45 protein-coding genes (2 of these 45 only partly in view) are annotated in these 57671 nt (G+C 46.6%); 25 read left to right on the top strand and 20 right to left on the bottom strand.

The genetic code is table 11. The annotated features are described in order from the left end of the window. Nucleotides 1–58, bottom strand: the 5' portion of a protein-coding gene (locus FDP09_RS07775; RefSeq protein ID WP_137402128.1) for a hypothetical protein. 677 nt of this gene lie to the left of the window's left edge; 58 of the gene's 735 nt are visible here — the first part of the coding sequence; its start codon is at nucleotides 56–58; its stop codon lies off the left edge, out of view. 460 nt (nucleotides 59–518) lie between these two features. Between FDP09_RS07775 and FDP09_RS07780 the strand changes: the two genes are divergently transcribed. Further along, nucleotides 519–1010, top strand: coding sequence for a hypothetical protein (locus tag FDP09_RS07780; protein WP_137402129.1), 492 nt, complete (start codon nucleotides 519–521; stop codon nucleotides 1008–1010). A gap of 30 nt (nucleotides 1011–1040) precedes the next feature. On the opposite strand, the gene FDP09_RS07785 is transcribed toward FDP09_RS07780, so the two are convergent. Together FDP09_RS07785 and FDP09_RS07790 are read right to left on the bottom strand one after the other, a co-directional pair. Next, complete coding sequence (locus FDP09_RS07785; RefSeq protein ID WP_137402130.1) at nucleotides 1041–4067, bottom strand: SbcC/MukB-like Walker B domain-containing protein; 3027 nt, start codon at nucleotides 4065–4067, stop codon at nucleotides 1041–1043. A 2-nt stretch (nucleotides 4068–4069) separates the two neighbouring features. Further along, nucleotides 4070–5293, bottom strand: coding sequence for a metallophosphoesterase family protein (locus FDP09_RS07790; RefSeq protein ID WP_137402131.1), 1224 nt, complete (start codon nucleotides 5291–5293; stop codon nucleotides 4070–4072). 486 nt (nucleotides 5294–5779) lie between these two features. Between FDP09_RS07790 and FDP09_RS07795 the strand changes: the two genes are divergently transcribed. Then, nucleotides 5780–6307, top strand: a complete 528-nt coding sequence (locus FDP09_RS07795; protein WP_308420989.1) for a septal ring lytic transglycosylase RlpA family protein — start codon at nucleotides 5780–5782, stop codon at nucleotides 6305–6307. Nucleotides 6308–6977: 670 nt separating this feature from the next. Here FDP09_RS07795 and FDP09_RS07800 read toward each other — a convergent pair. Next, nucleotides 6978–7892, bottom strand: a complete 915-nt coding sequence (locus FDP09_RS07800; protein ID WP_137402133.1) for a bestrophin family protein — start codon at nucleotides 7890–7892, stop codon at nucleotides 6978–6980. A gap of 333 nt (nucleotides 7893–8225) precedes the next feature. Here FDP09_RS07800 and FDP09_RS07805 point away from each other — a divergent pair, with 333 nt between their 5' ends. From FDP09_RS07805 to FDP09_RS07835, 7 genes are all read left to right on the top strand, one after another. Beyond that, nucleotides 8226–8573, top strand: a complete 348-nt coding sequence (locus FDP09_RS07805) for a LytTR family DNA-binding domain-containing protein (protein WP_137402134.1) — start codon at nucleotides 8226–8228, stop codon at nucleotides 8571–8573. After that, nucleotides 8542–9462, top strand: a complete 921-nt coding sequence (locus FDP09_RS07810; RefSeq protein ID WP_137402135.1) for a sulfotransferase — start codon at nucleotides 8542–8544, stop codon at nucleotides 9460–9462. Before FDP09_RS07805 ends, FDP09_RS07810 begins: the two co-directional genes overlap by 32 nt. 240 nt (nucleotides 9463–9702) lie before the next feature. Next, entirely contained in the window at nucleotides 9703–9909 is a 207-nt protein-coding gene (locus tag FDP09_RS07815; RefSeq protein WP_137402136.1) for a hypothetical protein, read from the top strand. Between the two features lie 63 nt (nucleotides 9910–9972). Beyond that, nucleotides 9973–11034: a BF3164 family lipoprotein gene (locus FDP09_RS07820; RefSeq protein WP_137402137.1), complete on the top strand. Its 1062-nt coding sequence runs from the start codon at nucleotides 9973–9975 to the stop codon at nucleotides 11032–11034. Nucleotides 11035–11338: 304 nt separating this feature from the next. Beyond that, the gene (locus FDP09_RS07825) at nucleotides 11339–12412 is read left to right on the top strand and encodes an efflux RND transporter periplasmic adaptor subunit (protein ID WP_137402138.1); all 1074 of its coding nucleotides are present in this window, start codon (nucleotides 11339–11341) and stop codon (nucleotides 12410–12412) included. A 3-nt stretch (nucleotides 12413–12415) separates the two neighbouring features. Beyond that, nucleotides 12416–15460 carry an efflux RND transporter permease subunit gene (locus FDP09_RS07830; protein ID WP_137402139.1) on the top strand — a complete coding sequence of 1015 codons (3045 nt, stop codon included), beginning with the start codon at nucleotides 12416–12418 and terminating at the stop codon, nucleotides 15458–15460. 709 nt (nucleotides 15461–16169) lie between these two features. After that, nucleotides 16170–19271, top strand: a complete 3102-nt coding sequence (locus FDP09_RS07835) for an efflux RND transporter permease subunit (protein WP_137402140.1) — start codon at nucleotides 16170–16172, stop codon at nucleotides 19269–19271. A 118-nt stretch (nucleotides 19272–19389) separates the two neighbouring features. Here the strand turns inward: FDP09_RS07835 and FDP09_RS07840 are convergent, their stop codons facing one another. From FDP09_RS07840 to truA, 4 genes are all read right to left on the bottom strand, one after another. Beyond that, nucleotides 19390–21429 (bottom strand): aceric acid hydrolase, encoded by a 2040-nt coding sequence (locus FDP09_RS07840; RefSeq protein WP_137402141.1) that lies wholly within the window; start codon nucleotides 21427–21429, stop codon nucleotides 19390–19392. Between the two features lie 339 nt (nucleotides 21430–21768). Further along, complete coding sequence (locus tag FDP09_RS07845; protein ID WP_137402142.1) at nucleotides 21769–24105, bottom strand: DUF5703 domain-containing protein; 2337 nt, start codon at nucleotides 24103–24105, stop codon at nucleotides 21769–21771. A gap of 134 nt (nucleotides 24106–24239) precedes the next feature. Beyond that, on the bottom strand, nucleotides 24240–26015 hold the full coding sequence (locus tag FDP09_RS07850; protein ID WP_137402143.1) for an ABC transporter ATP-binding protein: 1776 nt from the start codon (nucleotides 26013–26015) through the stop codon (nucleotides 24240–24242). A 13-nt stretch (nucleotides 26016–26028) separates the two neighbouring features. Then, the gene (gene truA, locus FDP09_RS07855) at nucleotides 26029–26784 is read right to left on the bottom strand and encodes a tRNA pseudouridine(38-40) synthase TruA (protein ID WP_137402144.1); all 756 of its coding nucleotides are present in this window, start codon (nucleotides 26782–26784) and stop codon (nucleotides 26029–26031) included. 441 nt (nucleotides 26785–27225) lie between these two features. Here truA and FDP09_RS07860 point away from each other — a divergent pair, with 441 nt between their 5' ends. After that, nucleotides 27226–27705, top strand: coding sequence for a DUF4293 domain-containing protein (locus FDP09_RS07860; protein ID WP_137402145.1), 480 nt, complete (start codon nucleotides 27226–27228; stop codon nucleotides 27703–27705). Nucleotides 27706–27795: 90 nt separating this feature from the next. Here FDP09_RS07860 and FDP09_RS07865 read toward each other — a convergent pair whose 3' ends face one another. From FDP09_RS07865 to FDP09_RS07880, 4 genes are all read right to left on the bottom strand, one after another. Beyond that, nucleotides 27796–28554, bottom strand: a complete 759-nt coding sequence (locus FDP09_RS07865; RefSeq protein ID WP_137402146.1) for a hypothetical protein — start codon at nucleotides 28552–28554, stop codon at nucleotides 27796–27798. A gap of 90 nt (nucleotides 28555–28644) precedes the next feature. After that, complete coding sequence (locus tag FDP09_RS07870) at nucleotides 28645–29403, bottom strand: hypothetical protein (RefSeq protein ID WP_137402147.1); 759 nt, start codon at nucleotides 29401–29403, stop codon at nucleotides 28645–28647. A 57-nt stretch (nucleotides 29404–29460) separates the two neighbouring features. Continuing rightward, nucleotides 29461–30165, bottom strand: a complete 705-nt coding sequence (locus FDP09_RS07875; RefSeq protein WP_137402148.1) for a hypothetical protein — start codon at nucleotides 30163–30165, stop codon at nucleotides 29461–29463. Continuing rightward, the gene (locus FDP09_RS07880) at nucleotides 30162–30692 is read right to left on the bottom strand and encodes an RNA polymerase sigma factor (protein ID WP_137402149.1); all 531 of its coding nucleotides are present in this window, start codon (nucleotides 30690–30692) and stop codon (nucleotides 30162–30164) included. The genes FDP09_RS07875 and FDP09_RS07880 overlap by 4 nt, the downstream gene beginning before the upstream one ends. Nucleotides 30693–31118: 426 nt before the next feature. Between FDP09_RS07880 and FDP09_RS07885 the strand changes: the two genes are divergently transcribed. Then, nucleotides 31119–32228 carry a trans-sulfuration enzyme family protein gene (locus FDP09_RS07885; RefSeq protein WP_137402150.1) on the top strand — a complete coding sequence of 370 codons (1110 nt, stop codon included), beginning with the start codon at nucleotides 31119–31121 and terminating at the stop codon, nucleotides 32226–32228. A gap of 303 nt (nucleotides 32229–32531) precedes the next feature. On the opposite strand, the gene FDP09_RS07890 is transcribed toward FDP09_RS07885, so the two are convergent. From FDP09_RS07890 to FDP09_RS07905, 4 genes are all read right to left on the bottom strand, one after another. Beyond that, complete coding sequence (locus FDP09_RS07890; protein ID WP_137402151.1) at nucleotides 32532–34070, bottom strand: YifB family Mg chelatase-like AAA ATPase; 1539 nt, start codon at nucleotides 34068–34070, stop codon at nucleotides 32532–32534. Between the two features lie 89 nt (nucleotides 34071–34159). Continuing rightward, entirely contained in the window at nucleotides 34160–34540 is a 381-nt protein-coding gene (locus FDP09_RS07895) for a hypothetical protein (RefSeq protein ID WP_137402152.1), read from the bottom strand. A gap of 32 nt (nucleotides 34541–34572) precedes the next feature. Beyond that, nucleotides 34573–36408, bottom strand: coding sequence for an ABC transporter ATP-binding protein (locus tag FDP09_RS07900; protein WP_137402153.1), 1836 nt, complete (start codon nucleotides 36406–36408; stop codon nucleotides 34573–34575). Nucleotides 36409–36458: 50 nt separating this feature from the next. Further along, nucleotides 36459–38138, bottom strand: a complete 1680-nt coding sequence (locus FDP09_RS07905) for a hypothetical protein (RefSeq protein WP_137402154.1) — start codon at nucleotides 38136–38138, stop codon at nucleotides 36459–36461. Between the two features lie 291 nt (nucleotides 38139–38429). Between FDP09_RS07905 and FDP09_RS07910 the strand changes: the two genes are divergently transcribed. The 10 genes from FDP09_RS07910 to FDP09_RS07955 all read left to right on the top strand — a co-directional run bounded on the left by FDP09_RS07910 (nucleotide 38430) and on the right by FDP09_RS07955 (nucleotide 47714). Beyond that, nucleotides 38430–38675 carry a type B 50S ribosomal protein L31 gene (locus FDP09_RS07910; RefSeq protein ID WP_015265566.1) on the top strand — a complete coding sequence of 82 codons (246 nt, stop codon included), beginning with the start codon at nucleotides 38430–38432 and terminating at the stop codon, nucleotides 38673–38675. 78 nt (nucleotides 38676–38753) lie between these two features. Next, entirely contained in the window at nucleotides 38754–39953 is a 1200-nt protein-coding gene (locus FDP09_RS07915; RefSeq protein ID WP_137402155.1) for a GlmU family protein, read from the top strand. Between the two features lie 15 nt (nucleotides 39954–39968). Then, entirely contained in the window at nucleotides 39969–41111 is a 1143-nt protein-coding gene (locus FDP09_RS07920) for a DNA polymerase III subunit (RefSeq protein ID WP_137402156.1), read from the top strand. Then, a complete protein-coding gene (locus tag FDP09_RS07925) occupies nucleotides 41108–41551 on the top strand; it encodes an ATP-dependent zinc protease family protein (RefSeq protein WP_137402157.1) in 444 nt (147 codons plus the stop codon). The genes FDP09_RS07920 and FDP09_RS07925 overlap by 4 nt, the downstream gene beginning before the upstream one ends. Further along, complete coding sequence (gene rimK, locus FDP09_RS07930; protein ID WP_137402158.1) at nucleotides 41548–42456, top strand: 30S ribosomal protein S6--L-glutamate ligase; 909 nt, start codon at nucleotides 41548–41550, stop codon at nucleotides 42454–42456. Before FDP09_RS07925 ends, rimK begins: the two co-directional genes overlap by 4 nt. Beyond that, entirely contained in the window at nucleotides 42456–43391 is a 936-nt protein-coding gene (gene hemC, locus FDP09_RS07935; RefSeq protein WP_187328821.1) for a hydroxymethylbilane synthase, read from the top strand. Before rimK ends, hemC begins: the two co-directional genes overlap by 1 nt. A gap of 1 nt (nucleotide 43392) precedes the next feature. Further along, entirely contained in the window at nucleotides 43393–44238 is an 846-nt protein-coding gene (locus FDP09_RS07940) for a peptidylprolyl isomerase (protein ID WP_137402160.1), read from the top strand. Continuing rightward, nucleotides 44216–45148 carry an SDR family oxidoreductase gene (locus tag FDP09_RS07945; RefSeq protein ID WP_137402161.1) on the top strand — a complete coding sequence of 311 codons (933 nt, stop codon included), beginning with the start codon at nucleotides 44216–44218 and terminating at the stop codon, nucleotides 45146–45148. The genes FDP09_RS07940 and FDP09_RS07945 overlap by 23 nt, the downstream gene beginning before the upstream one ends. Before the next feature lie 253 nt (nucleotides 45149–45401). Then, a complete protein-coding gene (locus FDP09_RS07950) occupies nucleotides 45402–47024 on the top strand; it encodes an alanine/glycine:cation symporter family protein (protein ID WP_137402162.1) in 1623 nt (540 codons plus the stop codon). A gap of 99 nt (nucleotides 47025–47123) precedes the next feature. Then, nucleotides 47124–47714, top strand: a complete 591-nt coding sequence (locus FDP09_RS07955; protein ID WP_137402163.1) for a porin family protein — start codon at nucleotides 47124–47126, stop codon at nucleotides 47712–47714. Nucleotides 47715–47836: 122 nt separating this feature from the next. Here FDP09_RS07955 and FDP09_RS07960 read toward each other — a convergent pair whose 3' ends face one another. Next, the gene (locus FDP09_RS07960) at nucleotides 47837–48403 is read right to left on the bottom strand and encodes a helix-turn-helix domain-containing protein (protein WP_137402164.1); all 567 of its coding nucleotides are present in this window, start codon (nucleotides 48401–48403) and stop codon (nucleotides 47837–47839) included. A 172-nt stretch (nucleotides 48404–48575) separates the two neighbouring features. Between FDP09_RS07960 and FDP09_RS07965 the strand changes: the two genes are divergently transcribed. Further along, the gene (locus tag FDP09_RS07965) at nucleotides 48576–50549 is read left to right on the top strand and encodes an alpha-ketoacid dehydrogenase subunit alpha/beta (RefSeq protein ID WP_187328822.1); all 1974 of its coding nucleotides are present in this window, start codon (nucleotides 48576–48578) and stop codon (nucleotides 50547–50549) included. A 7-nt stretch (nucleotides 50550–50556) separates the two neighbouring features. Here FDP09_RS07965 and FDP09_RS07970 read toward each other — a convergent pair whose 3' ends face one another. Further along, complete coding sequence (locus FDP09_RS07970; protein ID WP_137402166.1) at nucleotides 50557–51354, bottom strand: MOSC domain-containing protein; 798 nt, start codon at nucleotides 51352–51354, stop codon at nucleotides 50557–50559. 104 nt (nucleotides 51355–51458) lie between these two features. Beyond that, nucleotides 51459–51689, bottom strand: a complete 231-nt coding sequence (locus tag FDP09_RS07975; protein WP_137402167.1) for a hypothetical protein — start codon at nucleotides 51687–51689, stop codon at nucleotides 51459–51461. A 489-nt stretch (nucleotides 51690–52178) separates the two neighbouring features. Between FDP09_RS07975 and dnaK the strand changes: the two genes are divergently transcribed. Together dnaK and FDP09_RS07985 are read left to right on the top strand one after the other, a co-directional pair. After that, a complete protein-coding gene (gene dnaK, locus FDP09_RS07980; protein WP_137402168.1) occupies nucleotides 52179–54113 on the top strand; it encodes a molecular chaperone DnaK in 1935 nt (644 codons plus the stop codon). Between the two features lie 150 nt (nucleotides 54114–54263). After that, nucleotides 54264–54638, top strand: a complete 375-nt coding sequence (locus FDP09_RS07985; protein ID WP_137402169.1) for a co-chaperone GroES — start codon at nucleotides 54264–54266, stop codon at nucleotides 54636–54638. Nucleotides 54639–54776: 138 nt separating this feature from the next. Here FDP09_RS07985 and FDP09_RS07990 read toward each other — a convergent pair whose 3' ends face one another. Continuing rightward, nucleotides 54777–56567 carry an ABC transporter ATP-binding protein gene (locus FDP09_RS07990; RefSeq protein ID WP_137402170.1) on the bottom strand — a complete coding sequence of 597 codons (1791 nt, stop codon included), beginning with the start codon at nucleotides 56565–56567 and terminating at the stop codon, nucleotides 54777–54779. A 147-nt stretch (nucleotides 56568–56714) separates the two neighbouring features. On the opposite strand from FDP09_RS07990, the gene FDP09_RS07995 reads away from it, so the two are divergent. Continuing rightward, nucleotides 56715–57671: the 5' portion of a Glu/Leu/Phe/Val family dehydrogenase gene (locus FDP09_RS07995; protein ID WP_137402171.1), read on the top strand. 144 nt of this gene lie beyond the right edge of the window; only the first 957 of its 1101 coding nucleotides appear in the window; the start codon lies at nucleotides 56715–56717; its stop codon lies off the right edge, out of view.

A 57671-nucleotide genomic window follows, 5' to 3' on the forward strand; every position in this document is an offset into this window, starting at 1 on the left:
GCAAGGCAGAAGTGGAAATTGCCAGTAAAAGATTTCTAAAAGTTGTTTTTTGATACATAATTGTAAAGTTTTGGTTAGTAATGAAATAGTGCTTGTTTATACTGTCGATATTACTTTAATAATCGCTGAAGAGAATATTGTTTGTAGCCAATTGTAAATTATCTGTATTTTCTATGGTAAATACCTGGTCATTAAAAATATGAGGTATAAATAAAAGGCAAATTTCAACGAAATGATGAACTGCTGCCTTGGGACAGTTTTCAATGTTGGTATATAGCTTATCCGCTTTCTTGCCAGTAACAACGGTTCTCGCAGATATATTGACGATTTACTTATCAACCCAAATCCCTCAAAATCAGGTGTGTTACAAGGATAGGTCATGTTGGGTGAAAGGCTTGGTGTACAAATAATCCTTTTAAGCGTACAAAAACGGGTTGTTTGTTTTTATAGTGTTGAATGTCATTGCTTTAGGGGGTATATTCGATTGTTTTAATATTCACTAGCCTTATTTTAAAGTCATGAAACCGTTTTCTTATTTTTACCTGTTTGGAATAGCCACCATTTTGTTTTTATCCTGTAATAATGGCGACGAAGAGCCAGACCCAGTGAGTGGAGGCGGCGGTACCTTGACGTTGAGCGGAGATGAAGCCCATTATACGTCTGGAAAACTCGAAGTCAGCGAGACGGCCTATGGTCGGGCGGATTTGACTGGTCTGGAAGAGTCCTTGGTGGCGGTGTCCAGTGGAATTTCCATTCCCAATACTCCAGATGAAGAGCTGGTTCCCGAAGGAGGTGATCTGGAACAGCAGTTCGTCATAGTGGCGTCTGAATTGGCGATTTCCATGAGCATTTTTGCCGATGGTACCAAGCGGGATTACGTTTCCAATGTTACCAATCCCATCAATGTGACCATCAACCAAGAAGCCAAGGAAGTGGTTTTTAATGATGCTGCGGTGGTCAATGCTGATAATGGTTCTGTGCTGACCCTAAACGGCACCTTGACATGGTGATTTTCCCTAAAAGGATAAGCTAGCTGCCCGTCAAAACGAATAGCTTACCTGGCTTCCTTTTTCTGAATCGAGTGCTACTTCTGCATAAACTCCGATTTCCTGCTGTAGTTCTTCGACATGGGAAATTATTCCGACGACCCTTTTTTCATGCCTGAGGGATTTTAGGGTTTCGAATACTGTTCTAAGTGCATTTTTGTCCAGTGCTCCAAATCCTTCGTCCAGAAAGAAAAAGCTCTGGTCTGCGCGGTTCAGTGATTTTACTTTTTCTGCCAAGGCCAATGCCAGACAGAGGGATGCCTGAAAAGTCTGGCCACCTGAAAGGGTCTTGAGCAGCCTTTTTTTGCCCCCATTGAGGTGGTCTTTGACCCAGAAGGTGTTGCTGTCATCTACTGATAAAGTAAGGCTGTTTTTGGCCAATTGCATAAACCTGATATTGGCTGTTTGTACGAGCTCCTTTAGGTAGATATTGGATACATACTTGACAAACCCGCTGCCCTGAAATAGTCCATAAAGTTCTTTTAGGTTACTTTCTCTGTTTTCTACCAATTGGAAATCCTTCTTCAGTCGGGCTTTTTCCTCCAGTTTGGTATGAATGTCGTCGATTTCCTTCTGAAGCAGCGCCACATGTTTTTGAGTGGCCTCCAAGGTGGTTTTGGCCGTTTGGAAGGCGGTTTGGACGGTTTTAAACTGTTCTTGGTCAAATCCGGCGACCGCTTCTTCAGCTTGCAGGGCTTGTATTTTGTCCTGCATGATGTCTCGTTGCCTGTCAAAAACCTTGATTTGTTCTTGCAGCCTTTCGGGATCAAGTTGTTTTTCCAAGAGCTCTTTGACGGTTTGGATATTGGTGAAATCATGCTCCGCCATAGCTAGGGAAAGCGACTCATCGGTTTTTTCCAGCTTGGCTTTCACCTCGGTCAGCCGCTCATGGTATGTTTTCAGGTTTGCCAAGTTGGTGGTTTGTTGTTGGCGTATTTCATTCAAGGCATCCTGCGCCCTTGGCAAGTTTACTTCCAAGTCATCCAAATAGCGCTTTACCTTGGCAATATCCTCATCAATTTTCTGGGCACGTGCTGTCCTGTATTTTTCCAGAAGATCGGGAAAATTTACTTCAGCGAGTTTGGTTTCGATTTTGGTCTGTAGGGTTTTGACGTGTTGGTTGGTTTCTTGGTATTTGACCAGATCTTGCTCTGATCTAGCCAAAAATTCCTTTTGATCAGCTAGGAGGGATTTAAGCTGCTGTTGAAGTGTTTTTTCTTGTTTGAGGACTGCTTTGGCAGTTTGTAATTTCTGCTCAAGGTCCGACGAATCTTTTGCATCACCATTTCCTGTAAGCAGCACTTGGATACGTTGCTTTAGGCGATCCGCCTCCTGTTGTTTTTCGACTTGGCCTTTTTGGGTGTTTTCCAAGGTCAGATGTAGCTTTTCATAGCTGGATTGTGCCGCCCGCAACGTTTCCAATCGTTGACTGTGTCGCTGGATGGAATCATCGGTTTTTTCCAGTTTTTGGTCATCGAACTGATGTTCTAGCGGCTCGGGATGATCCAGGGCACCACATAGCGGACAGGGATCTCCTGCTTTCAACTGGCGGGCATAGGTGAACAAGCCCTGTTGCTGCAGGAGGTGCTCGCGGTCTTTTTGTCCTTGATGGAGTTGGTCGGTCGCTTGTTGGATTGCTGGAGCAAAATCAGCTTCCTGTAACCCGACTTCTTTTAGCAATTGTTCTATAGCGGATTGGGTAGCCGTTATCTCTTCCGAAAATGTGTTTGATTGTTGGGCAAGCAGGGCAGCCCTTTCATCCAGTTGCTTGATCTCCAGATAGGAAGATTCCAGTAGGCTTACCTTGTCCATTTCGGGAACATCCAAGTGCTCAATCGCTTTTCCTACCTTTTCTATTTGGTGTGCCAGCTTGTCTTTTTGTTCCTGCTGTGTACTGTTTTGGTGTTCAAGCTGATTGAGTTCTTGCTGTAAAGCAGATTTTTCAGCGGAAAGTTTGTTGAGTTCTTTGATTTGGAGCAGGTCTCTGATCCGTGCCTCTTTTTCTCCTTTCGTGCTATAGTCCTTATAAAGCTTTTGATAGCGGGTGTTTTTTTCTTCGATTTCTTGTTCGAACCGCGTTTTGAAGCGCTCACAGTCGGTTACGCTCACCCGGTATTTTTCCAGGTCAATTTCCAGTTCTTGAAATTGGTCAAGGAGGGGTTTTACATGGATGAGCGCCTTTTGGTATTGCTGGAGCAAAGTGCTTTTTTGTTGGAATTCAGGCAATTGTCGGTCCGATTCGGCCATCTGTTTTTTGAGCTGGATGAGCTGTTCTGCCTTTTCCTTTACCGCGAGGATACTGTTGAGCTGCTGTTCTTTTTCAGCGAGCTGTTTGGCCTCTTTTTCCCTTTGGGTCGTAAGCTGCTTCAATTGCCCTTCGGTGGTTTGGAGAGCCTCTTTAGAAAATGCCGCCAATCCCTCCAATTGGGTTTCGAGCTTGATCTTCTTTTCTTTTTCGATCGAAAGCAGCTGCTTGGTTTTTCCCGCCAGGTCAAAGCGCTCCAAGCCAAAAAGTTCTTTCATCATCTCGGCACGGTCTTTTGGTTTTTGCTCGATAAACTCCCTGAATTTTCCTTGGGGAATGATGACCGTCTGGCGGAAGTGGTCCATTTTCATGCCGATCAGCGCTTCGCCTTTGGCTTCCAGCGGAATCCAGCCATCGCTAGACTTTTCATAAAAAGTATGTGTAGCCGGCTTTACATCATCAAAATTCTTGGTATTTCGCTTGGCGATATAGGAAGCCTTATATTGCCGGGCATTGTTTTTTCCTGCTAGGAATTCAAAGTGGATGGCGATGCCGGGGCTTTGGAGGTTGACCATGCTGTTTTTTTCGCCTTTGCTGGCGAGCCTTTCGGTGGTGCCATAAAGTGCCAGCAAGATGGCTTCCAGTATGGAGGATTTGCCGCTCCCTACCGCTCCGAAAATACCAAAAAGCCCTGCGCCGGTCAGTTGGGTAAAGTCTATGGTCTGCTTTTCCTTGTAGGAATATAATCCTTCAATTTCCAGTTTTACAGGAATCATATCTATTCGTTTTGACTGATGATTTCGTTAAAAAGTGCACTGATCTCTTTGTTTGGGGCTACACCTTTGGCGCTTTGGTAAAAGCGGGCGAAGAGCGTCCCCATGTCTTTGCCCAAGTCCGCTGCCTGCAGACCTGTCCCATCCCTGTCCTGTTGGCCGGTAAGTCGGGGGATCAGATTGACAATGCCATCGTGGGCTTTCATGATGGTCTTTCGGGTTTCCGCATCGATCGAGGTGGCGGTTTCATAGATGATTTCTACGAAGCAGTAAGGGTTTTCTTCCAGCCAAGTGAGTGTATCGGCCAAATCGGAAAACGTCTTCTGATAAAGTGGTCGTCCTTTCTTGAGGGCAATAGGATGGTATTGGGCGGGGTTATTGGGTTTGACTTCTACCAAAACCACCTGTTTTTCCTGATTGGCTTCGCTAAAGCTATAGGCTAAGGGAGAACTACTGTACACCACAGGACAGGGCTGCTTGTCCACGGCATGATAGCGGTGAAGGTGGCCTAGCGCCGCATACTGGATACTGTCGGGGATCATGTGGGTGTAAAGGGCTTGGGTCCCTCCCACGTGTAAGATAGGTCGTTCACTTTCGGGTTCGGCTTCGGGTTTTTCACCTTCCCTCATAAAGAAGAAGTGGCCCATAAAAAGATTGACCCCGGCATCATCACAGTACTGGTTTGCGAGAGCATTCCACTTTTTGTCCAGCACTTCCCGTAAAGCAGCCTCTTTGTCTTCTTCTCCCAAGTATGTTTTCAAGAGCACTTCGTTGGCATAGGGCGCCAGGATAATGCGCACTGGAAAAGGGTGGTGTGGCAATTTAAGCTCCACAAATCCTGGGGAAGACTGCTTGATTTCCAGGCCGCTGTCCAACTTCCCAGGCGTGACCACTTGCTCATAGCTGCTGTAAAAAAGAATGCCCAATTCCCTGGCCAGCGGATCAGGGGCACTGATGAACTGGGTGCTGTCGTGGTTGCCAGAGATAGCGATCACCGGCCTTTTACCGTCCTTGGAGAGTCTGCGAAGGGTTTTGTAAAGCAGCTCTACCGCCTCATGGCTGGGATTGAAACTGTCAAAGATGTCTCCGGCCAGCAAGACCAAGTCCACCGCTTCACGATCTGCAATGGCGATCATCTCCTCCAGTACCAGCTGTTGCTCCGGCAGTCTGGAATATTCTTGAAGGCGTTTTCCTAAATGCCAATCAGCTGAATGTAAGAGCTTTAACATATTTTAAAAAGGTCGGTTTTTCGTTTTAATAGAAAATCAGATTAAATTTAGGGGCTTAAATATTGGTAAGCAAACCAAATAGTGGATCAAAAGTGCGAAAAGCCCAATATATTCACTGTCCAGAATATACTGCATTACATGGCCGTTTTGTCCAGGGCAAACGTATTTATGACGTCATGGAGTTGTTTAATTCAGGCAAAAAGCGTCAGACCGAACGGAGTCGAGGTCCAACGTCTAGTCTTCGACTTTAGTTTATCCTGAGCTTGTCGAGGGGCTCAGGCTGACATGTCCTTACTAATAGTTTAAAAGCGATTTCCCTGCTGTTTTGTCCGCTCCAAGCAGTAATGGCGAGGCATTTCTGTAGCAGGGAAAGTTTGCTTGTCTTTGGGACAGTAGGCAAGTATTGGTCATTTGCGTACGGTTTGTGCATGTGGGTTTATGATACCCGTTTGAAAATCTGGCATTTAAATTGTGAAGCCGATGTTTATGAGGAAAATATTGTTTTTGTCCCTGTTATTGAGTGTGTTAGGGATAGGGAGATTGTTGGCGCAGCCGACCGATTTGGGAGTGGATTCTACATTGGTGATAGAAGAGGGGATAGCAAGTTACTATGGTCGCTTTTTCCATAACAGGAAGACAGCCAATGGTGAGATCTTTGACATGGAAGGAATGACTGCGGCGCATAAAAACCTGCCCTTTGGCACGATGGTACGGGTGACAAATCTCCGAAACGGTAAGGAAATCATCGTGAAGGTAAATGACCGCCTGCCCCAAAACTCCAAGCGCACCATCGACTTGGCAAAGGGTGCCGCAAGAAAGCTCGGCATGATCCAGATGGGGCTGGCACCCGTGGCCATCAGTGTATTAAAACCGCAGGGGATAGCCCGGCTGATGGATTATTATGAAGATGATGTCCCCACCGGCCTAAGGCTGAGAATGTACCTCAAGCCCATCGCGGTCGAAAAAGATACTACCGTGATTTTTGCTTGGCCTTTTGACCCCCTGGCCTTTTGATCCCCTGGCTTTTTACCCCCTGGCCCCCTAAAAGGGGGGAGTTGCTTGGCTAAGGGAGTTTCTTGTCGATATGGCGGCTTCACCTTCAAACTTTTCTACATTGAACCTTTCGACTTGTTCTTACCCCCTGGCCTCCTAAAAGGGGGAATAGTTGCTTGACTAAGGGAGTTTCTTGTCGATATGGCGGCTTCACCTTCAAACTTTTCTACATTGAAACCTTTCGACTTGTTCTTCCCCCTGGCCTCCTAAAAGGGGGGGTAGTTGCTTGACTAAGGGAGTTTCTAACGATATATTGGCTCCACCTTCCAACCTATCTACATTGAAACCTTTCGACTTGTTCTTACCCCCTGGCCCCCTAAAAGGGGGGGAGTTGCTTGACTAAGGGAGTTTCTTGTCGATATGGCGGCTTCACCTTCAAACTTTTCTACATTGAACCTTTCGACTTGTTCTTACCCCTGGCCCCCTAAAAGGGGGGATAGTTGCCTAGCTAAGGGAGTTTCTAACGATATATTGGCTTCACCTTCAAACTTTTCTACATTGAAACCTTTCGACTTGTTCTTCCCCCTGGCCTCCTAAAAGGGGGGGTAGTTGCTTGACTAAGGGAGTTTCTAACGATATATTGGCTCCACCTTCCAACCTATCTACATTGAAACCTTCCAACCTTTCCCCCTTACATCACATATTCGTCATTGATGGGGCTGACGGGATCGGGGATGTGTTCTTCATGGATCATTTCCAGTAGATTGATTTCGATGGTACGGGTGATCTGGTCCAGGGGGATTCCGGTGGGGATGGGCTCAAATGGATTTAAAATGGCTTGGCCGATAAAGTGAATGGTATGGAAGACATAGCCAATGATGGTGCCAAAAAGAATGGCGCGCCAGCCTACCGTGGGCGCTACTGCCAGTGTAAAGGCAATGTTAAAAAGCCAAATAAAGGCCTTGGTATAGTAATTATAGGAAGTGGGGAAGACGGTGTTTTTGATCCGTTCTGATTTGCCCATCTCGTCGCAGAACCGGGTGATTTCCCTGTTGAGCTCCAAAAATTCGAAACCATCTATAAGTTTTTCTTTTCGCCAGGTTTTGAGTTCCATAGTCTGAAGACTTAGGATGGCATTGTGTATATTACTTTCGTTTTTGATGATATCGAGATCGCTTTGTATGAGGTATTTTTTGTACTCATGGTCGTTTGTTCCACGCAGCTTTTCCTTTAGAGCATACAGGAAGGCAATATGACGTTTGATGGCATATTCTTTCATCAGCTGTAAGTGCTGCCCTTTGATTTGGTCTGTGGGGATGGGGAACAGGAGGGCATGTCTTGCCCACGTGCGAGAGCTATTGACCATGGCACCCCATATTTTTCGTGCTTCCCACCAGCGGTCATAGGACTGGTTATTGTTAAAACCTATAAAAAAGGCCAGGGCCGTGCCCAGGATAGAGGGGATGATGGAGGGCATTTCGAAGTGGTACTGGATAAAATACCGGTAGAAGAAATAAGCCATCGAGCAGGTCAAGGCGACCAAAATCGTGTTTTTCCAGGTCCCCCTGACTATGCGGCTCAACCTGATGTCATGTGTAATGATCATGGTGGGAGTCTTTTTTGGTAATGTAAACAATTTACGAAAAAGTTGATGGAAAGAAAGGGAGGCAAATGGGGGAAGTGCGGATTCAGCTTGCTGCAAACGAAGAGGATTTTTTGGGTGTGCCAAGTCCAGTCCTCTTCGTTATGCTTGGTAAAAAATTTCATACTACAAGCTTTTAATGTTTTGAAAAATTGTTTTTTGATGATTGTAAAAGTATATAATATTACATATGCTTATGATTTATTTGTTTTTTCTTAAAATACCCCACATGGGGTATTTGCTACTATCGTTTTTTTTTTTCTTGTATGAGAATTTATCTAATCCAAAACAAAATATTTGGAACAACTTTTTTTGAGAAACGAAACAAGTGCTGCCAACATCCCATTGGAACGGATACTTTCTCTGGAGGTGAAAGATTACTATTTGGTCTGTCATACCGTCTGTGGCAAGGACTTTTGCTGTAGTAAGCCGTTAAATGAAATAGAGGGAGAATTGCCGCCGTACTTTATACGGATCAATAGAAACACCATCGTGAATTTACAAAAGGTAAGGTTGGTGGATTTTAAGGAGAGAACCATTTTTATGAATGAAAAATTGGCCTATCAGTTAGCTGTTAGGAGAATGAAAGCAATACGTAAAGCAATCAATGAATATGAAGCATTTAGAAGGGATATTGGCGAGTAAGCATTTTCTACCAGAGGATAGCCTGGTAATTTTCGGCGAAGCCAGAAGTGGGAGTACCTGGCTAATGGAACTCCTCGGTCATATCCCCGGTTCCATTATCAATTGGGAACCGCTACATGAGGAAAGGGGAGTAGTTCCTGTCGCTTTGAATTGGGGAGACCGGCCTTATATTCCAATTGAAGATAAGCATGCAGAATATGTGGACTGTATCAGGGATATATTGTCCCTCAGAAAGTATTCCGATTGGACGATTGGCAAGAATTCCATAGAAGACTTAGTAAGTGGAAAATTGGTTCTGACCAAATTTGTCAGGGCCAACTTGCTGCTCCCTTGGATGTGCCAACACGTCAAGTTCAAGCATAAACCTGTGCTACTGGTGAGGCATCCTTTAGATACCAGTCTTTCGCAGCTTATGGCGTTTGGAAGCGGAGTCAATGATTATGGTGAAATTCCGCCGTGTATTAACAATGCCCGTTTCACACAACATAGGGAGATGATGCAACAAGCTCAAAATGATTTGGAGTATAAGATCGTCCTTTGGTGCATCAATAATATGCCGGTTTTGGAAAATCCAGGATTACGGGATATGGTAGATGTGGTCTATTATGAAGATTTGATCATCGATCCCCGGAAACAACTCCGTTCGCTTTTAGGACGGATCATTCCCTATAAACATATTTCGAAAGTAATGTCACGCATTCCATTAAGGGCTCCCAGCGAGACGAATTTGCGGGGACGACTGGAAAACAGTCCTATAAAACAACTTTACAAAAATATTGATGGCATTGATTATAGCCAAAAGGAGCGGATTCAAAATATTTTTGACCACTTTGGATTGAAGCTGTACAATGCCTTTGATCCTTTTAGGTTCTGTAACAAACCTTGGTGATTAACCCCCGTCCCCTTAGCGGAGCCGAAAGGGACTGGGTAGTAGCGGGACGGAAAGAAACCTACCAATGTTTGTATTTAGTAAATGCAAAGAGCTGATTTAACATCATCTAAGATTTCTACGTTCACGAGTTGAAACCCTACGCTCACGGGTTATACCGGTACACTGTCCCTTTTGTATTGATATTTTGTTTAGGTTGTCGGTGTAAATCAATTCTTTAACCAAAAAACAATTTAAAAGATGAAAAAGAAAAGAATGTTACCAAAAGTAGTGATGGCTGCGAGTGTAGCTGCCATGGGCGTAGGTGTTTTTCAGACTTTTGATGCGGAGGCTCAGACCACTGGAGGAGGAGTATGTTGTCAAATGAAGGATAAGACATGCTATCATCCTGACAATATATCCTTCGCCGATTCCATTTGGAAAAGTGGAGCGAGTACCTGTAGTTAATTTGAATGCTTGCCCGACTAGAAAGTACTTTTGTTCTGGTCGGGCTTTTTTAAACAAAAAATAATGAGAAAATTAAGTTTATTGATGTGTCTTTTGCTTCTTTTTTCTTGCACGCAAGAGAAAGAAGAAGTATTCCCTAACTATGAAGTCAAGGTTTTTATGAGGGATGATATTCTAAATACAAAGTTCCTGAAAGGAGAAAAACTTGATTTTGGGGAATTCTTGGAGCCTCGGTACATTATGGTAAATGAGGACTATATCTTAGTTTGCGAAAACGGCTTGAACGATATTTTCTATGTATATGACAAAGAAGCACTAACCTATGTGAAGAGCATGGGGAAAGATGGCTTTGGTCCTGGAGAGATATCCAGAAGTAATTTTTTGCACAAGGGGCTGAGCAAGGGGGATTTTTGGGTGTATGATAATGAAGGAAGAACCTTCAATAAATTTAATCTCTACAATGATACCAGTAAACTCGCCGTAAACCAGATAAAACAAACGGACGCCTTGGCATCAGCAACGAATTTCGTCCCCATCACAGACTCGACCTTTATGGCGATGGCAATGGATAGCGAATACAAATTTTTGGAATATAACTGGAATGGGGATTTAATAAACACTTATGGTAAGTGGGAGCATATGTCAGAGGAAAGTTTCTCTTCATTTATCCTGTTTGTTGTAAACCAAGGAAAGCTAATTGGATCTGCGGATAGAATTTTTTTTGGAATCTGTGGAGTTCAGAGAGACTATATAGATATCCTAAATCGTGAAACGGGTAAGGTTTTGTCCATAAGAGGGCCAGAAAATATAGACCCTGAATTCGAAATTGATAATAGTCGAGGATTTGATTATCCATTAATGAAATCAGACGAGACCCATTATAGAGGCTTGTTTTTTGGAAAGTCTTCGATTTTTGCGCTGTATTGCGGATTTACCGATAAGGAGAGCATAGAAAAGCAGGAATCTAGAATATTTGAATTTGATTATAATGGAAATGTTCGAAATGAATATATCCTGGATTATTCGATACTGTCGTTTACAGTGGATGAGGAGGAGAAGATGTTTTATTGCGTGAGCTTCCACGAAGAAGACCCTAATGTAGTACTATTTTCATATGACGAATAAAGTAGAATTGATTTCTGGAAAAATATTGTTTAGGAAATATCTCCACCAGAACACTTCCTTTTCAGATAAATTAGGTCTAATAAATGGCAAAAGCGTATCCATCCTATATTTTTCCAGTTTGGAAGATCCGATATATTGCGAAAATAGAAGCTAAATATAAAACATGAAATGAACCTTATGTTTGGCATAGGAGGAGTCGGGACATTAAAATCATCCTTTCTTCTTTAGAAAAGCCACAAATCTCCCTTTGCTTTTAATTAAAATTTTAGTTAATTGAAGAAGTCAACATTTTATTATCTTTTCCATGAATGCAAACAGTTTATTTTTACTGCTGGTTTTACCGTTTCTTTTTTCCTGTGAAAACAGTACGGAGAAACAAGAGGAAATCCCCCTCGAATCCATGCGCAATGAAGTGTCCGCCACCAAGGTGACGGTGGCCAAGGCCGAGAAGCGCTCTTTTGACTACCTGATCAATGCCTCGGGGAAGGTGGAGGCAGGCCAGCAGGTAATGGTGGTCATCGAGCGGCAGGGTTACCTCAAGGAGCTGAACGTCCAGGAGGGCCAGTATGTGGAGGCCGGGACGGTCATCGCCCGTCTGGACAATACTGACAATGTTTTCAGAAAGGAAAAGGCCCTGGTGCAGCTCAAAAATGCGCAGGCATCCTACAACAGCGAAAAGCTGGGTTTCGGCTCCATCCTGGAGGGAGAGGACCAAGATCATATTGGCCAGCTTGACGAGCAGTTGAAGGCCAGTAGCGGCCTGCTGTCCGCAGAGATCGAACTGAAGGAAGCGGAGCTGGAGCTGGCCAAGGCCACCATCAAGGCTCCCATCTCCGGCAAGGTGGCCGACCTGCAGTTGAAGCCCGGCAGCCTCGTCAATGCGGGAGAGGAACTTTGCGAAGTGCTCAATACCCATAACCTGCTGCTCAGTGTAAAGGTGCTCGAATCCGACATTCCCTTTATTTCCCTCGGCCAGACGGCGGAGGTCTATCCCGTTTCTGCCGGCACGGGCACACTGTCCGGCAAGGTGGGCAGCATCAACCCCAAGGTGGACGAAAATGGCTTGGTGGAAGTGGGCATCAAGCTGGCAGGTACCCAGAAACTGCTTCCCGGCATGAACGCTCGCGCAGTGATCCGTGCCCCGCAGTCGGACAATGTGGTGGTGCCCAAGCAGGCACTGGTCTATCGCTCCGGTCGCCCGGTGGTCTTTACCGTCAACGGCCAGGAGGCCAAGTGGAACTACGTGGAGGTAGGCAAGGACAATGGCCGCGAGATAGAAGTTCTTGACGGCGTCAAGGACGGGGAAACCGTCATCACCAGCAACAACCTGCAGCTGGGGCACCAGGCACAGATCCAGATCACAAAAGAAAACGAATAGCCCATGGTCAGATTTTTATTGGCGCGGCCGATTGCGGTGACCATGGTCTTTGTGGCCCTGATGGTGTTCAGCCTGATCGCCTTCACGAAGCTTCCTGTCTCGCTGCTGCCGCCCATCGATGTGCCGCAGATTGTGGTCAAGGTGAACTACCCCAATGCCTCGCCCGAGGCCATCGAACAGAACGTGCTGCGCCCGGTGCGGGAAAGCCTTATTACCCTGAACGGTCTGGAGGACATGCAGAGCAAGGCCGGCAGCGAAACGGGCACTGTACGGCTGCAGTTTGCCTACGGCACTTCCATGGAGCTGGCCTATATCGAAGTGAACGAAAAGATCGACCGATTGACCAACAGCCTTCCCGAAGAACTTTCCCGCCCCCAGGTCATCCGCATCAACACCAATGACATTCCCATGGTCCGCATCCAAGTGGTGCCCAAGGAAGGAACAGACTACGCCGAGGTGACCAAGCTGGCCGAAAATGTCCTTAAAAAGCGCATCGAACAGCTGGAAGGGATTTCCCTGGTGGACATCAACGGCAAGCAGGAACGGGTGATCACCGTCCGCCCGGACAAGGCCGTGCTGGCAGGGCTGGGCCTGGGCGAGCAGGATGTGGTCAATGCCATCACCTCCGGCAACCGCGAGCTCCCCGGCATCAGTGTCAGGGACGGCCAGTACCGCTACTTCCTGCGGCTGGCCACACGCGTAGATACGCCGGAGGACATCGAAAACCTTCCTGTCAGTGGGCCGGAAGGCCGCTCTGTACAGTTGGGCAAGGTGGCCGAGGTAGGATACCGTATGGGAGAGACGTTGGGGTACCACCTTTATGGACCCAAGGAAGGATTGGTGATCACGGTCCACAAGCAGGCGGCGGCCAAGATGAACGAACTCATGGAAAAGGTCCGGGGATCTGTGGACCATTTCAAGCAGGATTATCCGCAGGTGGATTTTGCCATGACCCAGGACCAGAGCACCCTGCTCAATGCCGGGATCACCAATCTGCAGACCAGCCTGCTCTTTGGGGGGATCTTCGCTTTTGGGGTGCTCTTTATCTTTATGGGCAACTACCGCATGCCGGTAATCATTGGCCTGAGCCTGCCTACATCGCTGGTGATCAGTTTTTTGGTCTTCCAGGCGGCAGGTATCTCCATCAACGTCATCTCCCTGAGCGGCCTGGCCCTTGGGCTGGGCATGCTGATCGACAACGCCATCATCGTCCTGGACAATATCACCCGAAAGCGCCAAGAGGGACTTCCCCTTTTCGAGGCCTGCGTGCAGGGGGTGAACGAGGTGATGTCCGCACTGATCAGCTCGGTGCTGACCACCTTGGCGGTCTTTGTGCCGCTGGTATTTCTGAGCGGGATTTCCGGCGCCCTGTTCCTGGACCAGGCGGTCTCGGTGGCGGCGATCCTGTTCGTGTCGCTGGTGGTGGCCTTTGTGCTGCTGCCACTGCTGTACCGGGTGTTCTTTGCCCGTAAAGCCTGGGAAGGCAACCGCGAGGACAGCCCATTTTTCAGGAAGATCACAAAGCTGTACAAAATGGGCTACCAAATGGTCATGGCCAACAGGAAGTGGAGTTTGGCACTGCTCTTTGCGCTGATCCCGGTGTTTTTGTTGGTGGGGACCGTTTTGCCCACGGAAGGGCTGCCGCCCATTGCCAAGAAGGATGCCGTGCTGGAGGTGGACTGGAACGAGCCCATCGGCGTGGAGGAAAACCGTGACCGCGTAAAGGGCGTCATGGCCAGCTTGGAAGGGGATTTTGAACAGGCAGAAGCGGATGTGGGCGTGCGGCAGTTTTTGCTCTTTGACGGGGAGAATTCCGTGCAACAGGCCACGGTGTACCTGGATTTCAAGGACGAGCTGTCCAAGGAGAAACAGACGGCCCGTTTGGAAAAAATGCTGGCGAGGGACTATCCCCGGGCCGCCGTGGAGATCAGCGATGCCCCCAATGCCTTTGACCAGTTGTTTGCTTCTGACATTCCCCATTACGAAATGCGCTGGAAGGAGCTGGAAAGCAAGCGGCCGGTTCCCGCAGCGGAGATGGGGCCCTGGCTGGAAGAGCTGCCGGTGACCCATTGGAAAAAAGGGCCCGGGCTGCAGGAGGAATCCGCGGTGCTGTTCCGCATTGACCTGGAAAGGCTGGCCCTGTACGGGATCGATATCGGTGCGCTGACCGGTGAGATCGAAAGGCTGTTTGGCCGCTATACCATCGATGAGATCAAGCGTTTCAGTGAGGTGACGCCCATCCGGCTGGAAGGCAATACATCGGATTTTATGGACATTCTCCGCAGCAACCACCTGGAAGGCAAGGAAGGCCAGCGCTACGCGCTCGACAATTTTATCAGGGTAGGTTATGAAAGCCACTACAAGTATGTCACCGCGGACAAGACGGGCATCTATCAATCGGTCAGTTTGACGGGCGCCCATCCGGAGAAGCAGGAAAGCAAACTGAGGGAATGGGGTCGTGGAAAGAATTTAAGCGTGTCCTTTGCAGGACAATACTTCAGGGACCGGGAAAATATCCGGCAGTTGATGGGGATCCTTGGCGTGTCGGTGCTGCTGCTGTACTTCATCCTGGCCGCACAGTTTGAGAGTTTTGTACAGCCGCTGATCGTGATCTTTACCCTGCCGTTGGGCATTGGCGGGGCGCTGCTGATGCTCTGGCTGACGGGCACTTCCCTGAACGTGATGTCCGCTATTGGCCTGGTGGTCATGCTGGGCATCATGGTCAATGACGCCATCCTGAAGATCGATACCGTCAACCGGCTGCGGGAGCGCTATGCCTCGGAGCATTCAGGAGAAACCGACACGGAAATCCTTGACCGGGCACTGTACAAGGCCGGGGAAATCCGCCTAAAGCCCATCCTGATGACCTCGATCACCACCATCCTGGCGCTGCTACCGGTGGTGTTCAGCTCCGGACTTGGAGCAGACCTGCAGCGGCCCTTGGTCTTCAGTGTCATCGGCGGCCTCACCATCGGCACGCTGACGGCACTGTATTTTGTGCCGCTGGCGTATTGGGCAGTAAGTAGGGAGAAAGTAGCAAGTAGCTAGTATCAAGATTGGAGTAAAGAGTCAAGAGGAAAGAACAAAGATTGATTGGAGAAGAGAGAGTGCGAAAAGTTCCTCTTTTAGGGGATTGAGAGAGTGAAAAAATATCAAGTAGTGAGATACGAGTATTGACATTGTTCCTCCCCTTGTAGGGGAGGTTAGGAGGGGTTAATTGTATGGCGACGAACAGCGAATTTTGATGATGGATAAAAATCAGCCCACTCCCTGCTCTTATCTCACTACTAAAGCCTAACAGCTGACAAAGTATCAAGTAGCAAAATAATTAGTATAAAGATTAATCGAGCAGTTTATTAGAAGAAAGAATAAAGAGCCAAGAGGAAAGAACAAAGATTGATTGGAGAAGAGAGAGTGCGAAAAGTTCCTCTTTTAGGGGGATTGAGAGAGTGAAAAAGTATCAAGTATCAAGTAGTGAGATACGAGTATTGACATTGTTCCTCCCCTTGTAGGGGAGGTTAGGAGGGGTTAATTGTATGGCGACGAACAGCGAATTTTGATGATAGATAGAAATCAGCCCACTCACTGTTCTTATCTCACTACTAAAGCCTAACAGATGACAAAGTATCAATTAGCAAAATATTAGTATAAAGATTAATCGAGCAGTTTATAAGAAGAAAGAGTAAAGAGCCAAGAGGAAAGAACAAAGAGAAAAGATTTGTCTTGATTCTTTCATCTTGAATCTTCTATCTAAAAAATGAGTCCATTCAGGATCACGATATCGTTTTTTGTGCTGGCCATCATCGGCTTTGCGCTGGTGCCACGGCTGACCGTGGAGCTGAACCCGCGTGAACAGCAGCCTGTGCTGAGTGTCTCGTTTGCCGTGCCGCAGGCAGCACCGGAGCTGGTGGAGAAGCTCGGTACGGCCCCGCTGGAAGGGCTGTTTTCACAGTTGTCCGAGCTGAAGAAGATCGAGTCGGTGTCCAACTATAACAACGGCCGGATCACCTTGCGCTTTGACAAGCACACGGACATGGAGTTCAAGAAATTCGAGGTGGCCGCCCTGATCCGGCAGGTATATCCGTCCCTGGACCAAAAGGTAAGCTATCCGCTGATCTACCAATCTGCCCAGCGCAATGAGGAGCCGCCCATTCTCCAGTACAGCATCAACGCGCCCTTTGCGCCCTTTGAGATCAAGAAGGTGACCGAGGACGTGTTGAAATCCGTGCTCACGCGGTTTGACGAAGTGGAGGAAATCCAAGTGTACGGAGCCAACGACCTGCAGCTTTATGTGACCTACGACATCCAAAAACTACAGGCAATGGGCCTTACCCGGGGAATGCTGATGGGAGTGCTGCGCAATGCTTTCGGAACGGGCTATCCGGGGATGGCGGTAAACCACCAGGGTGAAGCGCTGTTCATCCAACTTGACCGCAGCCTGACCAGTTTGGAGCAATTGGAAAACCTGCGGATCACCAGTCGTGGGGGGAAGGATGTCTTTCTCCGCGACCTGGCCAGGCTGACCCTGGAAGAGGCCGAACCCAGCCGCTACTACCGGATCAATGGCAACAACTCGGTGACCATGAGCATCACCAGCCGGCCCGGGGTGAACAAGGTGGTACTGGCCAAAAAACTACGGGAGGCTGTCGGCCAGGCCGGACAATTGTTGCCGGCAGGCTATGATGTGCGCCTGGAGCAGGACGATACCGAATTCCTGTCCAAGGAACTCCATAAAATCTACCAACGTTCCGGACTTTCCATCCTGATATTGGTGGTCTTTATCTTTCTGATCAACCGCAACTGGCGGTACCTGACGGTGCTTTTCCTTGGGATCCTGGTCAACTTGAGCGTCACCGGGATCATCCTGTATGCATTGGGAACCCACCTGCACCTGTACAGCATTGCCGGGCTGACGATTTCCTTTGGGCTGATCGTGGACAATGCCATCATCATGATCGACCACCTGCACAAGCACCGCAACAGGAAGGTTTTTCTGGCGCTTTTGGCCGCATCCTTCACGACGATCGCGGCATTGCTGATGGTGTTCCTGCTGCCAGAGGAAGACCAGCGTAACCTGACGGACTTTGCCGTGGTGGTGGCGGTGATGCTGGCGGTGTCCCTGCTGGTGGCACTGTTGTTTACCCCGGCCATGTACGGGCTGTTGTTTGGCGAGAGGGCAAAGGAGGGACGAAAGCTGACCTTGCCGGAGTTGCGGAAAAGGGCGGCCTGGTTCAGGAGGTATATAGGCATGATCGGCTTTGTGGCCCGGTTCCGGAAAACTCTGATCACCTTGCTCGTATTGCTCTTTGGCCTGCCCGTTTTTTACCTTCCGGCCAAATGGGAAGGACAGGAATGGTACAACAAGACCGTTGGCAGCACGGTTTACCAAGAGGATATCCGGCCCTATGTGGACAAGGCATTGGGAGGATCTTTGCGCATGTTTGTTCGTGGGGTTTTTGAGAAATCGGGGTACCGGGAAGCGGCACAGACCCGTTTGTATGTCAATATCCGGCTGCCTTTTGGCAATACGCTGGACCAGATGGATTTTATCGTACGGGAGTTTGAGAAATTCCTGGATGGGGTGAAAGGCGTGGACAAGTTTGTCAGCAACGTATCCTCCGGGCAGTATGCTTCGATCACCATCACTTTTGAGGATGCCTATGAAAATTCCGCCCTTCCCTATCAGCTGAAAGGGCGGCTGTCGGTAAAGGCCACCGACTGGAGCGGGGCCAACTGGAGCATTTATGGTGTGGGGCAGGGCTTCTCTGCCGGCCCCGGTGGAGAGGGAATTCCATCCTTTACGGTCATGATGAAGGGGTACAATTTTGACGAACTGGAGCGGCAGTCGGAGGTGCTCGCCGAAAAGCTGCTGCGGCACAAGCGCATTCAAGAGGTGAACACCAACGAACGGATGGGCTATGGGGAAAGGACCTCCGAGGAGTTTGTACTGCGGTTTGATCCGCAGCAATTGGCCCTGCAGCGTGTCAACCAGTACGAGGTGATCAGTGCTTTGGAGGCGGTCTCCAAGCCCACGCGCACTTCACTTTACCTGAGTCTGGACGATACCAACTACGGCGTGATGGTACGGGAGGAGGATTCGGAGGGTTTTTCCCGTTTTGACCTGGAAGAGACCACGCTGATCAGTGGGGAAGACCGGATGTTCAAGGTGTCCAGTTTGGGCAGCCTGAAGAAGGAAACCACGACCAATTCCCTGCACAAGGAAGACCGTCAGTACATCCGCAGGGTGGCCTTTGAGTACATGGGCTCGCGGAAGTTTGGCAGCGAGTACCTGGACGGGGTGTTGGAAGAAATGAAGGCCAGTATGCCCATTGGTTATTCGGCAGAGACCTCATCCTACTATTGGGGCTATGACAAGGCCAAGCGGCAATACACGCTGTTGCTGGTACTCATCGTGGCGATTTTCTTTATCTGTGGGGTGCTCTTCGAAAACCTGAAGCAGCCGTTTTATATCATTGCCGTGATTCCCGTTGCCTTTATCGGGCTGTTTTTGATCTTTTCGTTGTTTGATTTTTACTTTGACCAGGGCGGCTATGCCGCCTTTGTAATGCTGGGGGGATTGGCCGTGAATGCGGCCATCTTTATCGTAAACGACCTCAACAACCGCCCAACCGGCCGCTATAACCGCAACGTGCTAAAGGCTGTCGCGGGCAAGGCCATCCCGATCCTGCTGACGGTGCTTTCCACCTGCTTTGGATTGATCCCGTTTATCATGGAAGGGCAGAACGAGATTTTCTGGTTTTCCCTGGCCATTGGCACCATCGGTGGGCTGGTGTTCAGCATGGTGGGGGTGTTTTTGGCTTTGCCGGTGTTTTTGTGGAGAAAGGGAACTGGAAGTTGATTGACAATCTGTAAAATAGAAAGCACATTCCTCGGTGCTAAAGCGGAGAGGAATGTGCTTTATGCCTTTTCACTTGGCGTTTTGTACTTAAGGGGAATCCTGTCGTATTTTTCCCGGTCTAGTTTTTCTCATAAGGCAACCACACCATCATTTCACCATCACCACGGTTTGCCCAGCTGTAATAAGGGATTAGGCGGATACGTCCTTTCTCATAGGTGCTTTCCGAAACTTCCCTATATAACCGGTTTTGCCAATGGTCTTCTGACTTATAATATACTTGGCCGGAAAGGCTGATCAATTCACTGTTGCCAATGGTGAATTTTTCAGGTGAAAGCGGCTCTGAAAGAGAGATTACGACATCATCTACTGAACGGCCCTCTGGTAGATCCATGGATTCTACACAGTACACCACGGGGCCTCTTTTGACCGCCACTTGGCCACGAGCTTCTTCCACGAGCGGGTTGGCTTCAAGGTATTTCACGGGCATCGTCAAGGTAAGCGAAATATGGTCTCCTTTCTTCCATTTTCGATTGATTTCTGCATACTGACCCGAAATCAGGTCGATGGGCTGTTTCTCACCGTTCACGACCAATGACGCTTGGCCACACCAGCCGGGGATTCTCAAAAAAACGGAAAAATCATCAGCAGGCACCTTCTCAAAATCCAGCGAAATGGTTTCGTCCCAAGGATAAGCAGTAGTTTGGTTGACTACTAATTCCTGACCATTGGGCAATGTGGTATTCAGCTTATTGCTGCCATATAAATTAACGAATAATCCCTCCTCAGAGGTGTTATATGCATAATTGGCCACTTCTGCCAAAGTCCTGGCGACATTGGGAGGGCAGCAATTGGATAGTGCGATATAGCCTTCTCGGGTGTTTGGCCACCTCAGGTGATAGGGCAAGTCCTTTTTGGCGCTGAGCGGATTAGTATAGAAAAACTCCGTTCCCTGCAAGCTGATTCCTGAAAGGATACTATTGTACAAGTTAAGCTCGATGACATCCATATATTTTGCTTCGCCGGTCAGTTGCAACATACGCCAATTCCAGAGCACATTGCCGATATTGGCGCAGGTCTCGTTATGGGCAGCAGCATTTGGTAGCTCATAGGGCTTGCCGTAGGCTTGATGGATTTTCTGTACCTCTGTTGGGTTATAGGAAGTGCCATTGGGGCTGACGCCATCGTAAAGTGCTCCACAACCACCGGTTACATACATTTTTCGATAGACCACATCTTCCCAAATGGATTCCAGGTTTTGGAGCAGCTTTTCCTCTCCGGTTTCGGCATAGAGATCAGCCACTCCAGCGTAAAGGTAATTGGCGCGTACGGCATGCCCCATGGCTTCTGTTTGCTCTCGGAAAGGTACCCGATCCTGGTTGTCGTCAGTACCGTCGTTGGTTTTGCCACGAATGTCTATCAGGTTTTTTGCCAGCTCCAAATAGCGTGCATCATGTGTCGTGCGATACATTTCCACCACCCCCATATAATGACTGGGACAAATGGCATTTCGAGCGAGTTCTGGGGAGGCCTCTTTATAAAAATCATATAGGAAATCTGCTACGCCCTTTGCCACTTTAAGGAAGTTGTCTTTGCCTGTCGCCCGGTAATGTATGCAGGCTGCTGTCATCAGGTGGCCCATATTGTATTTTTCGAACCCTAATTGCTTCTGAAGGTATTCGTCACCTAATGTCCCCCATCGCTCTTCAATAAGCACAGGTGTATGCAAATAGCCATCTTCTCGTTGTGTCTTAGCGATCAGGGCAATTGCTTCGTCCATCTGCACGTCTATTTTGGGGTCTTGGGTTTCCGCATATAGAGCGGCCATGCCTTCAAAAACCTTGTAGAAATCACCATCATGGAAGGATGGACCGTCATGTTTGCCTTTCATTTCACCAGCCGCAATTTCAAAATTCCTTACCGCGTGGTTTTTATCCGCATCATGGTACAAATCCCACATAAACGGCATGGTGCGTTCCCTGCTGATCTTAAACTTATCCCTCCAAAAACCATCTGTCCAAGAGACATCCTGAAGGTTGACACTTTTGAGCTTGGCATATGGGCTTTGGGAATGATCGACTAGGGCCTTTTCTTGCGCGATTCCTGTTTGGTGTGAAAATATACCCAACCCAATTCCTGCGATTACATATTTTAGGTTCATGTTACTTATTTTATTTCGTTTTTATTTGAGACAGAGACTCGGCCCAACCACGATTTAACCCGGATTATGCGTTGGGAATCGTAGTGAGAGCTGAAAGTGCAAGAAAATCAGTTAGTTTGGAGGCATTAGCGTAGCACCGCTACGGTTATGCCGAAAACTAAAGTGAAACGACTGATTTTGAAGCAGTTTCAGGTCGCAACAGATAGGCTAATGCATATTCCGGGTTTAACGTTGTCCCATCGTCTCTGACGTGGGACTGCAGAGGTTGAGTCTCCGATTCAACGCTATTTTTTGCTAACTTTCTTTACTGGTTACTCGTGGCTCTTTTACCTAATCTTTCTACTTGAAACCTGCCTTCTTTTCTAAATCCCATCCCAGCATATTCACAATATCCGCCTCTCGTTCTTTGGGCAGGACATTCAATTCTTTGAGTTGGCCACCTTCCAATACAGCTTCCACGGTCGTTTGATGGGGAGCATGCAGTTTGAAACGTACATCCCAGTCTTTTGGCCAAGCAGGGAAAAGATAGATGTTTTTATCATCGGTCTGCAACAGCATTTCCTGCATACCGATCATGCCTGATCCTCCCCAGTTGTGATCTGGCACCCAGTCAAATCCCGGTCCCCAAAATGCAGGGAACCGCCTTCCGGAATCTCCCATTTTCTTCAATGTCCACTTGGCAGCCTCTGCGGTCAGCCCCAATCTGGCGGCAAAAATATTGTCCTGTTTCCATCCTATGTGGCTTCTGAATTCGAGGGCATCAGGGTCGTATAGGTATGTATTGGTGGCGACCTGCAGGTCGGGGCGGCCGATCCCGTAAATTCCCCATGGATACACAGGGTACAACTGCGGCACTTCCGTATTATTGATGCGTTCCCACAGCTTGGCAGGAGCAAGCATGCGGTGGCCATTCAATTCCCGGAAGCTTAGTGACGGGATCCTCTCCAGCATCTTTTGCCACGTGGCAATGCTGTCTGCCGATGGAGAAGCGATCAATCTTTTTAATACCGTCTGAAGGGCTGAAATGGTCGAATTCGCATTGTAGGCCATTTTGTACGTTTCGTTTGCGGAGCCTGGATACAATACCAAATTCCCGTTTTCGTCAAGTGACTTGGCTCCCCTTTGCTGAGCAAGGTATTGATAGTGCTGATCAAAAAACCGTAAACAGCTTTCGATAAATGGGATGTATTCGGAAATATCCTTGCCCGCATACCGCTCTTGCTCTAACATCATCAGGCAAAACTCCAATACCGTGTCCCACTGATATTCGAGCCAAGCGTTGTACTGCATTCCCGGGTCATAGTCATCAGGCCGTTTCCAATTGTATTCTGCTGGATTGGGCAATCCATAATTTTCGATTTGCTCCGTAAAACTGGCTCCCTCATGTTCCCAATACACCTGGCTTCTTAGCTCGGCGTTCTTCAGCATCCGCAGGTAAAAGTCAAACTGGGGCTTCATCAGGTCAAAATCCCCTGAGCGAAGCATGGGGAAGTACACTAGCCGTTGGTTCTGGGCGGTCATCGTCCCTCCGCCCCAGTTGCGATGGTCTGGGGTGAAAGGCATATCTGGTTTCGTATAGACCGGATCAACGGTGAACAGTCCTCCGTTAAATTTGGTCGGATAGCTGCCGTAAGCATTGCAGCCGAGCATGTAACGAAAGAGCTGGTAATTTCTGCCTATTTGCCAAACCGTATCATTGGATGCCTTTTGTTGGGGATCAGTGACCACATAGCTCCGTTTCCAATAATCCTTCCACCAAGCTTTTGTGTTTTTTCTAGCTTCAGAAGAGGCTATTTTTGCCGTTTTCACCAAGCTATCCAGTCCCGATTTCCACTTTTCTACCGAAGCAGTTTGATCCGTATGAAGGTAAATCTCAAAGGAATGATGCTGTCGAGGACTAATGCTTTTTAACGGATAAGCCTTGAAATCGGTGTCTTGGTAGCGGCCGTTTTTTACGCCCTGGCGGATCAAATTATTCCCTTCCAATACTCCTCCGAAAATAAGGTTGCCGATAGGATTCATCATTTGACGCTTGACCGAAGCCATTTTTTGTTGCGCCACTGCCACATCAAATACCGTTTTCTCTCGATTGTGATGATAAAACAGCACCCCACTATTCTGAAAATCAATGCTGTCCTGATAGGTGATGACTTCTCCCTGTGGAGCCCATTTGTAGGAATTCGCATTATTGGCAGCACCTTTTACCGGACGGTTTTTGTAACGCCAATTCTCATAAGCCACCTCCAAGTAAGTAGGTGTATCACCATCCACTTCCACATGAATAACCGGACGGAGTACATCCACCCACAGGTCGATGGTGACTTCTTTGTTATCGATTTTTCCGGTAACTCGTATGCTCCCTTCCTGGAGGTTTAGCGCTTGACGAAATGTATCCTCTTCATCAAATGGGTTAGGTGTAAGGGATACCCGCACCCTGCCCAGTTTTAAAAAGGTATTGTGCTCATCAAAGGTCCCGCTTCTGGAGAAATAGAACAGTAGCTCTCCACCTTCTACCCAAACATTCATCCCAATATCCCCCCCTCCCAGCGGCATGGATTCACTGGCGTTTTTGCTCATTGTCGTCCATACAGGATCGTAAGCCGATAGGCTTTGGGCAATACTTGAGGTCATTCCGAGCCAAAAAAGACTAAAGAAAAACAGAAAGGGTCGCTTCATTTTTATAGTAATATGACCTCAAAATATAAAAATGATATGGCCCTACCTTCCTGTGGTATCAGGTGTGGGGTGCTACTGGCAATGGTGTGGGGATGCCCAAACCGGATGAAAGCTTCGGGCCTTCAATCCCAGACCTATTCGCTAACCATCGATTTGAGCTGCATTTGATGGAGTTGGGCGTAGTATCCTTCTTTTTCAAGCAATGCATCGTGCGTGCCCATTTCCTTGATTTCTCCTTTATGAAGCACAATGATATTGTGGGCTTTTTGGATGGTAGAAAGCCTGTGTGCAATGACGATGGAGGTCCTGCCTTTCATCATTTTTTCAATGGCGCTCTGGATAAGTTCTTCGGTTTCTGTATCTACCGAAGAGGTCGCTTCGTCAAGAATGATAATTTCGGGATTGTACACCATGGCACGGACAAACGAAATCAGCTGGCGTTGTCCTACTGATAGTGTGGCTCCGCGCTCCATAACATTATAATCCAAGCCTCCGGGTAGTCTTTCGATAAATTTCTTGGCACCGACGAGTTCTGCTGCTTCCATGACCTGCTCCCGAGTGATATCAGGATTACCAAGGGTAATGTTAAAATAGATGGTGTCAGAAAATAAGAATACATCCTGAAGCACCACGCCAATGTGCCGACGAAGAATTCCCAGTTCGAAATCACGGATGTTTTTATCATCTACTTTGATCGTTCCTTTATTGATTTCATAAAAGCGGCTGATCAGGTTGATGATGGAGGATTTTCCAGCTCCTGTGGCTCCTACCAAGGCGACAGTTTCTCCATGTTTGACATTGAAGTTAATGTCTTTCAGTACCCATTCTTCATCATTATAGGCAAACCACACGTGCTCCAGTTTGATGTTTCCTTTGATTTTCTCAGGGCTGTACTGGCCTTCATTGGCGATGTGCTCATCACTTTCCAATAACTTGAATATCCTGGAGGAGCTTACCACACCCATTTGCAGGGTGTTGAACCGGTCTGCTAGCATCCGGATGGGGCGAAAGAACAGCTGCAGATACATGATGAAGGAGATCAATACGCCTACTTTCAGGTCCAGACCAAATACTCCCGTGGCACCGTACCAGACGACCAATCCGATGCCCACAGCCTGGATAATTTCGGCAACGGGATAATAGATGGCATAATATAATACCGATTTGACATTGGCTTTTTTATGTTCGGTATTGATGGCGTCAAATTTCTTGTATTCACTATCTTCCCTATTGAATACCTGGACAATGTTCATGCCCGTGATATGTTCTTGAAGAAAGGAGTTAAGGTTAGAAACCGCATTTCTCACTTCATTAAAGGCTACCTTTACCTTTTCCTTGAAGATGTAAGTCGAAATGATCAGCAGTGGCAATGTGCTCAGGCTGACCAGTGTAAGCTTCCAGTCCACCCAGAACATTACACCCAAAATGGTGAATAACTGGAGCAAGTCTCCGATGATCGCGGCAAGCCCTTCACTGAAAACATTGGAGAGGGATTCGATATCTGAAATGTTCCGGGTGACCAACCGACCAATGGGGGTGTTGTCAAAAAACTTCAGGCGCATTTTGAGCAGGTGCCGATATAGCTTGACCCTGATGTCCCGGATGATGACCTGCCCGATCCATCCGGAAAGGTAGGTGTGCGCAAATTGTACTACGGCCTGTAAAACCAATAAGCCGATCAACAGGTAAATGATCCGCAATAAGCCTTCCTGATCTCCTAAAGCGACATGTTCATCGATGGCTTTTTGGATAAATAGCGGTTTGGTAGGCGCCAAGGCAGCAAGGGCAACCGTAAGGAATATCAAAAAGAAGAACCGACCGCGGTAAGGCCTTACAAACTGATATAGCTTACGGAGCACCTGTGTGTCGATGATGTCTCCGCTTTTTACATTTTCTTTTTCCAGACTCAAAATTTACTGTCTTTTAGATGAATATTTTTTCAGGGTAGGTTACCCTACTAAGGAACAGGCCATGAGGTGGAGCGGCTATGCCTGCCTTCCTTCTGTCTTGGCTGTCCAAAATCTGTTGGAAACCTGATAGGTCCAGTTGGCCTTTGCCTATTTCTACCAAGGTGCCCACGATGGCCCTGACCATTCCCCGCAAAAACCTATTGGCCGTTATATGGAATACTAAATGATGGTCTTTTTGTTCCCAAAAAGCGGTTTTTATTTCGCATTCAAAATGGTTGACTTCTGTCTTTACCTTACTGAAGCACTCAAAATCCCGATGCTGCAATAGCAAAGCTGCCGCTTCGTTCATTTTGGCTACATCCAATCGGTAAAAGCAATGCCAAGACAACGTTTCTTCAAACGGATTTTTTCGCAAAGAAATATGGTATTCATAGCTTCTCCATGCTGCATCAAACCGCGCATGGGACTCAGGATGCACTTCCCTGAGGTCATAAGCGCTGATGTCCTTCGGCAGGACAGCATTGATTTTTTTTAGAAAACTATCTTTTTTCACCTCTCCTTTCCAGTCAAAATGCAAAAATTGCTGCTTCCCGTGGACCCCTGTGTCTGTCCTGCCACTGCCCATCGTTGCCACTCTCTGGCGTAAGATGGTACTTAATGCGTTGTTAATGGCTTCCTGAACGGTCACCGCATTGGGTTGGACTTGCCAGCCGTGATAATTGGTGCCTTTATAAGCCACTTCCAGAAAGTACCGTCTGATTGTCTCCATGAACTTACAAAGATACTTTATTCAGGGTGGTTTGCAATGTTGAAAATGCAGTTGTGATAGATGAACTTTCTGTTATGTGTTTCATTTTGCAGTGGCAAAATGACCTGGTTTTACTAATTTTCAGAGTTTGCCGCTTTTAACCTTCCCAACCTTACCCCTCCAGGGCAAACGCATTTAGTGTTAATTTCGTGTAGGGCGGCTATCATCCGTGCCGCTGGCACTCCTTCTGGAGGCTGATGAGTGCTTAACGTCCTGCGGATGAATCCGCAGGTTACTAAATTCATCGTGCCGCCGGCACTTTACCGCAATTTGTACATTAGGAACAGCAGATATATTCAAACTGGGATACTTTTTTAAATGCGTTCGCCCTGCTTACCCCTCCTCTAGCTTGCGAATATTCAAATTACCCCGTTTCTTTGTCAAAAGTTTTAAAACAAGATAATGATACAACGCGTACAAACGATCTTTCTTCTTCTGGTAGCTGTCGCCATGCTGCTGGAAACGTACTTTCCTATCTGGACCCAGGTAAATCCTGATCAGACTGAAATGCTGAAATTGACAGCTTGGAATTTGACTCATACGGATATTGTCTCCGGTGCAGTTCTGGAGCAGACAGGAACCTTTTATTTGGGGATTTTGGCCTTTTTGGCAGCCATTATTGCCATTTACAGCCTCAGCCAATTTAAGAACAGAACCAAACAGATGTTTTTGAATATGATCAATTCACTGGTGATGGTCGTAAACCTTGGCTTCATTGTTTACCTGACGTATGTGGAGAATATGGAATTCAATGCCACGGCCAGCGGAGCATTTATGGTCGGGTTTTACTGCATCGTGGCGGCCATGATCTTTAATATCGTAGCCAACCGATTTATCCGCAAGGATGAAATGCTGGTAAAATCGGTGGATCGTATTCGGTAAATTGTAACTACCTCGCAACAAAAAAGGAGACTGGATAAAGCCAGTCTCCTTTTTTACGCTATAATAAAAAACAGGTGTTTTTTTGATAGGTCAGTAATATATGTATTCAGTCATTCCGGTATAGGCAAAATTCCAATATTGGTCGTAATTTCTGACTTCGATAAGTTGTCCGGATGCATTGTATTCGTATTGGGTAGCGTCCCCCTTTTCTCTGCCTGTACCAGAAGTTTCCCGGGCTTCCAGTAAGCCATCATCCCGATACCTGTACTGATAATATTCAAATATTTCGCCGTTTTCTAGGACCCAATGTTCCTCGGATATCCGTCCGTTTTCATACACGTAGCGGTATTTTTCGGTGTTTTCTTCATAACCGAACCGCCATTCCGTTTTTCCACCATCAGCATTATAGATATAGCTGTACCTATACGCTTCTTTAGCATCCTCGGATGCTTTGTAAACGTCCTCTCGAAGCCCGTCATCAGAAAAAATACTTGTCAAAGAAGAAGTCCATTCAAACACTCCAGCCTCATAAGTGAAAAATAGATTTTCTATCGCCCTATCCTTCTCATCAAACTTGAAAATATTGATGCTCAGCGTATCTTCATCCTTAGGAGACATTCGGACTCGAAGGACATTGTTACCGCGGGCATCATAGTAGCGATATGTGTAGCCTGTGAGGGGCGTTAGATGATTGGTGCGGGATGCTTTGATTTTACCGTTGGGCGTATATAGCTCCTCATCCAGCACCGATAATGCCTCATGGGTTGGTGCTGCAGGGGTAGGGTCAGGATCATTGGTGCACGAAACCAAGGACAAAAAACATACAGCCATGATTAGTGAGCGCTTCATAAGTAGTTGATTATGAGTGTTAATGTACGTTTTTCAGGTGTTTTTTGCAATTAACTTGGCGGTCGCCTGATTCCAAAAGAATCCTTTGGGTTACCAAAACCTTATCCCCACCACCGGATAAAAGGTGTTCAGGTTATCAGTGGCTACCACGCCGGCCTGGATGTACAGGTGATTACTGATCCGGTGCCTATAGATGGCCCTGAGGGTAGTTCCCTTAAACAGCTCACTGGGATGGCTATTGAGTAAATAACCAATTTGGATGGTTTGTTCATTATTGACGATGTTGCTCCCCTTGTTCCAGGAGAATTCCCCATTGATAAACCAATTGCTCATTACATCGATTTTTCCTTCTACTTTTTGTGGAAAATAGACGGTATTGGTAATGGCCGCGCCAATACTGTATCCGGGAAGTCCAAGGTGGGCCCGGAATCCCACTTCCGGAGTAAAGTCTCCCCGTGTAAAATCCAGCCCAACAGGAATGCCCAGTTCGATACTCTCGACATGCCTTCCGTATTTACGGTCAATTTTGCTTTTTACATTTTGAAGGCTTGTAGTGCTATAATTATTGGCTAATCGATATGCCACTTTTTCAAATTCAGGGAATCGGGTAGCACGTTTGATGAGCGGTGTCAATGCTGCTTGCAAAGAATCGGTAGGTAGCTCTTCATCATTATAATAGAATATCAACTGGCCTTCATTGGGCAAATTGAATTGCAGGGTATCGGTGATGGGCCATTGTGTATCCAGCCATTTTTGTTGGTTTTTGGATAGGCTGTTTTCTACTTCCTGTGCAAAGCAGATGGATGTCGTTAGCGTCACGAAAACGGTAATTATGATTAATTTATACATGATTCATCGTTTTAAAAGGTTCATATGTTGGAATTAGGAAGGCCAAACGAATGGAACCTATTTTTCTGAGGAAAGCCTGAGCACCAATTTCCCAGGTGACTTGGCTACCTGATGCAGTTTGGGTTGTTGCCGAGCTGTGTTGGGAGCATAATCGGTTTTTAGTTTTATGCGGTCATTGATTCCCCAGGAGATGTTTACCTGATGGAAGGATTTGGCCGGTTTTAAGGTGTCTTGACTCATGGTGTTTTCTGCCAATGCACCCGAACCTTTATCGGGGGAGATGGCAGGTAAAATTGGCATATGGAGTTGTGGTACGTCTGATCGGTCCAATGACACAGGCGGTATATGGATATTGACTGGTTCTTTTGCTGACATTACCGTTGGTGTTGGAGATCCCGCTTCCTCCTTATGCGAAGTAGGCTTTTGGGGCATAGTTGTCTTCCATGGGATGTCTTGTGAGGAAATCGAGGTGACCAGGTATTCGTGCTGGATCGGTGCTTTTTTGTCCATAAGGAGGACGACCATCATCAGCCCTATTCCGGCAATGGCAGCTGCCATTCCTGTCCACTTCCACCATGCCATTCGCACTCGCGCTTGCTCGAGTTGGGCTTCGACGGCTGGCCAAACATTTTTACCGGGATGATGCTCCGGAAGGTTTGCTGCTTCCCTTTTGAGTTGTGCATCCACCTCCAATGTTGACCTCAGGGCCTCCCAGCTGTTGCTGTTTGGCAGGTGGTCAGGTAAGTTTAATCGCTTTTTCATGCCTTCATAAGTTTATTTAGTTTCCCACGAAGTAGCTTTTTGGCGTAAGAAAGCTGGGACTTGGAAGTGTTTTCCGAGATGGATAGCAATTTGGCACATTCGGAGTGTTTAAATCCCTCCACCTCGATCAGTAAAAAGACACCCCTGCATCCTGCCGGCAAATCCCTGATTGCGATATCCAATAATTGTCCGTCAATCCAACCGTCAAGGGGAGTGTGATCCGGTAATTCGGCAACTTGGTCCAGTGGAGTGAATAGCATTCGGGTTTTGGCCAACTTGATGGCCTTTCTGATGGCTATCCGCTTCATCCAGAATCCTAGCGTAGATTCACCGCGGAATTTCTTGATCCCCTTGAATATTTCGATAAATGCCTCTTGAAGGGCATCATGAGCCATGTCTTCTTCGTTCAGAATCCTGAAGACAGAAGAATACAGCGCTACCTTGTACCGTTCAAAAAGCTCAAACTGGGCTTTTCGGTCTTGTTTGGTACATCGCTCGATTAGATCTTTCTCAAAAATTGATTTCATTTTATTTGGCTTCCTGTATAAAAGAGGCTGCTAATGGGCAAAAGGTTGGAAAGCGGCTGAATAATTTGCCTGAAGCCCAACTTGGACTGTGTTTTGTTTATTTTTTTGTAAGCGCTTATCTTCTAAATGTTCATCATAATTGGTTGGTGAAATCGATATTAATCCGCCATGGCTAGCCCTTTTCAGCATCCATCCATTGCCTAGAAGTAACGGCATTTTAAATCGAGATCAGGTGGTTTAATATTTGATCTTAACGGAAAATGCATTGATGAACAGTCCCTCTGTGATGAGGTACAGCCTCCGGAATTTGTGAGGAAGAGATGCTTTCAATAAACCTAGTTAATTTCAACTTCCTGTGAGCAAATCATGGTTGCTCTTGGGGATTGCCTTTATAATTTCCCTATTTTTATGTTAAAATCATAGTCTATGAAATTCGAAACATTAGCAATTCACGGAGGTGAAGAGATTACGGGGCCGCATAAGCCGGTGGTGCAGCCGATTACAATGTCCACGACTTTTGAGCATCATGAAGGCTCCCTGATCTATTCCCGGGCCAATAATCCCAACCGGATGGCACTGGAAAAATTGTTGGCTGACTTGGAAATGGGAAAGGCAGCAGCAGCTTTTTCATCCGGGAATGCCGCTGGAATGGCCATTTTTCAGGCATTGCCGCTGGGAAGTCATATGGTGGCTCCGTCCGATATGTACCATGGGCTCAAAAAGCAACTGGTAGAGTTGTTTAAGGATAGGCTGGAAGTGACATTTACCGACCTAAGTGATCCTGAAAACCTTGAAAAGGCCTTGCAGCCCAACACCGAGTTGCTTTGGATAGAAACGCCCTCCAATCCCATGCTGAAGATCAGTGATATTAAGGTCCTCAGTGATATGGCCAAGGACAATGAGGTCAGGGTGGTCTGTGACAATACCTTTGCTACACCCGTATTCCAAAATCCCCTGCAGCTAGGGGCTGACATGGTAATGCACAGTGCTACCAAGTACTTTGGCGGGCACAGTGATGTTTTGGGCGGTGCCTTGGTCACCAAAGTGGTGGATGACTTCTGGCAGGATGTGGTGAATGTCCAACAGACGGGAGGAGCTGTTTTGTCTCCTTTTGACTGTTATATGCTTATTCGTAGCATCAAGACGCTTGCTTACCGGATGAAAGGGCATGCTGAGCATGCTGGCATGATCGCATCGTTTTTGGACCAGCACCCACAGGTGGAGAATGTTTTTTATCCAGGATTGACCAATCATCCTAGCCATGAAGTAGCCAAAAAGCAAATGACTGGTTTTGGAGGGATTCTTTCCTTTCTGGTAAAAGGCAATCCTAACGATGCCGATAAATTAATATCAAATCTAAAATATTACACGAATGCTACGAGCCTTGGAGGGGTGGAAAGCCTCATTGAAAGAAGGGCTGCAGTGGAAGGTCCTAACACCAAAACACCCCAAAACCTGATTCGCCTTTCCGTAGGACTGGAGCACTTGGATGACTTACTTTCCGATCTGGATCAAGCTTTTCAAACAATTGGCTAAACCGTCTTAAATTCAAAAGACCATTCGCTTAGGCGAATGGTCTAATGGTATTACTGACTTTTAATAATCGAAAAAGTGTGTTGAACAAGTTGGATTGTTTTAATGTAAATGGGTGATCACAACTTTTGCTAGCAAAGTAACACATAAGTTTTGCTTTAAGCAAAAATTACCACTATAAAAAGTACAATAAATCCCATAAAAATAATTCAATATAAATATTCGAATTTTTGATGTACCAACATTGAATTTTTATTGAAATTTTTTAGTGAAAATATTCAATTTCTAATCTCTTACAGTTGATACTCAGCCGGCCCAGCCTTCTCTGTCCAAGCTGCGGTATTGAATAGCTTCCGCCAAATGCTCCACTTTGATGTTTTCGGAATCAGACAGGTCTGCGATGGTTCTGGCCACTTTCAGGATTCTGTCGTATGCCCTGGCAGAGAGTCCTAGTCTTTCCATAGCGGTTTTTAAGAGGGTTTTTCCGGCCTCGTTTATTTCGCACACTTCCTTGACCATATGTGAGGGCATCATGGCATTGCAATAGATTTCCTTATGCTCCTTAAACCGCTCCACTTGTCGGTCCCTGCCACTGACCACACGTTCACGGATGACATTGCTTTTTTCTGCTTTTCTAGTGGAAGTCATCTCGTCAAATTTTACAGGGGTGACTTCCACATGAAGGTCAATTCGATCGAGTAAAGGGCCGCTTACTTTGTTTAGATAGCGCTGTACCACTCCGGGGCCGCAGACACATTCTTTTTCGGGGTGATTGTAATAGCCGCATGGGCAGGGGTTCATGCTGGCGATCAGCATGAAGTTGGCAGGGTAGTCCACCGATACTTTTGCACGGCTGATAGAAACCCTTCTTTCTTCGAGCGGCTGTCGCATGACTTCAAGCACTGTCCGTTTGAATTCCGGCAATTCATCCAAAAACAATACCCCATTATGCGCCAAAGATATTTCACCCGGCTGGGGATTGCCTCCGCCACCGACCAAGGCTACGTCGCTGATGGTATGGTGGGGCGAGCGAAAGGGGCGCTGGGCAATCAGTGATGCTTCCCTCCCGAGCCTTCCGGCTACAGAGTGAATCTTGGTGGTCTCGAGGGCTTCCTGTAGGGTCAGGGGAGGCAGGATAGAAGGGAGCCGTTTGGCCAGCATGGTTTTGCCTGCACCGGGAGGCCCCACCATGATGACATTGTGTCCTCCGGCGGCAGCGATTTCCATCGCCCTTTTGATGTTTTCTTGGCCTTGCACATCTGCAAAATCAAATTCATAATCTTCTAAGGAATTATAAAATACATCCCTTGTATCTGTTACCATCGGGGTGATCTCCAATTCCCCCTCCAAAAAGCCAATTGCCTGCTCCAAGTTTTCGACACCGATGACGTCCAGATTGTTGACGATAGAGGCTTCTGCGGCATTGGGCTGGGGTAGAATGATGCCCTTGAACCCTTTTTTTCTCGCTTCGATGGCGATGGGCAGGACGCCCTTGATGGGTCGCAGCTGGCCGTCGAGGGAGAGCTCGCCCATGATGACATATTCTTCAAGTTCGGCAAATTCCACTTGCTCGGAAGCTTTGAGTATTCCCATGGCGATGGGGAGGTCATAAGCAGACCCTTCTTTACGAATGTCTGCAGGTGCCAGGTTAATGACTACTTTCTGACGTGGCATCCTGTATCCGAAATATTTCAATGCAGATTCTACCCGCTGCTGGCTTTCCTTCACAGCACTGTCCGGTAGGCCTACCATGTAAAAACTGGTTCCCTGTCCGACGTTTACCTCTATGGTGATCAGGATGGCATCTACTCCAGAAACTGTACTACCATACGTTTTTGCTACCATTTTTAGTTAAATTCTACTTCCATAAAAAAAGGAAATCTCCGTAGAGATTTCCTGTTAAGCTCATTTTATATTCCCCTTTTTGGGCATCTTTATTTGATGTTTTGTCTAGGCTTGATACCAGAGCCATCTGTTTCATCTTCTTGGCTTGGACCTGTAGAGGGCGGAATAGTGCCTCCTACTGGTTTTGATTTTGCTTTCTGCTCATGGTCATAAAGCCTGGCTTTTAACTTGTCGTTTTCCCCTTCTAGTTTTCTGATCTTTTTTCCCATGCTGCTCGTGTACATGGACACCATCATCCAAGTGATCAGATAGAGAACAAAGCCAGCAAGAAGCCAAATGACCACTTTTCCAGCGGTGAGTTCTTGGATCCCAAAGCCGTTTTTAATGCTGTCGAAAACCAGAAAGAACACCAGTGCTACTCCAAAAAAAAGTGCTACCAAAAGCTGAAATACACTTGATACCTTTTTCATAAATTTAAAATTAAGATTTGTTATCCAATATACTAAACTGATTGCATAGTGGAAAGTTTCTTATACAATCCTTCTTTACTTATTAACGCTTCATGCGTACCTCTCTCGACTATTTCGCCATTTTGGACCACAAGAATTTCGTCCGCATGTTGGATGGTGCTCAGGCGGTGGGCGATTACCAGGGTGGTCCTGTTGCTCATCAAGTTGGTCAGCGCTTCCTGCACGAGTCGCTCGGATTCGGAGTCCAGTGCTGAGGTGGCCTCGTCCAAGATCAGGATGGGAGGGTTTTTCAGTACTGCGCGGGCAATGCTCAACCGCTGGCGTTGTCCGCCGGAAAGTTTGCTGCCTCGCTCGCCAATATTGGTTTGATAGCCATTCTCTAATTGCGCGATAAATCCATGTGCATTAGCGATCTTGGCGGCTTCTACCACCGAGGCTTCAGAAACCTCAGATAGGCCAAAAGCAATATTGTTGAAAATGGTGTCATTGAACAAAATGGATTCTTGGGTGACAATACCGATGAGTTTACGTAAATCGTCTATGGCAAATTCCCTAATATCAGTGTCGTCTAATTTCACCTTCCCAGCAGTGGGGTCATAAAAACGGGGTACAAGGTCTGCAATAGTGGATTTTCCTCCTCCGGAAGGCCCCACTAAGGCGATAGTTTTGCCCTTTTGAAGTGAGAATTCGATGCCTTTTAACACCAGTGGCCCCTGGTCATAGCCGAAATCCACTTGGCTAAAGGAAATCGTGGATCCAAATTTTTGAAGGCTTTTGGGACGGGCTGGATCCTGAATGGCAGGTGCCGTATCCACTACCTTAAAGATCCTGTCCGCAGAGGCAAGGCCTCTTTGGACCGCTCCCATGGCCCTTGATATTTCTTTGGCGGGATTGAGAACTTGCGTAAATAGGATAATGTAGGCGAGAAATTCACTGGCCGAAAGATCAGAGGCGTTGTTGAGTACCAAGCTGCCCCCATATAGCAGAATGCCCGCTACCACAAATACGCCCAAAAACTGTGAAATCGGAGAGGCCAATTCATTTCTCTTGGCCATGGAAACATTGATTTTGGAGTATTTGTCGGTCTCTTTGTCAAATTTGTCATATACATATCCCGTGGCGCTGAAAGCCTTTACCACACGCATTCCGCCAATGGTCTCGTCCAGGATGTTTACGATGCGCCCGAGGGATTCTTGGCTTTGGACAGCTTTCTTTTTGAGCCTTTTGGTAATGCCCCCAATGATCGCCCCTGAGATCGGAATGATCAGGATGGTAAAAAGGGTGAGCTTTACCGACATAAAGAAAAGGGCACCAAAATATAAGATGATCGTGACAGGTTCCCTAAATACCACCCGCAGGGATTGGACGACACTGTTTTCCACTTCTTGCACATCATTTGTCATCTTGGACATCAGGTCACCTTTACGTTCATTGGTGAAATAGCCAATATGCATGCGGCTTACCTGATCAAAGATGTGCATGCGCATTTTTTTGATCACATCCGCTTTGACTTTTGCCAATAATACGCCTGCCAAATAGGTGAAAAGGTTGGATAGGAATACAGAAACCACGATGATGATGCATACATACACCAAGGTTCCGAACTTCCCATAAGTTTCCGCTACCTGCATGAAATAATAGTTGAACAGGTGCATGAAATACTCAATGGTAAATGAAAATTCAGGCTTAGAGGCATAGCGCTGTAGTTCAGCTGGATCGACTTGCTCGAAGATGACATCAAACAATGGCTTCAGCAAGGTGAAATTAAGCAAGCCAAAAATGATAGCCAGCAAGGCGTAGACCACATATAGTGGGAAATACCTTCTGTAAGGACGGGCGTATGCTAATATTCTTAAATAGGTTTTCATCTAGATCATTATCGATTAGTCCCTGCCGATAGGGTACTGATAAAACGGGGTCAATAATTATAGGCTTCTCTGGCGATATTGAGCCGCAAAGACAAGTGGGAGTAATTACTGACTTCTGGCGCATCCAAGCCCTCAGCTGTGTGCCTTCTGTAGCTATGTCCAAGATCAATAAATAAATTGTGCTTCAGCATGTATGAAGCAACGATATTCCCCATGAGCAGTTTGTTTTCCACTCCTTGCCCAATTTGATGTCCATATAGGCCCAGCCCGTCTTCTCCCTCAAGCCTGTTTTTCAATAAATCGCCTCCCATATTGGTAGCCTCATCAGGATCGGTTCCATATATATGGTATATACCTGTAAAATTAAGGGAAAGTTTTGGAATTGGCTGATAACGGAGAATCCCAATTGCCTCTCGGAAGTTGGCACCGCGTGGATGGGCGATGGGGGTGCGGTAGTGGGTATAAGCTTGATGGTCAAATTTCTCCTGATAGGTATAAGGCCGGGCTTGATTATATTCCAATTGCAAGTCCAAGTTTTTGATTTGGAATACATTGATGTATTTGTAGCCAAGTTGCAGCCCGTGTTTGTTGCGTTTGGAATTTTTGCCGTCCACGCCAAAAAACTCTCCAAAGACAAATTCATCCAAGGCAAACTGTCCATATAGCTGCATGGCATGGGCAAAATTCCATTTGAAGTCTGTTCCCAGCATTACCTTATCTGGCGTTCCCAGCTGATGCTCTACCCAGCGGTAAAAAATCACAGGGTTGAGGTAGGTCCAGTCGGCTTGGTTCGCCATGACAGATTCGAAGATGCCAATGTTCAGTTTTTTGCCGATATTCATGCCCAACCGGTGCAGCGAAAACCATTTTTTGGGGTAGCGGCCGTCTTCTGGCCTGTTACGGCTGTTCAGGAAAATGTCGGCCGTCATTTGCGCCCACATGGTTGTGTACTGCAATTTCCAAACATTCACGTTCAACTTGAAGAACATGTAGGGGTTTGAAAAGTCAGAAAGGATCATGGAGCGGTAACCCTCCCCGACAAAGTTCCGGTCATGGCCCATCTGGGCATCGATGTGCTTGGAGACCTTAAAGGTAAAATATCCCCTTGCAGCAAAGTAGCTGTACCCATGATCGCCGTACCGCTTCCAGAACCCTTGCCCTGGCACTGCACCATTGTGTTCGGTATAGTCTTCTACCCAAGTGGGGAAAATGACTTCGTTACTGGTCAGGTAGGTGTAGAAACCTACTTTCCTGTCGATACTTCCCCTAAGGGTAATGCCACGCGTGTTTCTGAAATTAGTGCTTTCTGCGCCAGACTCCGTGCCGCCGCGAAAATAGATCACCGGATTTATATGGACGTCAAAATCCTTATCCCTGTGATAATAAAAGTCTGAGGGTCTTTTGTATATTTTTTTCCAGAGTGGCTTTTGGGAAAGAGCGGTCTCTTCTTCCACAAATTCCCAGTTGTCATTTCTTAAGTAACGAAAATTGAATTCGTCCACTTTTCCCATGGCTACCTGGTCCACTTCATCCAGGAAACCGGCCACATTATCCCTTCTGAGAGGCTTGAAACCTGTAGGGTAATGGGGGACAAACTCCCCCCTGAGTATCTCATAGCGGTCCAGCAAGTGATAGTACGCCCTATTATAAGGTATCAGCGCACTCTGGGCGACACAGATATCCAAAGCACCGCATAGAAATCCCATGGCCAGTAAAAACTTCCTTAACATGTCGTGTAATTGATTTACGTCAAACTCGGTTTCAGCCCCAAAACTTAGGACAATATTCCCTTCTGGCCATAAAACTACATTATTTTTTGATCAGAAAAAGATAGGGCGGCAAAGGGAAAACGTCGGACGACTGGCATTTTCTTGATTTTTTTCGCAATTTTGCAGATAAATAGTGCGCTGACAACCTTTGGGTTAAATAATTCATTGATAAACATTTGGAGGCTTTTATAAAAAAGAATAACTTTGTGCCTCCATTTGAAAAAGCGACATTTAATATAAATAGGGATTACCATGAAAAAAGACATTCATCCAAACTACAGAGAGGTTGTTTTCTATGACACTTCCAGTGAATATAAGTTTTTGACCAAGTCCACGATCGAAACTGACGAGACGATCACTTGGGAAGATGGAAACGAATATCCTCTTTATAAGGTGGAAGTGAGCTCTAACTCACACCCTTTCTATACCGGTAAGAAAATGCTTCTTGATACTGCCGGTCGTGTGGAGAAATTCAACAGAAGATACAAGAAGAAATAATTCATTTCTTTGTAGCAAAAGCAACTTTAAAAAGTCTCTTGGAAATTGTATTCCAAGAGACTTTTCTATTTTTGTAGCATGGAGCAAGTTACATTATTTGATGACCCTGCCTATAGAGGGTCGCTGTTACCGTTTACTTTTACTCGGCCAGTGGCTGAGATCAGGGTGGGCATCTTGAAAATCCGTGAGAAATGGGAGAAATATTTGGATGCTACAGCCGGTTTTATGACGCTGGATTACCTGCAGGAGAAGTTTCCCCCTTTGGCAAACAGCAGGCTTTTTATCAATGGCGGGCTCTGTCCTGATCAAGGGTTGGTCACGGCAATCAAAACCTTGGAAAAAGGGGAGTACCTCTACAAGGATAATATTTTGCTGGCGGCTTTTCCAGAAGATCCTTCATCCTTTAGCATGGATACCGCTAAGGAGAAGGGAGCATTGAAGACATATGAGGGGGAGATTACGTTGATTCACCGCAATTGGCATATATTCCAGTTTAATGCACTGGAGCTGAGGAAGGATTTTGTCTTGCTTACCACCAATCGTACATCAGCAGGCATCAATGACTCCCACACGATAGCTTATAATCCGGCGATGATTTTCGTGGAGGAAGGAGCGAAGATCAGGGCGGCAGTGCTCAATGCCGAAGATGGGCCGATCTACATAGGGAAAAACGCAGAAGTTCAGGAAGGCGCATTGATCAAGGGGCCTTTTGCACTTTGCGAAGGGTCCACCGTAAATATGGGCGGAAAAATGCGCGGAGACAGCACCATTGGCCCGTTCTCAAAAGTAGGTGGGGAAGTGTCCAATTCCGTGATATTTGGTTATAGTAACAAAGGGCACGATGGCTTTATCGGCAATACCGTGATCGGAGAATGGTGCAATTTCGGGGCAGATACCAATATTTCCAATTTGAAAAACAACTATGCTCCTGTCAAGGTTTGGGACTATACCAAAGGGAGTTTTGTCAATACAGGCCTGCAGTTTTGCGGTTTAATGATGGGAGACCACTCCAAGACGGGGATCAATACCATGTTTAACACCGGTACAGTGGTGGGCGTAGGGGCCAATGTGTTTGGAGCTGGATTTCCAAGGACATTTGTCCCGTCCTTTTCATGGGGAGGAGAAGGCAGAAGTACTTTTCAGATGGACAAATTTGAAGAGACTGCGGCAAAGGTGATGGAGAGAAGAGGGGTGGCATTAGACCAAAAAGAAAAATCCATTTTGGATAAAGTGTTTGATTTGACCAAAGCATACCGCATTTGGGACAAGGAAGTATAAGCAAAATCGCTAACAATGTTATTTTCGTCCATACCAGGCTTGCAAGAAACCAAACAGCGCCTCATCCAAGCCATAAACAATAATCACCTCGCCCATGCGCTGCTGTTTCATGGTCCGGAGGGAGCTGCCAACCTTAAGATGGCCCTGGCCCTGGCGGCCTATGTAAACTGTGAAGACAAAGGGCCTGAAGATGCCTGTGGGGTTTGTAGTTCGTGTCAAAAAATGGCAAAACTCGTCCATCCGGATTTAAGCTTTACTTTTCCACTGCCCGGAAACCTGATCAAGGAAGACGACGATAAGAATAAGAAGGTGGATGTTTTGGCGCCGTGGAGGGAGTTTGTGCTCACCAGGCCGTACAGTAACCTCCAAGATTGGATATATCATAACGGCTTCGAAAAGAAGCAGCTGAACATTTCCAAGGCAGCGGCCAAGCAGATCATCCAAACGGTATCCCTCAAATCCTTTGAAGGCGGATATAAGATGATCTTGGTGTGGATGCCTGAATATATGCATACCGCAGCGGCCAATGCGCTGCTGAAAGTGCTGGAAGAGCCGCCGGAGAAGACGCTTTTTCTTATGGTCGCCCACCAGCCTGAGCAACTGCTGACCACCATTCTTTCGCGGACCCAAAAAGTACTGGTGAGGGCTTTTTCCGATGAGGAAGTAAAAGACCATCTCATCAATGAGGGACTCTGCTCCCGTGAAGGGGCCTTACAGGTGGCGCCACTGGCCAATGGTAATATGAGAGAGGCCTATCGGTTGGTAGATCAGGTAATCGATGAAAATACATCAAAGTTTAGGGATTGGATGAGAATTTGCTTTACCTTGGATATCAATAATATTATGGCGCTGGCGGAAGGTTTCCAAGGAGCGGACAAGGAAGGGCAAAAAGCGTTATTTCTGACCGGTCTGAACATTCTCAGAGAGAGCCTGTTAAAGAGAAGCCAGCTGGAAGAGCTGATGAGGACAGCACCTGCTGACAGGGAATTTGTGGAGAATTTTAGCCTGAAGGCCCTTACAGAGGAAAAAATCCTCAATATCTACCGATTATTGAACGCCGCACATTACCATTTAGAAAGAAATGCCAACGCGAAGATTTTATTTGCAGACCTTTCTTTTGACATGGCCAAAGTACTTCGCAAAAAAGAAACCGCATGAAAAAACATGTTATCGGCCGAAGGGAAAAGATCAGCTTGCCTGATTGGGGCTTGATCATGATTTCTGCCAAAGTGGATACGGGGGCCTATACCAATGCCATCCACTGTGAATGGGTGGAGGAAACAGAAGAGGATGGGCAGGTGGTACTGGCATTTAAGCTTTTGGAGCCTGAGCACCGCTTGTATTCCGGTAAGGTCATCAAAGTCAAGACCTATACCCAAAAGAAGGTGAAAAACTCTTTTGGAAATGCAGAGCTGAGGTACAAGGTCACCACCAAGGTCGTGATGTTTGATGAAGCGTTTGATGTAGAATTCACGCTTTCTGATCGGTCAAGGATGCGCAATGCGATCTTGTTGGGCAGAAAGATGCTTCGCGGTAGATTTTTAGTTGACGTCGATCAGACAAACTTATCCAAAAAACATAAAGTAGCTAAGCAATGAGAATAGCCGTACTTTCCCGAAATCCAAATCTTTATTCCACACGTAGGTTACGTGAGGCCATCATCGATGCAGGCCATGAGGCGCTGATCATAGACCACTCACTTTGTGACTTGGTGATCGAACAAGAAGGGCCATCCATCTTTTACAGGGGCGAAAAGCTGTCCGATATCGATGCGATCATTCCGAGAATTGGAGCATCTGTGACATTTTATGGGACGGCCGTGGTTCGTCAGTTTGAGCTGATGGGCGTCATTTCTGCTGTGGAGTCACAGGCAATTGTGCGGAGCAGGGATAAGTTGCGCAGCTTACAGATCCTCTCCCGTGAAGGATTGGGGATGCCCAAGACGGCCTTTACCAATTTTTCCAAAGGTGGCGAGAAGCAGCTCATCGACCAAGTGGGAGGGGCTCCGCTGATCATCAAGCTGTTGGAAGGCACGCAGGGATTGGGGGTAGTGCTGGCCGAGACACGGAAAGCTGGCCAGTCCGTAATCGAGGCCTTTCACGGGCTGAAGGCACGTATCATTGTGCAGGAGTTTATCAAAGAAGCCAAAGGGGCCGATATCCGGGCCTTTGTCGTAAATGGCAAAGTCGTGGGAGCGATGAAGCGCCAAGGCGAGGAGGGGGAATTCCGCTCCAACCTGCACCGAGGAGGAAAAGCGACCGTCATAAAGCTGTCCGCTTCAGAGCGAAAAGCTGCCTTAGGAGCTGCAAAGGCACTTGGGCTGGCCGTAGCCGGGGTGGATATGCTTCAGTCCTCTCGAGGACCATTGATCTTGGAGGTGAACAGTTCGCCGGGCTTGGAAGGCATCGAAAAGGCAACAGGAGTGAATATCGCAGGCAAGATCATTCAATACATTGAGGAAACTGCCTATAAAAAATTATCGAAAAGAAAAATCAAAGAATAATGCAGCCTATACGGATAGGAACACGGGGCAGTAAGCTTGCCCTTTTTCAGGCACATCATATTGCTGACTTACTTCAGGCCCAGGGCCTGCAAACCGAAATCGTCACCATCACCACGAAGGGGGATAAGATCCTGGATGTGGCGATCTCCAAAATTGGAAGCAAAGGGGTGTTTACCGAAGAGCTAGAGGAGCAGCTTGCCAGTGGAGAGGTGGATATTGCTGTCCACAGTGCCAAGGATATGCCTTCTTCATTGCCTGAGGGATTTGAACTCATATCATTTACCAAACGGGAAAAAGTCAATGACATCATTTTGAGCCACCATGAGGACATTGACTATAAAAATCCCCATAAACCCTTGCTATTGGGGACTTCATCTACCAGAAGAGTGGCTACACTCAAGCACTATTATCCTCATATAAAAACGGTGGAAGTACGTGGAAACCTCCAGACACGTATACAAAAGATGGAGTCAGGAGCCTGTGATGCCTTGCTTTTAGCCTATGCGGGTGCGCACCGAATGGGCTATGATGACCTGATCCGCCATGAGCTTTCGCTAGATGAGTTTACGCCAGCGGTTGGCCAGGGCAGTATTGCTGTGGAAGCCTGCGATAGACTGGATGCCGACCTTAGAAAACAGATCGTGGCCGCCACACATCACACCGAAACCGGCTATCGCCTGCGTGCAGAAAGAAGCTTTTTGAAAATCCTTGAAGGGGGGTGCAGCATTCCGGTTTTTTGCCTTGCCACGTACCGGTCTGGGCAAGTGGAGATGACTGGAGGAGTGGTCAGTTTGAATGGCAAAGAACGTATTCAACACCAGGTTTCGGGGCCTGCAGAGGAGGCCGAAAAGGTAGGGAGGAGCTTGGCCGAAAAGGTGATCCAGTCAGGTGGTGATCGCATTTTGAAAGATATTAAACGGCAACTTAACAACTAACATGAAGAAGTATTCCCTTGGACTGCTCATAATGCTGTCCTTGTTGATGTCCTGTTCATCCCAAAAGGATTCATTGATTAAAATCCACACCCGGTACGGTGATATTTATGCGATTCTTTATGACGAGACGCCCAAGCATAAAGAGAACTTCATCAAGTTGGCCGAGGCGGGACGTTTTGACAGTACAGAGTTTCACCGAGTCATCGATAATTTTATGGTCCAAGCAGGTGATGTCTTCACCAAGGAGGGCCTCCCTGAGGAAGAATGGTACACCATTCCTGCCGAATTGGACAAGGGCTATCTCCACGAGAAGGGGGCCATTGCAGCGGCACGCAAATCGGATCATGTCAATCCGGAAAAGCGATCAAGCGGATGCCAGTTTTACATTGTGGAGGGCAGGAAATACAGCGAGGAGGAGTTGACCACTAATGTCAAAAAGCTTCAGAAGGAGTTTATGAAATACATCTCCCTTGAAAGCCAGCGTGCACTTGCGGAGCAGTATGTAAAGCTGTATGAGGACGGGAGGTACGAGGAGATGACTCAGCTGATGTTGTCAAAAAAGGAAGAGATGGAGGACTTTTTACATGTCAACTTGTCAAAGGAAATGGATGAGGCAGCCATTGAGACATTTACGACAGTCGGGGGAACCCCCCATTTGGATGAAGGAGGTTATACCGTTTTTGGCAAAGTGATCAAAGGAATGGATGTCGTGGATAAGATTTCTTCGGAAAAGACCGCCGCCATGGACAGGCCAGTTGATCCGGTGTATATTACGGTGGAAGTAGAAAAGGTACCCAAAAGGAAAATTACTAAAGAATACGGCTTTGAATACTCAGAAGATAAATAAACCGAATCTATTGATCACCGGTGCAAACGGCCTGCTGGGGCAGAAGTTGGTCAAGCGTCTGCTGGAAAAGGGGGATTTCAATGTGATTGCAACAGGCCGAGGCGCCTGTAGATTGCCAGGTGAATGGAAGGGCTTTTCCTATGCTTCCATGGACATTACCGACAAGGACAATGTCCTGGATATCTTTCAGGAGTATAAACCTGATGTCGTGATCCATGGTGCTGCTATGACCAACGTGGACGAGTGTGAGACGTCCCAAGAGGCTTGTTATCAGCAGAATGTGGCAGCGGTAGGAAATATTGTTGTGGCTGCGGAGCAGTGTCATAGCTTTTTGGTACATGTTTCCACTGACTTTATCTTTGATGGAGAGGCAGGGCCATATGCAGAGGATGCGATACCGAACCCTATCAATTATTATGGGGAAAGCAAGTTGCAGGCGGAGGCACTGATACAGCAATCGTCACTCAACTGGGGTATTGCCAGGACTGTATTGGTATATGGGATATCCCATGACATGAGCCGCTCCAATATAGTGCTTTGGGTCAAGAAGTCACTAGAGGATGGGAAAGAACTGCAGCTGGTGGATGATCAATGGAGGACTCCTACATTGGCAGAGGACTTGGCCGAGGGCTGTATTCTAATGGCCGAGCAGCGCGCAAAGGGTGTTTATAACATTTCTGGAGACGAACTCCTGACGCCATATGATATGGCTATCCAGACAGCTGAATTCTTTAAATTGGACAAAACCAAGATCAACAAAACGGATTCCAGTGCTTTTCGCCAGACAGCAAAAAGACCCATGAAAACAGGGTTTATCATTCAAAAAGCTAAACATGAGTTGAATTTTAAACCAAAAAGTTTTACAGAAGGAATTGAAATTCTAGCAAAACAGCTTAATTTAGCCAATTGAAAAAAAGAACATTCATCAGAATAAATCCAATTTTGCCTCTTTACCTTATGGCTTTTACCCCCAATATCGATTGTTTCCTTTGTATTAACGGCTGCGTTCCCAACGAGGAAAGGTGGGGTTCGGCGTTATAACCCGGCTCCCAATGGAAGGATGGAGAAGTAAACAAGTCAGGTAACCAGTAGTGTTGGAGTGAGTAAGGTGAAGGTTCGTGTGTTAAATGGCTTAAGTATTCCAATCAAATAAAAAACATATCATGTATAGAAAACTTCTATCCTTCTTGATTTTTCTTTTTCCCATGTCTCTTCTGGCACAGGAGACTGCTCCAGCTGAAGAATTGAGTTTTGGACAAAGAATTGACCGATCATTCCAGCCATTAGCGGATGCATGGGAGGGCTTAGTGCTTTATCCAATTCCTATTGCCGGTTACGACATTCCCATTGTGTTGATCCTGCTTGTTTCAGGGGCTACATTTTTTACGATTTACTTTGCAGTACCGGGGATTACCAAAATGCCCCTTTCAATCAATACGGTAAGAGGGAAATATGATGACTTAGAAAGAAATTATAAGGATCCCGAAAATCCAGATGTGATTCCTGACGAAGCCAAAGGTGGCGAGGTGAGTCACTTCCAGGCGTTGGCTACGGCCGTTTCGGGAACGGTAGGTTTAGGAAATATCGCTGGTGTGGCAGTAGCCATTGCCTTGGGCGGACCTGGTGCGACCTTTTGGATGATTATCTGTGGTTTGTTAGGGATGAGTACCAAATTTGTGGAATGTACCCTTGGGGTAAAATACAGGGATATAGAAGATGACGGCACCGTCCACGGTGGGCCGATGTATTACCTTTCGCGTGGTCTTGGCCATGACTTGAAAAAAGGCCGTTTGGGGCAGTTTTTAGGAGGGCTTTTCGCGGTGCTTTGTGTAGGGGCTTCCTTTGGTGGGGGCAATGCCTTCCAGTCCAATCAAGCCTCCTCCCAATTGGCAAACCTGTTGGGGATCAATTTCCAAACCAATGGTTTTTGGATCGGGGTTGTCTTGGCGGTGCTTGTGGCAATTGTCATTATCGGCGGTATCAAGAGAATCGCTACCATTACCGAGAAAGTGGTGCCAATTATGGCTGCTGTATATGTGTTGGCGTCCTTGATTATTTTGGGGGCACATTATGATTATGTCGATGATGCCATTGGGCTGATCATCGAAGGAGCATTTACTCCAATGGCCGGTTTGGGCGGCATGCTTGGTGTGCTGATCGTGGGATTCCAACGGGCCGCATTCTCCAACGAAGCAGGAGCAGGTTCTGCAGCGATTGCCCACTCTGCTGTAAAGACCAAGTTTCCAGCAAGTGAAGGAGTGGTAGCACTATTGGAGCCACTGATCGATACGGTAATCGTTTGTACCATGACCGCTTTGGTGATTATCTTCTTTAATATCGATGGAGGATTGAACAATGTAGAGAGTATCTTTAACTACGGTGGAGACGGAAGTGGTAATGTGGTCCTTAAAGATTCTGGAGCATCTATCGGAGGAGTGGAACTGACCACTATGGCTTATGACTCAGTGATTCCCCATTTCTCTTATGTGCTGACAGTGGCCATCATTTTGTTTGCATTTTCCACAATGATCTCTTGGTCTTATTATGGCCTTCAGTCTTGGAAGTTTTTATTTGGAAGAAGTAAGGCGGCTGACTTGACCTATAAGCTGCTTTTCATCGCGTTTATCATCATTGGGGCTTCTACGACGCTAAATGCCGTGGTGAAATTCTCCGATGCCATGATCCTTGCTTTGGTTTTTCCGAACATGATCGGGCTTTTCTTCCTGTTTCCTAAAGTGAAACTTGAACTTAAAAGATATTTGGCCGCTATAAAAACACAAAAATAGGGGCTTTACCTACCAATATTTAGAAGGTTTTCCTATTGGCAAGGTATTTGAAATTAGGGTTTCTGTTAAGTAAGTGTTTATTTAAATTGTAACGGAGTAATGAAGAGATTTTGGATTTTCGTCATCGCCTTGCTGGGCTTGGGAACAGTTGCCAAAGCGCAGGATTTTAGCATAGGGCCCAAGCTGGGGATATCCCAAGGGAATATAAAAGTGGACGGAGAAGGATATGAAAGTGGTAGCGAAAAGCTGGGCTATCATGTGGGGGCTTTTGTGAGAATGGGAGGAAACTCACTTTATCTGCAGCCTGAGGTGTTATATGTGAATACCGGTGGAGAGATTAAAGAAACCCAGGGAACCGATGAGAGGTCTTATGAAGCGTCATTTAACCGCTTTGATGTCCCAATTATGGTAGGCTTTAAAATTGGAGATGTGTTCAGGGTTCAAGGTGGGCCAGTGGCCAGTTTCTTGCTCAATTCAAAATTTAAGGATAATATCGCTCCAGATCCTGAGCCAGAGTACAAAAATGCTACAGTGGGCTACCAAGCAGGTATCGGATTTGATATTGCCAATATGATCATTGACCTAAAATATGAGGGCTCTCTGAGCAATCAGGCCGAGAGCATTGCTGGATTTGATACCGATCAGCGGCAAAACCAGCTAATTGTCTCCTTGGGACTTCGGCTATTTTAACCAGACGCTAAAAATCACCACAAGGCGGCCCTATTGGAGCCGCCTTTTTTTGTCGGTTTTTTACCGACAGGACACCGTGTTTCCCTTGTACCCAGAAATATTGCGGGTTGCAATGAAATCGGTTACTTCAGCTGGTCTAAGCCGGAGCGAGGCTTTTGTTTGAGCTTTTTGTAGGCAGAGGGAGTCATGCCCGTGATTTTTTTGAATTGACCGGATAAATGCTGGACACTGCTGTACCCCAGTTTCCAGGCAATTTCGCTGAGTTGCAATTCTTGATTAAAGAGCAATTCTTTCGCTTTTTCAAGCTTGAGTTTTATAAAATACTTTTCTATGGTAATGCCTTCCTTACTGCTGAAGAGGTGGCTCATTTTGCTGTAATCTTCACCTATTTCCTTTGTCAGGTAGTTGGATAGACTCAAGGAGGCAGGGATTTCATCCTGTAGTACCAGTTCGTGCAGTTTGTTTTTGATCCGCTCGATGAGTCGATTGACAGGGGCTTGGATCAGCCCAAAGCCTAGTTTTTCCAAGTGGGTTTTTAAAGTATTTAGCTTGGACGGTTCAGGGAGGTTTTCCAGTGTTACCTTACCTAAATCCACTTTTTCAAAAGGTATATTTTGTTCCTTCAAAATACTTTCCACAGCCATGATGCATCGCGGACAGACCATGTTTTTTACCAATAATTCAGACATACTCCTTTAAACCGAATTTTGACGGCATAAGTTTGCCTTTTTGACCGTAAATGAGGATTAGGAAGTGTAAAAATATTGATGGTTGGGAAGACATATTTTAGTCCACTGTTGAAGAATTGAGGGGACTAGAGTAGCTTTGTTACAACTACACCGTAAGATTATGGCCCAAAACATGGTTTTTGACAGAAAGCACTTGAGCGATAGTGATCTGCTAGATTTTTACGAGCAGCTGCTCATGCCTCGGAAGATTGAAGAGAGAATGCTTCTCTTACTTCGTCAGGGTAAAATCTCCAAATGGTTCAGTGGCTGGGGACAGGAAGCTATCTCGACCGCTGCAGTTCTGGCCTTGAAAGAGGATGAATTTTTGCTTCCGATGCACCGCAATCTGGGTGTTTTTACGGGCAGGGGTGTTCCGCTGGATCAGTTGTTTGCCCAGTTTCAAGGAAAGGAGTCAGGCTTTACCAAAGGGCGTGACCGTTCATTCCATTTTGGGTCCATGTCGCATCATATTGTTGGGATGATTTCTCATTTGGGACCTCAACTGGCAGTGGCAGATGGGATCGCCTTGGCCAGTAAGCTGGGACAGGAAGGAAAGGCTACTTTGGTGTTTACGGGAGATGGTGCCACGTCTGAGGGCGACTTCCATGAGGCACTAAATGTAGCATCAGTCTGGCAGCTTCCGGTGATTTTTGTCATCGAACATAATGGTTATGGACTTTCTACACCCAGTGAGGAGCAGTTCCGCTTCGAACAATTCATCGATAAAGGGCCTGGCTATGGGATGGAGGCCGTAAAAGTAGATGGTAATAATGTTCTGGAGCTGTATCATAAGTTGACGGAGATTGCTGCAGATATACGGCAGCATCCGCGACCGTTTTTAGTGGAAGCCATGACTTACCGCATGAGAGGCCATGAGGAATCTTCAGGTACCAAGTACGTTCCAAAAGCTTATTTTGAAGCGGGAAGAAAATGTGACCCGGTGAGCAATTATGAAAGTTATTTGATAGAGATTGGTGTACTTCGCGAGGATGCCATAAAGGCTATCGGGCAGCGTATCACAACGCAGATCGAGAGCGGGCTTTCGGCAGCATTTTCTGCTGAATTTCCCGTGGCAGGGAAGGCAGAAGTGGAGGATGTGTATTGTCCACATGTGTCCGCTGCCAAGCCACCAAGTACTCCGGCTACCGCCGAAATGCGGTTGTTGGATGCGATAAGTGACGCATTGCGAATGGGTATGCGGAAGTTTCCGAACTTGGTGCTGATGGGTCAGGATATTGGGGCATACGGTGGGGCATTTAAAGTGACTGCAGGTTTGTTGGATGAGTTTGGTGCGGATAGGGTACGCAATACGCCACTTTGTGAAAGTGCGATTATCGGTACAGCACTGGGACTTTCCATAAGAGGATACAAGACGATAGTGGAAATGCAATTTGCAGATTTTGTGAGTTGCGGATTCAACCAAATCGTAAATAACCTCGCAAAGGTCCATTATCGCTGGGGACAGCATGCAGATGTGGTCATCCGTATGCCCACCGGAGCCGGTGTTGGGGCGGGGCCTTTTCACTCCCAATCAAATGAAGCCTGGTTTTTTCATACACCGGGGCTTAAAATCGTTTATCCGTCTTCCCCGCGGGATGCCAAAGGACTTCTGGCAGCGGCCATTGAAGATCCCAATCCATGCCTGTTTTTTGAGCACAAAGCGCTCTATCGCTCCATTGCGGGGCAGGTACCTGATGATTATTATACCATGGAAATAGGGAAAGCCAATTTTGTAAAGGAAGGTGATCAACTGACTGTGGTAACTTATGGGATGGGAGTGCATTGGGCGAAGAGAGCGATCGAGGAATACGATGTCAGCGCAGATGTGTTGGATTTGCGGACCCTATTGCCTTGGGACAAAGAAAGTGTAGCACATTCCGTAAAGAAAACCAATAAGGTGATTGTCCTCCATGAAGATTGCCTGAGCGGTGGTATTGGGGCAGAGATTGCCGCCTGGATCAGTGAGCACTGTTTTGAGTGGTTGGATGCACCAGTGATGCGTGAGGGGAGTTTGGATACTCCGGTTCCGTTTGCGGCTAACTTGGAAGCGGGCTTTCTGCCTGAGGAGCGTTTCCGGGAAAAGTTACTTGCGCTGTTGGCCTATTGATGAGAGTCTATTGGACGACGTTGACTGGGTCGCCTGTTTTTACCTCACCTTTTTCAAGTGCAATCAAATTTTGGCCAAAAAGTACTTTTTTGTCCCTTAGCCTATATTTGGAAAGTGTTTTCAAAGGTTCTTTGCCCTTTACTCCGGTTTGTTGGTCCACGGTGGTCATGACACAGCGGGCACAGGGTTTGGTGACTTGAAATAGGTGTTTTCCGATTTGAAGTCGTTTCCATCCATCTTCCTCAAAAGCCTCACATCCACTGATGACGATGTTCGGTCGGAAACGCTCCATGGGGACAGCCTGTTCCAAACGCTGATTGAGATCATCGAGAGAAGCTTGGCTGATCAGGAGATAAGGCATGGCATCGGCAAAACTAACAGTTTCGTCATTGACGGCATATTTTTCTTTGATCGACCGGGTAGTATTCTCCGGCATAAATACCAAGTGGCATGGAGTGGCCAGCATTTCCGAGAACCATTGGTCCACTTCGGGGTTTACGATCTGTCCTGATACCACATCGTCCCAGACGTTGACCTCCATAAATTGATCCGTTTCAGGAATGAAGGGGATGCTGATTTTTTGGTGGGGCTGCTGCTTGTGGTAGATCTCCAGCCCGTTTGCAGTGAGGTTTACTTGGAGAAGGGCCATAATCGGCAGGGAACGTTGGGTCATGAAGGTGCCTGCGTCATCGACGAGCATCCATCTTCTGTCCCACCTAAAACCTTTGGTAAGCATTTCTGCTTTTTCCAATCGAATTCCACCAAGGGATTTGATGGGGTAAATGTAAATGTCCTGTACTTGCATGTCGTGGTTTTAGTGCCCCAATTTAAACGTGTTTGTCATAGATTCAATTGATTTCACGGATAAATTACACGGGAGGACAAAATCTGTGTGGCTTGGGGTGGCCGCTAGTGATTGAAGGGGTATTTGATTAAATCATGGGGGTCTTCTGCAGGATTAGGGAAGCACTTGGATAGAATGTGCTCGGTTGGAGTGGTGGATACATTGGGTTGGGCATGGGTAATGTTGTTTTCGGAAAGGGATTCATCCTTCCATTCAGAGATGAAAAAAGAAACGATCATCCCTATGAGCAACACCAAGAGCCATCTTAACCGTTCTTTTTGTCTTGTCGTATTCATGCCAAAATTGATTTTATCGTTAGCAACTTACTTGTATTCCCCCCCTAAAAGTGTCCTGCCCGATTGCCAGTCGGCAAACATTCATGTTGTGTTCTAATAGATAGATGCACATTGAAGTGAAATGGTTGCATGAATTTCTTCATGTTCGATCTTTTTTTAAAAAAAATGTGATCAATAGGTGGCATAAAGGGATGAGTTGGCAAGAAAGGCAGGTACAGACCATGTGCCGTTTGGGGCTTGGGAGAATATGGCAGGTTGGAGACCAAGTTCAGTGGGGAAGGTTGGTATTCCAAAAAGGTGACAAGGATGCATGATTATGAGGGTGGCTTGGCAGAATTACGGGCTGCTGTGGAGGAGGTTTGTCATATTTGCTGCCAATCTGACACAGGCAAGGGCAAAAAAAGGCTTGGCACATGACTTGTTAAATATGTTTTCGAGTAAATAAGCGAATTAAGAAAACAAGAAATAAATTAAGAAATACAATTAGTTATGGGAAAAATTATTGGTATAGACTTGGGAACCACTAACTCCTGCGTAGCCGTGATGGAGGGTAACGAACCGGTGGTTATCCAAAACAGTGAGGGAAGAAGAACCACTCCTTCTATTGTGGCGTTTTTGGACAATGGAAACGGAGAGCGAAAAGTAGGTGATCCTGCCAAAAGACAAGCTATCACCAACCCAGCCAATACCATTTCTTCTGTGAAAAGGTTTATGGGTAAAAAATTCTCTGAGGTTTCTGATGAGAAAAAACATGCATCCTACAAAGTAGAGCAAGGAGCTAACGATACGGTAGCCGTAAAAATTGGCGACAGGAGTTATACTCCACAGGAGCTGTCTGCGATGATCCTTCAGAAAATGAAGTCCACTGCAGAGGACTTTTTGGGGCAGGAAGTGACCGAAGCGGTGATTACTGTTCCTGCTTACTTTAATGATGCGGAACGTCAAGCGACCAAAGAAGCTGGTCAAGTGGCCGGTCTGGAAGTGAAACGTATCATCAATGAGCCAACAGCTGCGGCCTTGGCCTATGGGATGGATAAGAAAGACCAGGATATGAAAATTGCGGTGTATGACCTTGGTGGTGGTACATTTGATATTTCGATCCTTGAGCTGGGCGATGGTGTATTTGAGGTGAAGTCAACCAACGGTGATGTGCACTTGGGTGGAGACGACTTTGACCAAGTGGTCATCAATTGGCTGGCAGATGAATTCAAGAGCGAAGAGGATATCGACCTGAAGCAAGATCCTATGGCCCTTCAGCGTCTGAAAGAAGCTGCTGAGAAAGCTAAAATCGAACTTTCCAGCTCATCTTCTACCGAAATTAACTTGCCGTATATTACCGCTACCCAAAGCGGTCCTAAGCACTTGGTGAGGAACCTTACCCGTGCGAAATTTGAGCAACTTTCCGAAGATTTGGTAAGACGTTCATTGGAGCCATGTAAGAAGGCACTTTCTGATGCAGGGCTTTCTGCTTCTGATATTGACGAGGTAATATTGGTAGGTGGATCTACACGTATTCCTAAAATCCAAGAAGAAGTAGAGAAGTTCTTTGGTAAGAAACCTTCCAAAGGGGTTAACCCTGATGAGGTGGTAGCGATTGGTGCGGCGATCCAAGGTGGTGTATTGACAGGAGAGGTGAAAGATGTGTTACTATTGGATGTGACGCCACTTTCTTTGGGTATCGAAACGATGGGCGGCGTGTCCACAAAACTGATCGAAGCAAATACCACGATTCCTTCCAAGAAGTCAGAAGTGTTCTCCACTGCAGCTGACAACCAGCCAGCCGTGGACATCCATGTCCTGCAAGGGGAGCGTCCATTGGCCAAGGACAACCGAAGCATCGGTAGGTTCCAATTGGCAGATATACCGCCAGCACCAAGAGGTGTACCTCAGATCGAAGTGACTTTCGATATTGATGCAAACGGTATCTTGCATGTGTCCGCTAAAGATAAAGGGACCGGCAAAGAGCAAAAAATCAAGATCGAAGCTTCTTCTGGGCTTTCCGAAGATGAAATCGAAAGAATGAAAAAAGAAGCTGAGGCAAATGCCGCTTCTGATAAAGAGGAAAAAGAGAAGATCGAAAAGCTTAACCAAGCGGACAGCCTGATCTTCCAGACAGAAAAGCAGCTGAAGGAATTTGGCGATAAGCTATCTGATGGTAATAAAACCAATATCAACGGTGCCTTGGAAAAACTGAAATCAGCTCATCAAGCACAGGATCTGGAAGCCATCACGCCTGCGATCGAAGAGCTTAACAAAGCTTGGGAGGCAGCATCTACAGAGATGTACAATGCTACTCAAGGTGCCGCTGGTGCCGAGGGAGCTGCTGGCGAAGGAGCTGGAGCATCTGCTGATGCTGGAGGCGAGTCTGGTGACGGTGTTTCTGATGTCGATTATGAAGAGGTAAACGAAGAAGATAAGAAATAATATTCTTCGGGACTTATACACGAAAGCATCTCGAGCAATCGAGGTGCTTTTTGTGTGTTAAGCCTTACTTATTGCTTGGGCTTTCTGAATAAAAGAAAGAGAATCAGGCATTACTTTACAGAGTGTTTTTTAGGATTTAAGGGAAGAGCAATGCGTTTAACAGAAGATAACAAACTGAAAAGATTGGTGGTCGTGGGAGACCGTGTGTTGATCAAGCTCAAGCAGGCAAATGAAAAAACTTCCAGTGGACTTTACCTACCGCCGGGAGTCCAGGAAAAAGAAAAAGTGCAACAGGGATATATCATGAAGGCAGGTCCTGGTTATCCGATTCCCATGCATGTGGAGGAAGACGAACCTTGGAAAGAAAAAGAGGAGAATGTTCGCTATGTGCCCTTACAGGCAAAGGAAGGGGATCTAGCCATTTTTCTTCTCACCGGGGCACATGAGGTGGTCTATGAAGGGGAAAAGTTCTACATCGTTTCACAAAATGCTATTTTGATGTTGGAGAGGGAAGAGGAGCTGTGATTTGGTTCAGGTGTCAAGGTATAGAGAGCGTAACGAAAAAAGAGGAAAGACCGTCAAATGCGTGTCTTTCCTCTTTTTTTATGACAACTTCAAAATCTCGCGACTTCAAAACCTTACAACATTAAAGCCTCTCAAAACCTATTTCTCCATGGTTTCGCCGGATTGGGTTTGTTTTTCGTAGAGTTCGGCATACACGCCTTTTTTGGCCATCAGAGCTTCGTGTGACCCCTCTTCCACAAGTTTGCCATCATCCAATACGATGATTTTATCCGCCAGTTTGGCAGAGGATACCCGGTGGGAGATGATGATGGAGGTCCTTCCTTCCATGATGCTTCTGAGCGCATTGAGGATGACATTTTCTGTTTTGGTATCCACGGCAGAGAGGCAGTCGTCCAGTAATAAAATGGAAGGATCCTTAGCAATGGCCCTGGCGATGGAAACCCGTTGCTTTTGTCCTCCGCTGAGGGTGATGCCCCTTTCGCCAAGTTTTGTTTCGAATCCTTTTGGGAAGTCCATGATGTTTTGGTAAACGTCCGCATCTTTTGCGGCCTGTTCGACCACCTCCTGAGGGATTTCGTCCAGTCCAAAGCCAATATTGTTGGCAATGCTGTCACTGAACAAGAACACATCTTGGGGGACATATCCGATGTTTTTGCGGAGATGTGAGATATCATAGGCATTGATAGGGTGGTCGTCCACGACAATTTCGCCCGAGGCCGGATCGTACATTCTCATCAACAAGTTGGCAATAGTGGATTTTCCTGAGCCTGTGGTTCCGATGATGGCCAATGATTCACCGGATTGGATGGAGAAGGATACATTTTTCAGTGCTTTTATTCCCGAATCAGGATATTCAAAGGAGACGTTTTTAAAGGCCACCGTCCCAAGGATGTCTTCGGTGAGTTGCTCCTTACTAATGATGGTATTTTGCTCATCCAGGAATTCATTGATCCTGGTCTGAGAGGCAGCGGCCCGCTGGACAATGCTGGTTACCCATCCCAATGAGGTTACCGGCCAGGTCAGCATATTGACATAAAGGATAAACTCAGCGATAACCCCATAGCCGATGGTGCCTTCGATCACCTGATTGCCGCCAACATAAACCGTGATAATCGTGCTTATTCCCACCAGGCCCATGATCAATGGAAAAAAGAGCGACTGGACTTTGGTAAGGCTGATGGATTTTTCCTTGTAATCTTCACTGGCAGTGGCAAATTTATGACTGCTGTCTTCTTCTCTCACAAATGCTTTGAGTACCCGAATGCCTGAAAAAGATTCCTGAACAAATGTGCTTAGCCCACTGAGGCTACGCTGGATCTTTTCAGACCGCTCATTGATCATGTTGTTGACAATATAAATGCTGATCGAAAGGACCGGTAGTGGAAGCAGCGAATATATGGTGAGCGGCACATTGACCGTCAGCATATATCCGATGACCAGTGGAAAGAGTACGAGTAGGTTGATGCCGTACATCAGGGCAGGGCCGAAATACATCCGTACCCGGCTTACGTCTTCAGTAATGCGGGCCATCAGGTCTCCTGTACTGTTTTTTCTATAAAAGCTTAATGGCAGTTGCTGGTAATGTGCGAAAATCTCATTTTTCAAATCATACTCGATCAATCGGGACATTACGATGATCGTCTGTCTGATCAGGAAAAGGAAAAAGCCCCTCAAAAAGGCCATTGCAAGTATCAACACGCCAAAAACAAAAATAAAGTCGAGGAAAGCCGAACGGATACTTTCTGTACTGGCTCCTTGCTCAAACATTTGGTAAAAGCTGAAACTTTCTACCACATAGTCGATGGCTACCCGCACCAGTTGTGCAGGAATCATGACGAAAATGTTGGAAATTATCGTAAAGAGTATCCCCAAAAGGAGATATCCTTTATATTTATAGAGGTATTTATTCAGTCTCCAGAGTGAGCTCACGAAATAAAAATTTTAAAATAGTTAATTTTGTTTTATAATAGTCTTTTTGTTAGCTTTACTAGAGGGTTGTTTAGAATTTAATTCTAAAGTATTACCTTTGCCGAAAGACTTACCCAAATATAACACAATCTAAACGTCAAAGTTCATATGATAGAGGTTAAAACGGAGGAAAAAATCAAAGAAGCATCCATATACGGACAGATCACTTCTTTAGGACATGAGCAATTGGTCATCTGCTATGATGAGCCAACAGGGTTGAAGGCCATTATTGGTATTCATAATACTGTGCTGGGGCCTGCTTTGGGTGGAACCAGGATGTGGAATTATACTTCCGAGCAGGAAGCTATTACTGATGTGCTGCGTCTTTCAAGGGGGATGACCTTTAAGGCAGCCATTTCCGGATTGAATATCGGAGGTGGAAAAGCAGTGATTATTGGTGACCCAAAACTAAAGAGCGAGGCATTTCTCCGAAGATTTGGCCGGTTTGTAGAAAGCTTGGGAGGCCGGTATATCACTGCCGAAGATGTGAACATGAAGACAAGAGACATGGAGTATATCGCCATGGAGACTTCCCATGTCACAGGTCTTCCCGAAATCAACGGTGGGGGCGGGGATCCGTCGCCAGTGACTGCCTATGGCGCATATTTGGGCATGAAAGCATCTGCCAAAAAAGCTTTTGGAACGGATGAGCTTAAAGGCAAGAAAGTTGCCGTTCAGGGGATCGGACAGGTAGGGAGACACTTGATCGACCACTTAGTGAAAGAAGGTGCGGAGATTTATGTTACCGATATATTCGAGGATAGACTGAAAGAAGTGGCCAAGGCTACAGGTGCTACAGTGGTAGCGCCAGACGAGATCTATGATGTAAACATGGATATTTATGCCCCTTGTGCGCTTGGTGCTACGGTAAATGATCAGACCGTAGATCGATTAAAGTGCTCAGTGATTGCTGGAGCAGCGAACAACCAGCTTGAAGATGAGCAAAAGCACGGCCAGTTGTTGTTGGATAGAGGAATTGTATATGCTCCTGATTTCCTTATCAATGCCGGAGGGCTGATCAATGTTTATGCAGAGCACCTTGGAGGATACAATAGAGAAGCAGCC

This window comes from Echinicola rosea (assembly GCF_005281475.1).
GTDB lineage: Bacteria > Bacteroidota > Bacteroidia > Cytophagales > Cyclobacteriaceae > Echinicola > Echinicola rosea.

What these genes read in the sequence shown, in the direction of transcription:
- FDP09_RS07780 (WP_137402129.1), top strand. Translation starts at nt 519, where the DNA reads ATGAAACCGTTTTCTTATTTTTACCTGTTTGGAATAGCCACCATTTTG.
- FDP09_RS07785 (WP_137402130.1), bottom strand. Translation starts at nt 4,067, where the DNA reads ATGATTCCTGTAAAACTGGAAATTGAAGGATTATATTCCTACAAGGAA.
- FDP09_RS07790 (WP_137402131.1), bottom strand. Translation starts at nt 5,293, where the DNA reads ATGTTAAAGCTCTTACATTCAGCTGATTGGCATTTAGGAAAACGCCTT.
- FDP09_RS07795 (WP_308420989.1), top strand. Translation starts at nt 5,780, where the DNA reads ATGAGGAAAATATTGTTTTTGTCCCTGTTATTGAGTGTGTTAGGGATA.
- FDP09_RS07800 (WP_137402133.1), bottom strand. Translation starts at nt 7,892, where the DNA reads ATGATCATTACACATGACATCAGGTTGAGCCGCATAGTCAGGGGGACC.
- FDP09_RS07810 (WP_137402135.1), top strand. Translation starts at nt 8,542, where the DNA reads ATGAAGCATTTAGAAGGGATATTGGCGAGTAAGCATTTTCTACCAGAG.
- FDP09_RS07815 (WP_137402136.1), top strand. Translation starts at nt 9,703, where the DNA reads ATGAAAAAGAAAAGAATGTTACCAAAAGTAGTGATGGCTGCGAGTGTA.
- FDP09_RS07820 (WP_137402137.1), top strand. Translation starts at nt 9,973, where the DNA reads ATGAGAAAATTAAGTTTATTGATGTGTCTTTTGCTTCTTTTTTCTTGC.
- FDP09_RS07825 (WP_137402138.1), top strand. Translation starts at nt 11,339, where the DNA reads ATGAATGCAAACAGTTTATTTTTACTGCTGGTTTTACCGTTTCTTTTT.
- FDP09_RS07830 (WP_137402139.1), top strand. Translation starts at nt 12,416, where the DNA reads ATGGTCAGATTTTTATTGGCGCGGCCGATTGCGGTGACCATGGTCTTT.
- FDP09_RS07835 (WP_137402140.1), top strand. Translation starts at nt 16,170, where the DNA reads ATGAGTCCATTCAGGATCACGATATCGTTTTTTGTGCTGGCCATCATC.
- FDP09_RS07840 (WP_137402141.1), bottom strand. Translation starts at nt 21,429, where the DNA reads ATGAACCTAAAATATGTAATCGCAGGAATTGGGTTGGGTATATTTTCA.
- FDP09_RS07845 (WP_137402142.1), bottom strand. Translation starts at nt 24,105, where the DNA reads ATGAAGCGACCCTTTCTGTTTTTCTTTAGTCTTTTTTGGCTCGGAATG.
- truA (WP_137402144.1), bottom strand. Translation starts at nt 26,784, where the DNA reads ATGGAGACAATCAGACGGTACTTTCTGGAAGTGGCTTATAAAGGCACC.
- FDP09_RS07860 (WP_137402145.1), top strand. Translation starts at nt 27,226, where the DNA reads ATGATACAACGCGTACAAACGATCTTTCTTCTTCTGGTAGCTGTCGCC.
- FDP09_RS07865 (WP_137402146.1), bottom strand. Translation starts at nt 28,554, where the DNA reads ATGAAGCGCTCACTAATCATGGCTGTATGTTTTTTGTCCTTGGTTTCG.
- FDP09_RS07870 (WP_137402147.1), bottom strand. Translation starts at nt 29,403, where the DNA reads ATGTATAAATTAATCATAATTACCGTTTTCGTGACGCTAACGACATCC.
- FDP09_RS07875 (WP_137402148.1), bottom strand. Translation starts at nt 30,165, where the DNA reads ATGAAAAAGCGATTAAACTTACCTGACCACCTGCCAAACAGCAACAGC.
- FDP09_RS07880 (WP_137402149.1), bottom strand. Translation starts at nt 30,692, where the DNA reads ATGAAATCAATTTTTGAGAAAGATCTAATCGAGCGATGTACCAAACAA.
- FDP09_RS07885 (WP_137402150.1), top strand. Translation starts at nt 31,119, where the DNA reads ATGAAATTCGAAACATTAGCAATTCACGGAGGTGAAGAGATTACGGGG.
- FDP09_RS07890 (WP_137402151.1), bottom strand. Translation starts at nt 34,070, where the DNA reads ATGGTAGCAAAAACGTATGGTAGTACAGTTTCTGGAGTAGATGCCATC.
- FDP09_RS07895 (WP_137402152.1), bottom strand. Translation starts at nt 34,540, where the DNA reads ATGAAAAAGGTATCAAGTGTATTTCAGCTTTTGGTAGCACTTTTTTTT.
- FDP09_RS07900 (WP_137402153.1), bottom strand. Translation starts at nt 36,408, where the DNA reads ATGAAAACCTATTTAAGAATATTAGCATACGCCCGTCCTTACAGAAGG.
- FDP09_RS07905 (WP_137402154.1), bottom strand. Translation starts at nt 38,138, where the DNA reads ATGTTAAGGAAGTTTTTACTGGCCATGGGATTTCTATGCGGTGCTTTG.
- FDP09_RS07910 (WP_015265566.1), top strand. Translation starts at nt 38,430, where the DNA reads ATGAAAAAAGACATTCATCCAAACTACAGAGAGGTTGTTTTCTATGAC.
- FDP09_RS07915 (WP_137402155.1), top strand. Translation starts at nt 38,754, where the DNA reads ATGGAGCAAGTTACATTATTTGATGACCCTGCCTATAGAGGGTCGCTG.
- FDP09_RS07920 (WP_137402156.1), top strand. Translation starts at nt 39,969, where the DNA reads ATGTTATTTTCGTCCATACCAGGCTTGCAAGAAACCAAACAGCGCCTC.
- FDP09_RS07925 (WP_137402157.1), top strand. Translation starts at nt 41,108, where the DNA reads ATGAAAAAACATGTTATCGGCCGAAGGGAAAAGATCAGCTTGCCTGAT.
- rimK (WP_137402158.1), top strand. Translation starts at nt 41,548, where the DNA reads ATGAGAATAGCCGTACTTTCCCGAAATCCAAATCTTTATTCCACACGT.
- hemC (WP_187328821.1), top strand. Translation starts at nt 42,456, where the DNA reads ATGCAGCCTATACGGATAGGAACACGGGGCAGTAAGCTTGCCCTTTTT.
- FDP09_RS07940 (WP_137402160.1), top strand. Translation starts at nt 43,393, where the DNA reads ATGAAGAAGTATTCCCTTGGACTGCTCATAATGCTGTCCTTGTTGATG.
- FDP09_RS07950 (WP_137402162.1), top strand. Translation starts at nt 45,402, where the DNA reads ATGTATAGAAAACTTCTATCCTTCTTGATTTTTCTTTTTCCCATGTCT.
- FDP09_RS07955 (WP_137402163.1), top strand. Translation starts at nt 47,124, where the DNA reads ATGAAGAGATTTTGGATTTTCGTCATCGCCTTGCTGGGCTTGGGAACA.
- FDP09_RS07960 (WP_137402164.1), bottom strand. Translation starts at nt 48,403, where the DNA reads ATGTCTGAATTATTGGTAAAAAACATGGTCTGTCCGCGATGCATCATG.
- FDP09_RS07965 (WP_187328822.1), top strand. Translation starts at nt 48,576, where the DNA reads ATGGTTTTTGACAGAAAGCACTTGAGCGATAGTGATCTGCTAGATTTT.
- FDP09_RS07970 (WP_137402166.1), bottom strand. Translation starts at nt 51,354, where the DNA reads ATGCAAGTACAGGACATTTACATTTACCCCATCAAATCCCTTGGTGGA.
- FDP09_RS07975 (WP_137402167.1), bottom strand. Translation starts at nt 51,689, where the DNA reads ATGAATACGACAAGACAAAAAGAACGGTTAAGATGGCTCTTGGTGTTG.
- dnaK (WP_137402168.1), top strand. Translation starts at nt 52,179, where the DNA reads ATGGGAAAAATTATTGGTATAGACTTGGGAACCACTAACTCCTGCGTA.
- FDP09_RS07985 (WP_137402169.1), top strand. Translation starts at nt 54,264, where the DNA reads ATGCGTTTAACAGAAGATAACAAACTGAAAAGATTGGTGGTCGTGGGA.